Genomic DNA, 57,671 nt, shown 5'->3' on the forward strand with positions numbered 1-57,671 from the left:
ACCCGCTACGACAAGACCCGCGAGTCCTACCAGGCCGCCGTCACCATCGCCTCAATCCTGCTCTGGACCTGATCTTTGAAGACGATCCCTAGGGCCGGGCCGCCGCCTCCGCCTCCTGGCGCTTGCGGGCCCGGTAGGCGGCCACGTTGGCGCGGGTCGCGCAGCGGTCCGAGCAGTAGCGCCGGGAGCGGTTGGTCGAGGTGTCCAGGTAGGCGTTGCGGCAGGGCGCGGCCTGGCAGATGCCGAGCCGGTCGGCGCCGAGCTCGGTCAGGTGGACGGCCAGGCCCATGCAGGCGACCGCGGTGTAGTGCGCGGTGGCGGTGGGGGAGTTGTCGGCCAGGTGCAGGTGCCAGCGCGGCCGCCCGGCGTCGTCCAGGTAGTCGTGCCCGGAGACCAGCGGGCTGACGGGGTACTCCATCAGCAGGCTGTTCAGCAGGTCGACGCCGCGGACCTCGTCCCCGTCGGCGGCGGCCTCGAAGACCCCGCGCAGCCGGGTCCGGACGGCCCGCAGCCGGGGCAGGTCGGACTCGTCGGCCAGGGCGGCGGCCCGCGAGGAGTCGGAGAACAGGCCGCGCACCGCCTCCACGGAGGTCAGTGAGTCGGTGCCGCGCTCGGGCTCCTCGGTGTTCACCAGCCGGACGGCGAGGTCGGCGTAGGCGGCGAGCTCCACAGGGGTCCTTCCAGATTCGGTAACGGGCTGACTGCCTCCAGCCTATTACCCGGAGGGGGAAAGCGTCGGCGCCCGGCAGGACGGGCCTGCCGGGCGCCGGTGGCGCGGGCTCAGAGCACCTTGGAGAGGAAGGCCCTGGTGCGCTCGTGCTGCGGGTCGGTGAGCACCTCGCGGGGGTTGCCGGACTCGACCACCACGCCGCCGTCCATGAACACCAGCGCGTCGCCGACCTCGCGGGCGAAGCCCATCTCGTGGGTGACGACCACCATGGTCATGCCCTCCTCGGCGAGGCCGCGCATGACGTCCAGGACGTCGCCGACCAGCTCGGGGTCGAGCGCGGAGGTCGGCTCGTCGAAGAGCATCAGCTTCGGCTTCATGGCCAGGGCCCGGGCGATCGCCACCCGCTGCTGCTGGCCGCCGGAGAGCTGCGAGGGGTAGTTCCCGGCCTTGTCGGCCAGGCCGACCCGCTCCAGCAGGGCCATCCCGCGCTCGCGGGCCTCGGCCTTCGCCTCGCCCTTGACCTGGACCGGCGCCTCCATGACGTTCTCGATCGCGGTCATGTGCGGGAACAGGTTGAAGCGCTGGAAGACCATGCCGATGTCGCGCCGCTTGAGGGCGACCTCGCGGTCCTTGAGCTCGTGCAGCCGGTCGCCCCGCTGCTGGTAGCCGACCAGCTCGCCGTCCACCCAGAGGCGGCCGCCGTTGATCTTCTCCAGGTGGTTGATGCACCGCAGGAAGGTCGACTTGCCGGAGCCGGACGGGCCGATCAGGCAGAACACCTCGCCCTGGCGGACCTCCAGGTCGATGCCCTTGAGCACCTCGACCGGGCCGTAGGACTTGTGCACGTTCTCGGCGCGCACCATCGGCTCGGCGGACGCGCCGCCGGGGGTCTTGGTCAGACCGGTCATACGTGACCACCTCCCTCGAACCCCGGGACGACGTCGGAGGTCGTCCTCGGGGCGGGCTTGCCGGCGAACAGGCCCCGCAGCCGCTGGAGCGGGGTGGGCGGGAGGGTGCGGTTGGAGCCGCGGGCGTAGTGGCGTTCGATGTAGTACTGGCCGATGGTCAGCACCGAGGTGAAGAACAGGTACCAGAGGCTGACCACGATCAGCAGCGGGATGTTCTGGTAGTTCCGGGAGTAGATGACCTGGCCGGCCCGGAAGATCTCCTCCAGGGAGATCACGGAGACCAGCGAGGTGGTCTTGAGCATCGAGATGGTCTCGTTGCCGGTCGGCGGGATGATCACCCGCATGGCCTGCGGCAGGACGATCCGGCGCATGGTCTGGAACCGGCTCATGCCGAGCGCGTGCGCGGCCTCGGTCTGGCCCTCGTCCACCGACTGGATGCCGCCGCGGACGATCTCCGCCATGTAGGCGGCCTCGTTGAGGCCCAGGCCCAGCAGTGCGGCGACGAAGGTCGGGATCAGCACGTTGGTCTGCCCGGACCAGAACTCGGGCCCCCAGGGGACGCCGATCGACAGCTTGGCCCAGATCAGGCCGAGGAAGTTCCAGAACACCAGCTGCACCAGCACCGGGGTGCCGCGGAAGACCCAGATGTAGACCCAGGCCACGCCGGCCAGCAGCGGGTTCGGGGAGAGCCGCATCACCGCCAGCACGATGCCGCCGACCACACCCATGAGCATGGCGAGCACGGTCAGCTCCAGCGTCACGAGCAGGCCGTGCATGATGCTGTCGTGGAACAGGTACTGACCGACGATGTCCCACTTGAAAGCGGGGTTGGTGAAGAGGGCGCTCACCAGCATCGCCGCGAGTACGGCGATGACGACGGCGCCCGCCCAACGTCCGGGGTGGCGGACGGGAACGGCCCTGATGGTCTCGGGCCGCCCCTTCTCCGCCGTCCCCTTGTCCAAAGAGTTCACGGTGTGGCCTCGGGGGAGAAGATGGAGCGGACGAGGGTCAGCTGACGGCGCCGTTGACGACCGACGTGGAGAGCGCGCCGGCCTCGACGCCCCACTTGCCGAGGATCTGCTTGTAGGTGCCGTCGTCGATCAGCGACTGCACGGCGCCCTGGACGGCCGGGGTGAGCTTGGAGCCCTTGGCCAGCGCGACGCCGTAGGGCGCGGTGCCGTAGGTCTCGCCGACCTTCTCCAGCTGGCCGCCGGACTGCTTGACGGCGTAGTCCACGACCTGGGAGTCGGCCATCAGCGCCTGGTCGCGGCCGGAGACGACGGCGTTGGTGACGTCCGTCTGGAGGTCGAACTTGTCGCCGCCGTTCTGGATGCCGGGCTTGCCGGCCTTGGCGCAGTCCGGGTCGCGGGTGTCCTTGATCTCGTCGGCCTGGGTGGTGCCGGTCTGGACGGCGACCTTCTTGCCGCAGAGGTCCTTCGGGTCGATCTTCTCCGGGTTGCCCTTCTTCACCGCGACGGCGCTGCCGGAGTTGAAGTAGGTGACCATGTCGACGATCTGCTCACGCTCCTTGTTGTCCGTGAAGGACGACATGCCGAGCTGGAACTTGTTCGCCTGGATGCCGGGAATGATCGCGGTGAAGCCGGAGTCCTGGACCTCGGCCTTCAGCCCGAGCTTGGCGGCGATGGCGTTGGCGAGGTCGACGTCCATGCCGATGATCTTGCCGCTGTCGTCCTTGAACTCGTCCGGCGCGTACGAGGCGTCCGCGCCGACCACGAGCTTGCCGGCGGCCTTGACGTCGTCCGGGACGAGCGCGGCCAGCTTGGGGTCGGCCTTGACCTCGTTGACGGTCGCGGAGGCGTTGGGGGCGCCGCCGTCGCTCTTGCTGCTGCTGCAGCCGGTCAGCACGAGGGAGACCGAGGCGGCGACCACGCCGGCCGCGAGGAGCCGGCTGCGCTGGGTACGGGTGGTCATGAGGGGGATCTCCATCCTGGGGGAGAGAGGTCGGGCGGAGCGCGCCGCGGGAGCGGCGCACCGGAACGGCGAGCCGTGCGGCTCGGTACGGGTGCGTGTCGCCGTACGTCGTCGTACGTGCAGGCCGGGTCGTGCAGTTGCCCGGGCGCGGGGGAGCCGCCCGGGGGTGTACGCGGTACTGCTTCCGCCACCCTCCGCCGAGGTGGACGTTGACCGGACGGCCTCGACCGGTGGCCGACTCGATCCGAGATGGGGGGAATCCTGCCATCTGATGACAGTCAGGTGGCCCTCATCCAGATCAAAATCGGATAACGAGGGGTCGCGGTGTCCGCTATTCGGACTTATTCCGGCGCCCTGTCACCCTGTGCATAGGTATGCAGACCGGTCCGTGCCGCCCCGGCAGGTCCGCCGCCGGCCGGCCCGGTGCGGGGCGCCCCGGTGTCGCGCGGGTGTACGCGGAACGGCGGACGGGCGATCCGGCCGTCCCGGCCTGCCGGGCCCGGCGGCGGGTGTGTCAGAATTCGGTACCGGGTGACCCCCGGACGCTCGAACCAGACCGACGAGTCCCGACAGGCTCGCGGTGCTCGGGAACGGAAGTCCTCACGCGGGCTCCGTATCCGGGGCGCCGACTCCCCTTCGGCTCTGCGTTCACTCCTGCGGGTGCGCGTGCGCTCATGCCGTTGCCGCCGCCGGGTGCCAGGCGCTTCCGACGCCGGGCCCCCGTGACGCGACAGCACGGCGATGAACCGTACGTGACGAGGACGAAAAGGCACAGGTGCGGTGCCTTTGTCCGACCTACGCTCGGTCCGGAAGCACGACACGGACAACACAGACCCCATAACACCCTCATCCGAGGGCGCCGCCCGACGGCAGCGCCCCGACCCAGGCTCCGGGTCCGCTTCGGCGTACCCGGTTTCCGGTTTCCGGCCGGGTCGTCCCGTCCGTCGGCCGCGTCCTCGCCAGATCAATGACGAAGAGGTCATCGTGGCAGCGGAGATCATTCACAGCAGCCCCCAGGACACCGACGATCCGGTCGACGCGGTCTTCGCGCTGCACCGCGGCGGCAAGATGGAGATCAGGGCGACCGTCCCGGTGCGCGACGCGGACGACCTGTCCCTCGCCTACACCCCCGGTGTCGCCCGGGTCTGCACGGCCATCGCCGAGCAGCCGGAGCTGGTCGACGACTACACCTGGAAGTCCAACACCGTCGCGGTGGTCACCGACGGCACCGCGGTGCTGGGCCTCGGCGACATCGGCCCGCGGGCCTCGCTGCCGGTGATGGAGGGCAAGGCCATCCTGTTCAAGCAGTTCGGCGGCGTGGACGCGGTGCCGATCGCGCTCGACTGCACCGGCGTCGACGAGATCGTCGAGACCGTGGTCCGGCTGGCGCCCTCCTTCGGCGGCGTCAACCTGGAGGACATCTCCGCCCCGCGCTGCTTCGAGATCGAGCGCCGGCTCCAGGAGGCCCTGGACATCCCGGTGTTCCACGACGACCAGCACGGCACCGCGATCGTCACCACCGCGGCCCTGTGGAACGCCGCCAAGGTGACGGGCCGTGAGATCGGCTCGCTGCGGGCCGTCATCTCCGGCGCCGGCGCGGCCGGCATCGCCATCGCCAAGATGCTGGTCGCGGCCGGCATCGGCGACGTGGCCGTCTGCGACCGCAAGGGCGTGGTGCACGAGGGCCGCGACGACCTCACCGACGTCAAGGCCGAGATCGCCGCGGGCACCAACCGCACCGGCCTCACGGGCACCCTGGCCGACGCGCTGGCCGGCGCCGACGTGTTCATCGGCGTCTCCGGCGGCACCGTGCCGGAGGAGGTCGTGGCGACCATGGCCGAGGGCGCGTTCGTCTTCGCGATGGCCAACCCCACCCCGGAGATCCACCCCGAGGTCGCGCACCGGTACGCCGCCGTGGTCGCCACCGGCCGCAGCGACTTCCCGAACCAGATCAACAACGTGCTGGCCTTCCCGGGCATCTTCGCGGGCGCCCTCCAGGTCCGCGCCTCCCGGATCACCGAGGGGATGAAGCTGGCCGCCGCCAAGGCGCTGGCCGGCGTCGTGGCGGACGAGCTGACGCCGCAGAAGGTCATCCCCTCGCCGTTCGACGAGCGGGTCGCGCCGGCGGTCACCAGGGCCGTCGCCGAGGCCGCCCGGGCGGAGGGCGTGGCGCGGATCTGACGATCCGACCGGACACCACCGAACGGCCCGGGGCCGGGACACGCGTCACACCTCCGCGTGGTTCCCGGCCCCGGCCGTCCCGGCTATCGTCCGGTGACATGTTCGCTGCCTATGCCGCACGTATCGACGCCGCCGACCCGCTGAGCGGGCTGGAGCTGGGCGACCTCCCCGAGCCGCAGGCCCGCCCCGGGTGGAGCGTGGTGACGGTCCGGGCCGCCAGCCTCAACCACCACGACCTGTGGTCGCTGCGCGGGGTCGGCCTGCCCGCCGGGAGACTGCCGATGATCCTCGGCTGCGACGCCGCCGGCGTCGACGAGCACGGCAACGAGGTGGTCCTGCACTCGGTGATCGGCCAGAGCGGCCACGGGGTCGGCCCGGACGAGCCGCGCTCCATCCTGACCGAGCGCTACCAGGGCACCTTCGCCGAGCGGGTCGCCGTGCCCACCTGGAACCTGCTGCCCAAGCCCGCCGGGCTGAGCTTCGAACAGGCCGCCTGCCTGCCCACCGCCTGGCTGACGGCCTACCGGATGCTGTTCACCAACGCCGGGGTCAAGCCCGGCGACACCGTCCTGGTGCAGGGCGCGGGCGGCGGGGTGGCGACGGCGCTGGTCGTCCTCGGCAAGGCGGCCGGCCTGCGGGTCTGGGTCACCGGACGGGACGAGGCCAAGCGCGCCCGGGCGGTGGAGCTCGGTGCCGACGCGGCCTTCGAGAGCGGCGCCCGGCTGCCCGAGCGGGTGGACGCGGTGATGGAGACGGTCGGCGCCGCGACCTGGTCGCACTCGGTGAAGTCGCTGCGCCCGGGCGGCACCATCGTCATCTCCGGTGCCACCTCCGGCCCCGACCCGCGCTCCGTCGAGCTGAACCGGATCTTCTTCCTGGAGCTCAGGGTGGTCGGCTCGACCATGGGCACCAAGGAGGAGCTGGCCGGGCTGCTCGCCTTCTGCGCCAACACCGGCGTCCGGCCGGTGATCGACTCGGTGCTGCCGCTGGCCGAAGCCCGCGAGGGCTTCGCCCGGCTGGCGAAGGGCGACGTCTTCGGGAAGATCGTCCTCACGCCCTGACGCCACGGACGCGCGCGGCGGCCCGGTGCCTCCCGTCCGGGGGCACCGGGCCGTCGGCAAACAGCGCCTCCGGGCGCCGGCTCAGCCGAGCAGCCGCTTCAGCCGCTCGCCCGCGGTACCGAGCACCTTCCGGGCCTCGGCCAGCTGCTCCGGGGCCACCCCGCCGTCCCGGGCCGCGTCGCGGACCTGGTCGCGGAAGCGGTCGAGCAGCCGCTCCAGCTCGCGGGCCGGGTCCCCGGCCGGATCGGTGCGGGTCCACGGCGGCAGGTCGGCCGGGGCGCCGGGCTCGTCCTCGTCCAGGTCGATCCTGGTCACGGTGGCCCGCTCGGCGGCCGGTCCGGTGGGCGGGGCCTCCGGACCGTGGCCCCAGCGGGCCGCGTCGGCCAGCCCGGCCAGGCCCTTGGTCAGCTCGGACAGGCCCTCGGCCAGCCCGGTCGGCCAGTCGCCCTTCGCGGCGTGCTCGCGCACCTGCTGCTCGACCCGGCGCTTGATCCGCAGCGCCTCCTGCTGCGCCGCGGTGCGCGAGGCCTTGGCCTGCTCGCGCAGCCGGCGGGCCTCCTCCTCGGCGGCCTTCGCCTTGGCCTTGGCGGCCTTCTCCTGCTCCCGGCCGCGCTTGGCCTGCTCCTTGGCCTGCCGCTTGAACTGGGCGAACTCCTCCTTGGCGCGCTGCCAGGACTCGTTGTCGCCCCAGGGGCCGGCCCACGGGTCGCCGGTGTCGGCGCGCTCGGGCCGGGGCGCCTGCCGGGCGGCGTTCCAGAGCTCCTCGCGCAGGTCCTTGGCGCTGTCCCGGACGTCCTCGCGGATCGCCCCGGCGAGCTGCGCCACGGAGTCCCGGATCTCGACTTCGAGCTCGTCCAACTCGGCCTGGCGCGCTTCGAGTTCGGTGCGCCCGGCGTCCGTCAGCCGGTAGACCTTGCGGCCGCCCTCGGTGCTGTGGGCGACCAGGCCCTCCTGCTCCAGCTTGGCCAGCCGGGGGTAGACCGTCCCGGCCGAGGGGGCGTACAAACCCTGGAACCGCTCCTCCAGCAGCCGGATCACCTCGTAGCCGTGCCGCGGGGCCTCGTCCAGCAGCTTGAGCAGGTAGAGGCGCAGGCGGCCGTGGCCGAACACCGGGGTCATCTCAGGCCTCCTTGGTGAGGTTCGGGGTGCCCGGGCCGGCCGGCAGCTCCTTGACCACCACCGGGCCCTCCTCCTCCGAGTCGGGGCGGCGCAGCACCGTGACCGCGCCGGAGACGGTGGTGACGTGCAGGCTGCCGCGGCCCTCGCCGAGCCGGCCGGAGATCTTCTTGGCGCCCCAGGTGCTGGTCATCTGGAGCTCCTCGAAGGTGCTGGAGACGTCGCCGCTGGTGGACCCGGCGTCCACGGTGGCGTCGGCCAGCGAGGGGATCCGGACCACGACCGCGCCGCTGACGGTGTTGACCTTGACGTCGGTCTCGCCGGCCACGTCGAGGTCCAGGGTGACGGCGCCCGTGACGGTGTTGGCCTGGATCCGGTCGGCGGTGCCCGCGATCACGGTGAGCTGCCCGGAGACGGTGTTGACCTTGAGCCGGCCGCCGACCGCCTGGGCGTCCACGTCGCCGGTGACGGTGCCGGCCTCGATCCGGCCGGTCACCCCGGCGAGGGTGGTGTCGCCGTTGGCGCTCTGGACCGAGACGTGCCCGTCGACGCCGCTGACGGTGGCGTCGGCCGACACGGTGCCGACCCTGACCTCGACCTGGGCCGGGACGGTGACCGTCACCCCGGCGACCCGCTTGCGCTTGAAGGAGCCGAAGAGGTCCTTCACCGCGCCGACCGACTTGAGCCGGTCGCCGAACTCGCCCCAGCTGTTGATGTCCTTGTAGGTGACCGTCAGGACCCCGTCCACGAGGGTCACGTGGAGGGGCTCGCCGACCAGCTCGGTGACCTCCAGGCGGGCCGGACCCTCGGCCGCCACCACGTTCACCGTGCCCTCGATGGTCCGCACGTGCAGCGCGCGCACCGGCTCGTCGAAGGTGATCCTCTCGGTGCCCTCGACCGTCCACTGGCTCATGTCTGCCGCCTCCCGGTTCCGGTTCGCGATGTATCGCGTTCTCTTCTAAAGACGATATATCGCGTGCTGGCAGAGTCAAGCGCACGAGCCCGGGAACCGACCCCGACCCGCCCCGGAGCCCACCCCTACGGGCCGCCCGCCGGGCCCCCGGACCCGGCCGCCGCCCGCCGCCCGCCGCCCCCGGACACGCGCGAGGCCCGGGAGGCGGTTGCCTCCCGGGCCTCGCGACGGCCGTCACCGGGTCACTCGTCGTCCTCGTCGTCGAGCCGCGCCAGCCAGGTGGCCAGCCGCTCGACCGGGACCTCGAAGTCCGGGTTGAGGTCGACGAACGTGCGCAGCTGCTCGGCCAGCCACCCCAGGGTGACCTCCTCCTCGCCGCGCCGGTTCTCCAGTTCCTCGATGCCTCGGTCGGTGAAGTACACGGTTCGCTCCGGTCGGGTGGGGATTGACCTGGTCAGGATAGTCCGGTCAACTGGCCCGCCAGGTGCTGACGGTGACCTTGGCGGCCCCGGAGGTCGGGTCCGCCTGCTCGATCACCAGGACGGCGATGTTGCGGGTGACCCGGTCGCGGACGCAGAGCAGGCGCCCGGGCGCGACCCGGTTGTACGACAGGTCGGTGTCCGGCCGGGAGTCGATCGCGGCGGCGCACTGCTCGGCGGTGACGGACGGCTCGGTGATCACCGCGAAGTCCGACTTGCTGTCGCCGTAGCTGGTGAAGGCGTTGGCCTTGCTGCCGCTGCTGTTGTTGGTGACCCCGAAGCCCCACTTGAGGTCGGTGGAGCGGGGCACCACGGTGCCCGCGTCCAGGTCGATCCGGTAGGCGTCGGAGGAGTACTCGGCGCTGGGGATGGCCAGCGACTTCTTGTCCAGCATCGGCGCGTAGCCGGTCGGCCGGGCGGGGGCCGAGACGGTGCTGCGGGCGGACGCGGAGGGGGCCGCCGTCACCGGCCCGGTGGAGGGGGAGGGGGCGGGCCGGGCCGGGTCGGGGCCCTGGGTCACGGTGACCGCGGGAGCGGGCTCGGCCGCCGGGGCCTTGTCCCCGTCCAGCTTCTTCACCAGCGCCACGCCGCCCGCGGTGCCGCCGACCGCCATCACCAGGGCGACGGTGAGCAGCACCTTCCAGGAGACCCCGCCCCTGCGCCGGGGGCCGGGCTCCGCCGCGGGCGCAGGGTCGGCGGTCAGGGCCGGGGCGGGCCGCGGGGTGTCGTAGGACGGCGGTTCCGGCTGGAGCCGGGTGGTCGGCGGGGTGGGCAGCACCGGCGCGGTCGGCGACTCGGTGGGCGGCTGCGGAGCGCCGTACGCGCCGACCGGCGGCGGGGCGAAGCCGGGCGGGGGCGTGGCCGGCTGCCGCGGCGGCTGCACCGCGGTGGCCGGGTGGGTCGGCGCGGCGGCCGGGGGCGGCGGAGCGGCCGGCATCGCGGGCGGCTGGGCCGGCGGTGCGGCGGGCGCGGCCGGCAGCGGGGCGGGGGGCGTCTTGGGCAGGTCCGAGCGGCGGGTGATCTCGGTGTTGACCTCGCGCGGCAGCCAGTCGTCGCCGAACCGCAGCTGGCCGCCGACCTCCGGGTGGTTGCGGGCCACCCGGATGATCTCGGCGGGCGTGGGGCGGTCCTCCGGGCTCTTCGCCAGGCAGCGCTGGACCAGCTCGCGCAGGTCCGCCGGGACGGCGCCGAGGTCGGCCTCCTCGTGCACCACCCGGTAGAGCACCGCGGTGTCCGGGCCGTCGCCGAACGGCGCGGTGCCGCCGGCCACGTACGCGGCCAGGGCGCCGAGCGCGAAGACGTCGGTGGCCGGGGTGACGGGGCGGCCCTGGGCCTGCTCGGGGGACATGAAGGCGGGGGAGCCGATGCGGTAGCCGGTGCCGGTCAGGGCGGTGGCGTCGGCGGCCCGGGCGATGCCGAAGTCGATCACCCGCGGGCCGTCCCCGGCGACCAGCACGTTGGCGGGCTTGAGGTCGCGGTGGACCACCTCGACGCTGTGGATCGCCTGGAGGGCCTCGGCGATGCCGCCCATCAGCAGCAGCACGGTGCGCACCGGCAGCGCGCCGTTCTCGCGCACCACCTGCTGGAGGGACGGGCCCGGGACGTACGCGGTGACCAGCCACGGGGCGTCGCCGTCCAGGCCGCCGGAGTCGATCACCTGCGCGGTGTAGAGCCCGTGGATGCGCTGGGCGCTGCTGACCTCCTGGGCGAAGCGGCGGCGGAACTCGCCGTCCTCGGCGAACTCCGGGCGCACCACCTTGAGCGCGACCGGGCGCCCGCCCGGGGTGTAGGAGAGGTAGACCCGGCCCATCCCGCCGGCGCCCAGCCGGGCGTACAGCCGGTACCCGCCGACCTCCCGGGGGTCGTCCGGGAGGAGCGGCTGGAAGACCGGCGGGAGGGTGCCGGCGTCCCGAGGCGTGGCGGCGGTCATGTGGTGGTTCCCCCTGGGAGTGCGGTGAGGCGGTACGGCCGCGGCGGCCGGGCACGGTGACGGGCGCCGGTGCCCCCGGACGGCGAGGCATAACCTACCGACCCGCCGCCGGGCCGCGCACCGCGGTTCCGTTTCGGTTGCGGATCCGGAACCGAAGGCGGGGGCACCGAAGCCCGCGGCCCCGGCCTCCCGGTGGGGAGGACGGGGCCGCGGGCTTCGAGCGGTGGGGCTTCGGCGCGTCAGAGCGCGAAGACCTCCTCGACCAGCGCCTGCTGCTCGGCGGCGTGCCGCTTGGCCGAGCCGACGGCCGGGGACGAGGCCGCGGTGCGGGCGACCCGGCGCAGACGGGCGTCGCCGCCGGTCCGGCCGATGACCACCTGGAGGTGGTCGACCAGGTTCATCGCGATGAACGGCCAGGCGCCCTGGTTGGCCGGCTCCTCCTGCGCCCAGACGAACTGGACGTTGTCGCCGTAGCGGGCCAGCTCCTCCTGGAGCTCGGCCACCGGCAGCGGGTAGAGCCGCTCGACCCGGACGATCGCGGTGTCGGTGACGCCGCGCTCGGTGCGGGCCGCCTCCAGGTCGTAGTAGAACTTGCCGGCGGTGATGACCACCTTGCGGACCTGCGCCGGGTCGACGGTGGAGTCGCCGATGACCGGGCGGAACGAGCCGGACAGGAACTCCTCGGTGGCACTCGCCGCGGCCTTCAGACGCAGCATCGACTTCGGGGTGAAGACGACCAGCGGCTTGTGGTGCGGGTTGTGCGCCTGCCAGCGCAGCAGGTGGAAGTAGTTCGACGGCAGGGTCGGCATGGCGACCGTCATGTTGTTCTGCGCGCACAGCTGGAGGAAGCGCTCCGGGCGGGCGGACGAGTGGTCCGGGCCCTGGCCCTCGTAGCCGTGCGGCAGCAGCAGGGTGACGCCGGAGTGCTGGCCCCACTTCTGCTCGGCGGAGGCGATGTACTCGTCCACCATGGTCTGCGCGCCGTTGACGAAGTCGCCGAACTGCGCCTCCCACATGACCAGCGCGTTCGGGCGGGTCAGCGAGTAGCCGTACTCGAAGCCCATGGCCGCGTACTCCGACAGCAGGCTGTCGTAGACGGTGTAGCGGGCCTGGTCCTCGGTGAGGTACTGCAGCGGGGTGTAGTCCTCGCCGGTCTTGCGGTCGATCAGGACGGCGTGCCGCTGGCCGAAGGTGCCGCGGCGGCTGTCCTGGCCGGCCAGGCGGACCGGGTGGCCCTCCATCAGCAGCGAGCCGATGGCGAGGGTCTCGCCCATGGCCCAGTCGATGGTGTTGTCCTCGACCGAGGCGGCGCGGCGCTGGAGCTGCGGCAGGAGGCGCGGGTGGACGGTCAGCCAGTCCGGCAGGTTGACCTGCGAGGCGGCGATCCGCTTGACCATCTCCTGGGAGATGCCGGTCCGGATGGAGACCGGGAAGTCGGCGACCGGCTTGCCGGCGGTGGTGTCGGCCGGCGCCTGGGCCGCGTCGCGGACCTCGGCGAAGACCTTCTCCAGCTGGCCCTGGAAGTCCTGGAGCGCCTGCTCCGCCTCTTCCATGGTGATGTCGCCGCGACCGATCAGGCCCTCGGTGTACAGCTTGCGCACCGAGCGCTTCTTGTCGATCAGGTCGTACATCAGCGGCTGGGTGAACGACGGGTTGTCGGCCTCGTTGTGACCGCGGCGGCGGTAGCAGATGAGGTCGATCACGACGTCCTTGTGGAACGCCTGGCGGAACTCGAAGGCGAGCCGCGCGACGCGGACCACGGCCTCCGGGTCGTCGCCGTTGACGTGGAAGATCGGGGCCTCGATCATCCGGGCCACGTCGGTGCAGTACATCGAGGAGCGCGAGGACGCCGGGGCGGCGGTGAAGCCGACCTGGTTGTTCACCACGACGTGCACGGTGCCGCCGGTGCGGTAGCCGCGCAGCTGCGACATGTTGAGGGTCTCCGCGACGACGCCCTGGCCGGCGAAGGCGGCGTCGCCGTGGATCTGGATCGGCAGCACCGGGAAGGTCGTGCCGCCCTGGTCCAGGATGTCCTGCTTGGCGCGGGCGATGCCCTCGACGACCGGGTCCACGGCCTCCAGGTGGGAGGGGTTCGCGGCGAGCGAGACCTTGATGGTCTCGCCGTCCAGGCCGGTGAAGGTGCCCTCGGCGCCCAGGTGGTACTTGACGTCGCCGGAGCCGTGCATCGACTTCGGGTCGAGGTTGCCCTCGAACTCGCCGAAGATCTTGCCGTACGGCTTGCCGACGATGTTGGCCAGCACGTTCAGGCGGCCGCGGTGGGCCATCCCGATGACGGCCTCGTCGAGGCGGTGCTCGGCGGCGGCGTCGATGGTGGCGTCCAGCAGCGGGATGAGCGACTCGCCGCCCTCCAGCGAGAAGCGCTTCTGCCCGACGTACTTGGTCTGCAGGAAGGTCTCGAAGGCCTCGGCCGAGTTCAGCCGGCGGAGGATCCGCAGCTGCTCCTCGCGCTCGGGCTTCGAGTACGGCTTCTCCAGGCGCTCCTGCAGCCACTTGCGCTGCTTCGGGTCCTGGATGTGCATGTACTCGACGCCGACGGTGCGGCAGTACGTGTTGCGCAGCAGGCCGAGGATGTCGCGGAGCTTCATCATCCGCTGGCCGCCGAAGCCGCCGACCGCGAACTCGCGCTCCAGGTCCCACAGGGTGAGGCCGTGGGTGGTGACGTCCAGGTCGGGGTGCTTGCGCTGCTTGTACTCCAACGGGTCGGTGTCGGCCATCAGGTGGCCGCGGACCCGGTAGGAGTGGATCAGCTCCATGACGCGGGCGGTCTTGTTGACCTCGTCGTCGTGGGTGGTGGCGACGTCGGTCGCCCAGCGGACCGGCTCGTACGGGATCCGCAGCGACTCGAAGATCTCGTCGTAGAAGCCGTTCTCGCCGAGCAGCAGGCGGTGGATCTCGCGCAGGAACTCGCCGGACGCCGCGCCCTGGATGACGCGGTGGTCGTAGGTCGAGGTCAGCGTCATGATCTTGGAGACGCCCAGGCGGGACAGCGTCTCCGGGGCGGAGCCCTGGAACTCGGCCGGGTACTCCATGGCGCCGACGCCGACGATGGTGCCCTGGTTCTGCATCAGGCGCGGCACGGAGTGCACGGTGCCGATGCCGCCGGGGTTGGTCAGCGAGACCGTGACGCCGGTGAAGTCGTCCATGGTCAGCTTGTTCGCGCGGGCCCGGCGGACGATGTCCTCGTAGGCCTGCCAGAAGCCGAAGAAGTCGAGCGTCTCGGCCTTCTTGATGGCCGCGACGACCAGCTGGCGGTCGCCGTTCGGCTTGACCAGGTCGATGGCCAGGCCGAGGTTGACGTGCTCCGGCTTGACCAGGAAGGCCTTGCCGTCCTCCACCTTGTAGCTGTAGTTCATGCCCGGGGCGGCCTTGATGGCCTGGACCAGGGCGTAGCCGATCAGGTGGGTGAAGGAGACCTTGCCGCCGCGGGCGCGCTGCAGGTGGTTGTTGATGACGATGCGGTTGTCGATCAACAGCTTCGCCGGCACGGCGCGGACCGAGGTCGCGGTCGGCACCTCCAGCGAGGCGTCCATGTTGCTGGCGACGGCCTTCGCCGGGCCGCGCAGCTGGACCAGCTCGGGGCCGGCGGTGGCGGCGGGCGCGGCCGGAGCCGGGGCGGCGGCCTTGGGGGCCGGGGGCGCGGCGGGCGCGGCGGCGAGCGGGGCCGGGGCGGCGGCCGGAGCCGGCGCGGGAGCGGCCGGAGCGGCGGGCGCTGCCGGAGCAGCGGCTGCGACGGCGGGCGCGGGGGCAGCGGCAGGGGTCGGCGCGGGGCCGGCCTGGGTCGCGGCCTGGGTCACTGGGGTCACCTCGGTACCGGGCTTGTAGTCGGCGAAAAAGTCCCACCAGGCTCGGTCGACCGAGTTCGGGTCCTGGAGGTACTGCTGGTAGATCTCGTCGACGAGCCACTCATTGGGGCCGAAGCCACTGGAGCTTGCCGAGCTGTTGGGGGTTTCAGGGGACTGTGGCGACACGGCGGCAACCGCCCTCTTCCGCTTCCTTTTGGGATGTTTGGACAGCGGGGATTAAGGCTACGCCCCTGACCAGTGATCGCGCAGTCCCCGAGGCCCAGGCGTCGCCCAGATCACAGTGCTGACCTGCACTTTGGCTGAAAAAGTGCGTTAGAAAGCCGCATCTGAGGGGAACCGATCGGCGCCGAACAGGTCCTATACCCGGACGAAACCGGACAAAAACTCGGTCGAATCTGCTAGTGATCTTCGTAGGCGTCTGTGTCGGATCTGTGACAAATGTCCCGACCGTCGCCCTGGCGCGGCCCGGGCAGCCGGACCTCGATCCGGCAGCCCCGCGGCGACTCGGCCACCGCGATCCGCCCGCCGTGCAGGTCCACCGCCCAGCGGGCGATGGCCAGGCCCAGGCCGGTGCCGCCGTCGGCGCCCGGCCCGGCGGCGGTCGCGCTGCCGCTGCGGCTGAACCGGTCGAAGACCCGGGTGCGGTCGGCCGCCGGGATGCCGGGGCCCTCGTCCTCGACCTCCAGCAGCAGGCCGCCCTCCTCGCCCTCCGGCCGCGCCCGGACCGTCACGGTGCCGCCGGGCGGGGAGTGCTTGCAGGCGTTGTCGACCAGGTTGGCGACCACCTGGTGGAGGCGTTCCGGGTCCGCCACGCCGGTCAGGCCGGTCGGGCTGACCTCCAGGGCGAGCCGGACGTCCCCGCGCCGGGAGAAGGCGCCGCCGGCCGTGGCGCCGTCCACGGTGACCCCGCGCAGCACGCCGTCCAGGAACTCGCGCACCTCGAAGGGGCGGGCGTCCAGGGCGACCACGCCGTCGTCGATCTTGGAGAGGTCGAGCAGGTGGGTGACCAGGCGGCCGAGCCGCTCGGTCTGCTCCAGCGCCGCCTCCAGGGTGGCCGGGTTGGGCTGCACCACGCCGTCCACGACGTTCTCCAGGACGGCGCGCAGTGCGGCGATCGGCGTGCGCAGTTCGTGCGAGACGTTGGCGACCAGCTCACGGCGGTGCCGGTCGGCGGCCTGGAGGTCGGCGGCCATGGCGTTGAAGGCGGCCGCCAGCTCGCCGATCTCGTCGCGCGAGCCCACCTCGACCCGGCGGCTGTAGTCGCCGGACGCCATCGCGCGGGCGGCGGCCGTCATCTCGCGCAGCGGGGAGGTCAGCCCGTGCGCGAGGAACTGCATGAAGAGCAGCGAGGCGATCATGGAGAAGACCATGATGATCCGGATCTGGGTCTCGGACCGGATCGCCACGACCACCATCCCGGTGGCCAGGAACACGGAGACGACCACGAGCAGGGCGAGCTTGCCCTTGATCGAGCGGACCGGGTCGAGCGGCCGGATGTCGGCCCAGACCCGGCGGGCGGCGCGGGCGGCCAGGTTCTGCGGCCGCGTGCCGTCGGATTCCCCGTTGCGTTGCTGTGGAAAGGTCATTGTCCCCTGTGGTCCCCGCGTTGTCCCCCCGCGTGGTGGCACGGCGTCGGCCGGACACGGGCCCCCGGCGGCCCGTCGCCCGTGCGAGGCCGTCAGGAGAGCGGGGCCTCCAGGGCGTATCCGACGCCGTGGACGGTGCGGATCCAGCTGGCGCCGATCTTCCGGCGCAGCGCCTTGACGTGGCTGTCCACGGTGCGGGTGCCGGACGCGTCGGTCCAGTCCCAGACCTCGGCCAGCAGCTGCTCGCGGGTGAGCACGGCGCGCGGCTGGGCGGCCAGGCAGGCGAGCAGGTCGAACTCGGTCGGCGTCAGGTGGACGTCGCCCGAGGCCAGCCGGACCCGGCGCTGCACGTGGTCGATCTCCAGCTCGCCGAACCGCAGGCTGCCCAGCGCGGGCGTGCGGGCGGCCTGCTGGGCGCGCTCGACGCGGCGCAGCAGGACGTTGACGCGGGCGGCCAGCTCGCGCATCGAGAACGGCTTGGTCATGTAGTCGTCCGCGCCCACGCCGAGGCCGACCAGCAGGTCGGTCTCGTCGTCGCGGGCGGTCAGCATGAGCACCGGCACCGGGCGCTGGGCCTGGATCCGGCGGCACACCTCCAGGCCGTCGAAGCCGGGCAGCATGATGTCGAGGACCACCAGGTCCGGCTGCCAGGTGTGGAAGCCGTCGACGGCGCCGGGGCCGTCGTGGGCCACGGCGACCTTGAAGCCCTCGGCGCCCAGCCGGGCGGCGATCGACTCGGCGATCGTGGGCTCGTCCTCCACCACCAGGACTCTGCGCTGGCTGCTCACAGTGCCACCGGTGTTGTGGTTGTCCTGCTGAATCTCTGTCACGGTCACGCCACCGCCCCCAGGGCTGCGGGCCGGCCACCTGTGGGGATGGCGGGCTCCGCTCGTAGTCTTGTTCCGTCGTGGACTGTGCCGGGTCCGCCGTCCCGCCGCGCGATCGGGAGCCGAGGACGGATGGTCGGCCGCCCCCTTCTCCCGCGCACTTCGCAGCGTACGGACAGCGGATGCTTCCCGGCAGGTGGACCGGACGTTTCCGGCCCGTGGGCCGGCTGTCGGGCCGCCCTCGGACCCACTGCACGAGTGGGCACGGGCCGATACCTTACCCGGCGAATTTTCACTGCGTAACGGTACGTATGCAGTCCAGTTGACGCCAAGTCGCCGGTCAGAGGCCCTGCTGCCGCGTTCGCGCGAACAAGGTCTGGACCAATACGGGGAATCCGGCGGTCCGCTACGGCGACGGTCTTCACGGGCTTTTCCCAGGTGCCTCTCAGAACCTCGACGTACCGTGGCCGCGGCGGCGCCCGGGCGGGCGGAATCCGCGGTGCGCGCCGGTACGTTGGTCACCCGGCGAGGGCGGTGGCTGCGGTGTGGAGCGGAGGCGCGATGGCGGGCAGCGGGCGGGGCGCCGACGGGAGCGGGGCCGCGGGAGCGCCGTACGGAATGCTCCGCCTCGGGCTGCGCACCGGGGTGCTGGAGTGGCTGCTGGAAAGGGTGCCGACGCCCCGCTCGACGCCCTTCACGATCGGATATCTCGCGGTCGTCGGGGCCACGTCGACCTTTGCGGCGCTCGCCGATCCGGAACTCGTCCAGCGTTTGCGGGAGGCCTCCAGTTCGGACGGGCACAACCTGCTCGAACACCCTTTGCGCGCCCTTGTGCTGAGCGGGTTCTGGGTGGCCGGCGAGGCGTGGATGCCGTACCTGTGGGGATTCGCCCTCACCCTCGCGCCGCTGGAGCGCAGGGTCGGCCCGGCCCGGGCGGCGGCGGTGTTCGCGGCCGGGCACGTCGCGGCGACGCTGCTCTCCCAGGGCGTGGTGATCACCGCGGTGGAGACCGGGCGGATGGCGCCCGAGGCGATGGACCACCTGGACATCGGGGTCAGCTACGGCGTGCTCGCCTGCCTGGGCGCGATGGCCGGGCTGCTCCCCTGGCGGGGGCGGCTGCTCGCGCTGGGCGGCGCCGGTCTGATGATCGCCGAGCAGATCGCCGCCGACCGGGACGTGGTCACCGGGGTGGGGCACCCGGCCGCCGTGCTGACCGGGGTCGCGCTGTGGCGCTGGCTGCGCCGGGCCGGGCGGCGCCCGCCGAGGCCGCGTCCGGCCGTCGCGGCGGCCCCCGGCGGCGCGGCCGCGCGGGTGCGCCCGGCGCGTTGACGCCGCCGCCCGGGCGGCGGCGCCGCGGGCGGGCGGCCTCCTTCAGGATCCCTTGAGGTGTGCTTGAGGCCCTTTTGACGGAGCCGGGCGCGGTGCCGGGCGGGGCGGATGCCGTTCGCTCTCGGCGAACGGGGTGTCGGGAACACCCGGCCGCCGCTCAGCCTTAGTCAGGTCGACTCAAGTTCACTGACTGGGGAGAGATCATGGCATCGACGTCCACACCGCTCACCCTGCCCGTGCTGCCGCTCGACGACGAGGTCGTCCTGCCGGGCATGGTCGTGCCGCTGGACCTGAAGGACACCGAGGTGCGCGCCGCGGTCGAGGCCGCCCGGGCCGCCGCCGCCGGCACCGGCAAGCCGCAGGTCCTGCTGGTCCCGCGGGTGGACGGCTCGTACGCGGCGGCCGGCACGCTGGCCACCGTCGAGCAGGTCGGCCGGCTGGCCGACGGCGACCCGGCCGCGCTGGTGCGCGCCGTGCGCCGGGTCCGCATCGGCGTCGGCACCACCGGCCCCGGCGCCGCCCTGTGGGTCGAGACCACGCCGTTCCGGGAGTCCTCGGTCGGCACCCCGGTGGCCGGCCGGGCCGCCGAGCTGGTCAAGGAGTACAAGGCGCTGTCCACCCAGTGGCTGCGCCGGCGCGGCGCCTGGCAGGTCGTCGACCGGGTGGCGCAGATCGAGGGCGTCGGCGAGCTCGCCGACAACATCGGCTACGCGCCCTTCGTGACCGCCGAGCAGAAGCTCAAGGTGCTGCTGGAGGCCGACCAGGTCGCCCGGCTGGAGTACGCGCTCGCCCTGCTGCGCGACCACCTCGCCGAGGAGGAGGTCAACGACACCATCCGCAAGGACGTCGAGGAGGGCGTGGCCAAGCAGCAGAAGGAGTTCCTGCTCCGCCGCCAGCTGGAGGCCGTCCGCAAGGAGCTGGCCGAGCTGAACGGGGCCCCGGCCGACGAGGAGGGCGACTACCGCGCCCGGGTCGAGGCCGCCGACCTCCCGGAGAAGGTCCGCGAGGCCGCGCTCAAGGAGGTCGACAAGCTGGAGCGGGCCTCCGACCAGTCCCCCGAGGGCTCCTGGATCCGCACCTGGCTGGACACCGTCCTGGAGCTGCCCTGGAACGAGCGCAGCGAGGACGCCTACGACATCGCCGGCGCCCGGGCCGTCCTGGACGCCGACCACGCCGGCCTGGCCGACGTGAAGGACCGGATCGTCGAGTACCTGGCCGTCCGCAAGCGCCGGGCCGACCAGGGGCTCGGGCTGGTCGGCGGGCGCCGGGGCGGAGCCGTGCTCGCCCTGGTCGGCCCGCCCGGCGTCGGCAAGACCTCGCTCGGCGAGTCGGTGGCCCGCGCCATGGGCCGCTCGTTCGTGCGGGTCGCGCTCGGCGGCGTCCGGGACGAGGCGGAGATCCGCGGCCACCGGCGCACCTACGTCGGCGCGCAGCCCGGCCGGCTGGTGCGGGCGATCAAGGAGGCCGGCTCGATGAACCCGGTCGTCCTGCTCGACGAGATCGACAAGGTCGGCTCCGACTACCGGGGGGATCCGGCCGCCGCCCTGCTGGAGGTGCTGGACCCGGCGCAGAACCACACCTTCCGGGACCACTACCTGGAGGTCGAGCTCGACCTCTCCGACGTCGTCTTCCTCGCCACCGCCAACGTGCTGGAGGCCATCCCCGAGCCGCTGCTCGACCGGATGGAGCTGGTCCGGCTGGACGGCTACACCGAGGACGAGAAGGTCGTCATCGCCCGCGACCACCTGCTCCCGCGCCAGCTGGAGAAGGCCGGCCTGGCCGGCGGGCAGGTCACCGTGGACGAGCCCGCGCTGCGCAGGCTCGCCGGGGAGTACACCCGGGAGGCGGGCGTGCGCACCCTGGAGCGCTCGATCGCCCGGGTGCTGCGCAAGATCGCCGCCCAGGCCGAGCTGGGCGAGCGCGAGCTGCCCGTCGCGGTCGGCGCGCAGGACCTGCGCGCCCTGATCGGCCGGCCGCACCACGTCCCGGAGTCCGCCCAGGAGCCGGCCGAGCGCCGCACCGCCGTGCCCGGCGTGGCCACCGGCCTCGCCGTGACGGGCGCCGGCGGCGACGTCCTCTACATCGAGGCCTCGCTGGCCGACGCCGAGACCGGCGGCACGGGGCTGACCCTCACCGGGCAGCTGGGCGACGTGATGAAGGAGTCCGCGCACATCGCGCTCTCCTACCTGCGCTCGCGCGGGGCCGAGCTGGAACTGCCCGTCACCTCGCTGCGCGACCGCGGCGTGCACCTGCACATCCCGGCCGGGGCCATCCCCAAGGACGGGCCGAGCGCCGGCATCACCATGACCACGGCGCTGGCCTCGCTGCTCTCGGGCCGCAGGGTGCGCACCGACGTGGCGATGACCGGCGAGGTCTCGCTGACCGGCCGGGTGCTGCCGATCGGCGGCGTGAAGCAGAAGCTGCTCGCCGCCGACCGGGCCGGGGTCACCACGGTGATCATCCCCAGGCGCAACGAGGCCGACCTGGACGACGTCCCGGCCGAGGTGCTGGAGCGGCTCACCGTCCACCCCGTGGCGGACGTGCGCGAGGTGCTGGAGCTGGCGCTGGAGCCGGCCGGGGCGGCGGTGCTGACGGCCGCCTGAGCAGTGGCCCGGGCCGCCCCGAGCGGCGGCCCGGGCGCCGGTGGGCCGCAGGGCCGACGGCACCCCCGCGTGCGAGACTGCGGAGGTGCCGTCCCCCACGCAGCGCGCGCTGGCCCGGGTGCCCGCCCGGCTGCGCCCCTTCCTGGTGCGCCACCGCCGGCTGGTGAAGTTCCTGCTGGTCGGGAGCGGCTGCTTCGCGCTCACCACGGTGATCGACTTCGAGCTGAAGTTCACCGTGCTGGAGCACAAGCCGGTGGTCGCGCTGACCGTCGCGACCGTGATCGGCACCGTCGTCTCGTACGTGCTGAACCGCCGCTGGGCCTTCCGCTCCGCCGGCCGGCAGCGCGAGGCCCTGGCGTTCGTGCTGGTCAGCGTGGTGGCGATCGCCGTCAACGACGTGCCGCTGGCCGTCTCCCGGTACCTGCTGGACCTGCGCGAGCCGTACATCGGGCCGTTCCGGCAGGAGGTCGCGGACTTCTTCAGCGGGATGGTCGTCGGCACCTTCGTGGCGATGCTGTTCCGCTACTGGGCGATGCGGCGGTGGGTCTTCCCGGCCGCCCGGACGGCCCCGACCGAGCCCGCCCCGCGGCCCGCGACGGTACGCCCGGAACCCGGTTACGCTGCACCCGAGATGCCAGGGGATGTGCCGTAAAGGGGCGAGGTGAGCCTTGTGCACGAGCCGGACCCGGCCCGGACCGGGCCCGCCAGCCAGCAGGGGATGCGCCGGGCCAACCTGGCCCTGGTGCTCGGGACGATCGCGAGTGGGCCGCGTTCGCGCGCCGAGGTGGCCGCCCGCACCGGGCTGACCAGGGCCGCCGTCTCCTCGCTCGCCGAACAGCTGCTCGCCGCCGGGCTGGTGGTCGAGGAGGGCCCCGCCGCGCCCAGCGGCAAGGTCGGCCGCCCCGGCACCGCCCTGGGGCTCAACCCGGCCGGGCCGGGCGGCCTGGGCGCCGAGATCGGGGTGCGGCACCTGGGCGCCTGCGTCGTCGACCTGCGCGGGGAGGTCCGCGCCTGGCGGCGCCGGGAGGTCTCCAACCACGGCCGCGAGCCCGCCGCCGTGATGGCCGACCTGGCCGCCCTGCTGCGCGCGGCCGTCGCCGAGTCGGGGCTGCGCCCGGCCGCCCTCACGCTGGCCGTGCCCGGGCTGGTCGGCACCTCCGGCACGGTGCTGCGGCGCGCCGCCAACCTCGGCTGGCAGGACGTCCCGCTGGCCGCCGCCCTGCGCCCCGCGCTGCGGGAGGCCGGGGAGGGCCTGGCCGGGCTGCCGATCGAGGCGGACAACGAGGCCAACCTCGGCGGACTGGCCGAGCGCTGGCTGGGCGAGGGCCCGGAGGACTTCCTGTACGTCTCCGCCGAGGCCGGGGTCGGCGCGGCGATCGTGGCCGGCGGCCGGCTGCTGCGCGGCTCGGGCGGCTTCGCCGGCGAGTTCGGCCACGTGCCGGTCCACCCGGACGGCCCCCGCTGCGCCTGCGGAGCGCACGGCTGCCTGGAGCAGTACTCGGGGGAGGAGGCGGTGCTGCGGGCGGCCGGCCTGAGCGGCGCCCGGGGCGACTGGGTGGAGCTGCTCGCCGACCGCGCCGGGGCCGGGGACGCGGACGCCCTCGCGGCGCTGGCCGGGGCCGGGGCGGCGCTCGGCACCGCGGCGGCCGGGGCCGTCAACCTGGTGGACCCGGCCGAGGTGGTGCTGGGCGGCGGCTACGCCCGGCTGGCGCCCTGGCTGCTGCCCGCGATGCGGGCCGAACTGACCGCCCGGGTGGCGGTGCGGCCGTGGTCCGGGGAGCGGCTGACGGTCTCCCGGCTGGGCCGCCGGGGCCCGCTGCTGGGCGCGGCGGTGCGGGTCGTCCGGGCCATCGTGGCCGATCCGGAGCCGGCCGGGTAGGGCCGCCGGGGAACGCCGGAGCCCCCGGCCGGGCGGCCGGGGGCTCGGTGGCGCGGGGCGGGGCTCAGGCCTCGACGGACTCCGGCGCGCGGGCGCCGGAGCGCGGGCCGCGCAGCACGGCCAGCAGGGCGACGCCGATGCCGACCAGCGCCCAGACCACCATGACCAGGATCGGCAGCCCCAGGTTGGTGGAGCCGAAGTAGGCGATCGACTTGGCGGCGGAGGTGCCGGCGCCGTTCGGGATCCAGGAGCCGATCGCCCGCCAGAACGGCGGCGTCATCGGCGCCGGGTAGACCCCGCCCGCGCTCGGGTTGCCGAGCACCACGAAGATCAGCACCGCGACGCCGATGCCGAGGATGTCGAACAGGCACTGGAGCGCCATGGTGAACGCGCCGACGGCGAACACCACCAGGGCGCCGACGGCGCTCAGCGCCACGACCGAGCCGGGCAGGGCGTCCAGCACCGGTCCGGCGATCACCGTGCCGAGCAGGCCGGCGCCCACCGAGTACACCGCGAGGACGCCGAGGCGGATCAGCAGGCGGTTGGCGTTGGCCGGCTTGGAGCCGGCGCTGATGCCCAGGATCGAGGCGACCAGGTAGCCGCCGACGCACCAGCCGATCACCAGGTAGAAGGCGGAGAGGCCGTTGTTGTCGCCCTTGGCGAGCGGCACCACGTCCTGGACCTTGACCGTGCGGCCCTGGCTCTGGTCGATCCCGGTGGTGATGGACTCGGCCGCCTTGGCGGCGGCGGTGCCGCGGGCGCTGCCGACCAGCAGGGTGTCCTGGGTGGAGGTCGGGTCCACGACCAGCGCGGCGTAGAGCTTCTGGTCCTTGATCTGCTGGGTCGCCGTCTCGGCGTCCGGCGCGGTGACGGCCCGGACGGCGTCGTTCGGCACCGACTCCAGCGCGCCGACCAGCTTGGGGGCGACCTGCGGCGGGGCGACCACCGCGATCGAGAGGTTCTGCGGGGTCGGCTTGTGCAGCGCCCCGATGTAGGAGGTGATGAAACCGAGCTGGAGAAGCAGCACGCCGATCACGAGCAGTGCCGCGCGCGGGGTGACCGCGCTCTTCAGGTCGGCGACGAAACCCTGCCCCGGGGCTGCCATCCACATCTCCTTGCGTAAGGGGAAAAAACGGTACTTCCAGAACCGATACTTCATACCATGAAGTAGTTGGCTTGTCGCACCTTCCGCGCCGGGGGCCCGGCCGTGTCGCTGCGCGATACTGGCGCGGTGAGTGACGAGGAACCGCTGGTGGCGGTGGAGCGCGAGGTCGCGCTGATGTTCCGGCGGGGCCGGGCCAGAGTGGCGGAACTCTCACGGAGGGTGCACCCCGGCCTGGAGGGGATGGCGTACAGCCTGCTCGGGTACATCGAGCAGGCGGGGCCGGTGCGGGTGACCGACGTCGGCGTGCACTTCTCGATCGGCAAGGGGACGGTGAGCCGGCAGGTCCGGACGCTGGAGGAGCTGGGCCTGGTCGCCCGCGAGGCGGACCCGCTGGACCGCCGGTCCGCGCTGTTCTCGCTCACCGAGGACGGGCGGCGGCGCTACCTGTCCGCGCAGGGCCTGCGGATGCGGCGGGTGCGCGAGGTGATGGGCGGGTGGTCGCCGCAGGACGTGGCCCGGTTCGCGGAGCTGCTGCACCGCTTCAACGACGTGCTGGAGGAGCCGCCGGTCGACTGACCGGGCGCCCGTCGGCGGTGCGGCCGGGCCCCTGGCCGGGGACTTTACTTGCCCTTGAAGAAAGTTGCCTTATTCAACCATCTCGTTTTATGGTTGCTTACGGCAACGAAATTTCATGATCCGCGCACCCGCACGCTTGCCCGCCTGCGCCCCGCACGCCTCGCCGAAGGACCCAGATGACCGTGACCACCGAGGCCGCGAGCGGAACCGCCGCCGCGACCGACAGTCCACAGATGACGCACCGGCAGGTGATGGAGGCACTCTCCGGCCTGCTGCTCGGCCTGTTCGTGGCCGTGCTCTCCTCGACCGTCGTCTCCAACGCCCTGCCGCACATCCTGGCCGACCTGCACGGCGGCCAGTCCGCGTACACCTGGGTGATCACCGCAGCCCTGCTCACCCTCACCGCCTCCACCCCGATCTGGGGCAAGCTCTCCGACCTCGTCAGCAAGAAGCTGCTGCTCCAGATCGCCCTGGTGATCTACATCGGCACCTCGGCGCTGGCCGGCCTCTCGCAGAACACGGCCGAGCTGATCGCCTGCCGGGCCCTCCAGGGCATCGGCGCCGGCGGCGTCGTGGCGCTCGGCCAGATCTGCCTGGCCGCGATGGTCCCGGCCCGCGAGCGCGGCCGGTACAGCGGCTACTTCGGCGCGGTCTTCGCGCTCGCGACCATCGGCGGCCCGCTGATCGGCGGCGTCATCGTGGACACCTCCTGGCTGGGCTGGCGCTGGTGCTTCTACGTCGGCATCCCGTTCGCGCTGGTCGCGATCCTGGTGGTGCAGCGCACCCTCAAGCTGCCGGTGGTCAAGCGCAAGGCGAAGATCGACTACCTGGGCGCGCTGGTCATCACCGGCGCCGTCAGCCTGCTGATGATCTGGATCACCCTGGCCGGCAAGAACTACGCCTGGCTGTCCTGGCAGACCGCGGCGATGGTCGGCGGCGGCGTGGTGCTGGGCGCCCTGGCCGTCGCGATCGAGCGCCGGGCCGCCGAGCCGATCATCCCGCCGAGCCTCTTCCGGTACCGCACCGTCACCCTGGCCGCCGTCGCCAGCGTGCTGGTCGGCGTCGGGATGTACGGCGCGACCACCTTCCTCAGCCAGTACTTCCAGCTGGCCCGGGCCAAGTCCCCGACCATGGCCGGGCTGATGACCCTGCCGATGATCCTCGGCCTGGCGGTCTCCTCCGCGGTGGCCGGCCGGCTGATCACCAAGTACGGCAGGTGGAAGGCCTACCTGGTCTCCGGCACCGCGCTGCTCGCCGTCGGCTTCGGCCTACTGGGCACCGCCCGGGTCGACACCGACTACGCGCTGCTCTGCGTCTACATGGCGATCACCGGCGTCGGCCTCGGCCTGACCAGCCAGAACCTGGTGCTCGCGGTGCAGAACACGGTGCCCCGGCACGAGCTCGGCGCGGCCAGCTCGGTGGTCACCTTCTTCCGCACCATGGGCGGTGCGATGGGCGTCTCCGCGCTCGGCGCGCTGATGAACAACAAGGTCGGCCACTACCTGGCCGAGAACCTGGCCGCGGCGCACGTCCCGGCCTCGCCCGCGGCCTCCGGCGGCGGCATCCCGGACCTGGCCAAGCTGCCCGCCCCGATCGTCCCGCTGGTGACGGACGCCTTCGGCCACGGCGTCGGGACGGTCTTCCTGTGGGCCGCCCCGTTCGCGGCGCTGGCCTTCGTCACGGTGCTCTTCATCCGGGAGACGGCGCTGAAGACCACCACCCAGGAGGGCTGACCGGCCGGCGGGGCGGCCTCGGCCGCCGGGACGCGCCAACGGGCCGGGGAGTGCGCGGAGCACTCCCCGGCCCGTTCGGGTCCGGTACGGCGGCGGCCCGGTGGCCCGGGCGCGGCCGTACGGTCAGTGGCCGGCGATCAGCGGCCGTACGGTCAGTGGCCGGCGATCAGCGACAGCCCGTAGAGGACGGCCCCGCCGCACAGCGCGAAGCAGACGTACGCGCCGGCCAGGGCGAGCCTGCCGCCGGCCGCGGAGCCGGCGGTGCCCTGGCCGGCGCTCACCGCGGCCTCGCGGCGGGCCAGCGCCAGGATTCCGAGCGCGAAGACGGCGACCACGGCGACGGTGACGCCGAAGCTGATCCCGGCCGTCTGGGCCAGGGCGTTCCACTTGATGTGCATGGTGCGTGCTCCTCAGCCTGCGGCGCTCAGGCCGCGACCGTGGTCGTGGCGGGGGTGGGGGTGTTCGCGGTACCGGCCGGTGCGACCTCGACCGGGGTGACGTCCACGTCGTTGACGTTGTCCGCGCCGACCGGCTGGCGGCGGGAGACCACCCACATCGCCGCGGACCCGGCCACCAGCACGGCGCCGACCAGGGCGATGCCCCAGTTGCCCTGCTCGGCCAGCAGGGCCGCGCCGCCGGAGACCACCGCGGCGGCCGGCAGGGTCAGGCCCCAGGTGTAGACCATGCGGCGGACCAGGCTCCAGCGCAGCTCGCCCTTCGGACCGCCGAGGCCGGCGCCCATGATGCCGCCGGAGCAGACCTGGGTGGTGGAGAGGCCGAAGCCCATGTGCGAGGAGGTCAGGATGACCGTCGCGGCGGCCGACTCGGAGGCGAAGCCCTGCGGCGGGCGGATGTCCGCCAGGCCCTTGCCCATGGAGCGGATGATCCGCCAGCCGCCCATGTAGGTGCCGAGCGCGATCGCGGCGCCCGCGGAGACGATCACCCAGGTGGGGGGCAGCGCGCCGTGCGGCAGGGCGCCGACCGAGACCAGGGTCAGGGTGATGATGCCCATCGTCTTCTGGGCGTCGTTGGTGCCGTGCGCGAGCGAGATCAGCGAGGAGGAGAACACCTGGCCGGTCCTGAAGCCCTTGTCGGTGGCCGCGGCGTCGCCCTTGCGGGTGATCGCGTAGGCCAGCTTGGTGGCGCCCCAGGAGGCCAGGCCGGCGACGAACGGCGAGGCGACCGCCGGGATGAGGATCTTGGTGACCACGGTGTCGAAGTTGACGCCGTTCATGCCGACGCCGACGATCGTGGCGCCGATCAGGCCGCCGTACAGGGCGTGCGAGGAGCTGGACGGCAGGCCGCGCAGCCAGGTCAGCAGGTTCCAGAGGATCGCGCCGGCCAGGGCGGCGAAGATGATCTCGGGATGGACGCCGGCCTTCTCGTTGACGATGCCGCCGGAGATGGTGGTGGCGACCTTCACGGACAGGAACGCACCCGCGAAGTTGAGCAGGGCCGCGATGGTGACCGCGACCTTCGGACGAAGGGCCCCGGTCGCGATCGCGGTGGCGGCCGCGTTGGCGGTGTCGTGGAACCCGTTGGTGAAGTCGAAGGCGAGCGCCGTGATGATCACAACGGCCACCAGGAACGAGATGTGTTCCATACCCAAACAATCGTCGTAGTTGTCGCACGGACGTTGATGACGTCGCGACCGTAGGTCTGCTTGGTAAACGGAAGGTGAACGGGGCCGGGAATCGTGGTTCCGCTGGTTGACCCATGGTGACCACAGGGTTTCGTCGGAGTGACCTAGGGTGCGCTGAACTGGACATTAGCGAAGAACGCGCCGGTTCGACCCGTTTTGCTGAGAGCTGTCTCACAGATCAATCGAGAATTAACCTCCCGGTCCGCGTGCGCCCTGTTTCCGGCGAGTAACCCGTGGGAGGATCTGCGGGATCCGGGAAGCCGGGACAGGGGCAGGGCGCGGCGGGGAGGACCAGACCATGGGCGGGGCGGGACAGGGAGCGGAGACGGCACGCGTACGGCCCTGGGTGCGGGCGGCACTGCGATGCGGAGCCGTCCTCGCGGCCGCGGCGCTCGCGCTGCCGGTCGGCGCCCAGGCGGCCTGGGCCGTACCCGACCCGGGGACCGGCCAGTCCGTGGCCGCCGGCACCGACCCGCTCGCCGAGGCCAAGGCGACCCTCGGCCCGCTGCTCGACCGGCTGCACGCGCTCTACCAGGACGCCGAGGCCGCCACCGAGCAGTACAACGGCGCCGTCGCCAAGGTGACCGAGCAGCAGACCTCGCTCACCGACCTCCAGGGCCGGCTGGAGCGCCAGCAGAAGCAGGTCGACGCCGGCACCGACATCGCCTCGCAGCTCGCCGCCGCCCAGTACCGCAACGGGGCGGCCTCGGCCTACGCCGAGCTGCTGCTCTCCAAGGACCCGTACGAGGCGGTCGTCATCGCCGAGCTGCTCGCCTCGGCCAGCCGCTCGCAGTCGGAGTTCCTGGACCGGCTGAAGGGCGACCGGGACGCGCTGGACGGGCTGAAGAAGCAGACCGAGGAGGCGCTGAGGACCTCCCAGGAGCTGGCCGCCCAGCAGGACGCGGCCAAGGCCAAGGCGGCCGCCGACCTCGCCGTCGTCGAGCAGACCGTCTCCTCGCTGACCGGCGCCCAGCGGGCCGAGCTGGAGCAGCTGGAGAAGGCCAAGGCGGACGAGGCACAGCTCGCCTTCCTCGCTTCCGGGGCGCTCGGCAAGGGCGAGCGCACGCCCTCCCTCCAGGGGCGCGCGGCGATCGCCTTCGCGCTGGGGCAGGTGGGCAAGCCGTACCTGTGGGGCGGCACCGGCCCGGACGCCTACGACTGCTCGGGCCTCACCTCGCAGGCCTGGCTGCACGCCGGCCGGCCGATCCCGCGCACCAGCCAGGAGCAGTGGGCGCAGCTGCCGCACGTGGCGCTCAACCAGCTGCGGCCGGGCGACCTGGTGGTGTACTTCCAGGACGCCTCGCACATCGGGATGTACATCGGCGGCGGGCTGATCGTGCAGGCGCCGCGGCCCGGGGCGTTCATCAAGATCTCGCCGATCGGCTCGATGCCGATCCTCGGCGCCGTCCGGCCGGACCCGTCCGGCGCGGCGGACGAGGCCGGCGGCGCGTGGAAGGTGCCCGACCTCCCGGCGGGCTGGGACGCCGTCACGCCGATCGCGCCGAGCCCGGCCGGCCAGGTGCCGGCCCCGCCCGCCCCGCCGGCACCGGGCGGCGCGGTGACGCCGCCGGCCGTGCCGGGCACGCCGTCCGAGCCGCCCACCACGCCGGCCACGCCCACCGACCCGGGCACGCCGTCCGGCGGCACGCCGAGCACGCCGGGCGGCACCGGGACGCCGACCGGGCCGGGCACCCCGGCCCCGGCCCCGACCCCGACCGGGCCGGGCACCCCGAGCGGGACGGGCACGCCCACGCCGACCGGGACGGGCGCGCCGACCGGCGCCGCCGGCTCGGCGACCGCCACGGCCCCGGGCACCGCGACGGCGACGCTGCCGCTGGGCACCCCGACGCACTGACCGCGCGGCCCGCAGGCCGCCCCCGTCCACCGGACGCGGGGCGGCCTGCGGGCCGTTCCGGGGCGGGCGGACCCTCCGGTCAGGCGCCGCTGTCCGGGTCGAAGCGGATCACGACGGCCTTGGAGGTGGGGGTGTTGCTGATGTCGGCGGTGGAGTCCAGCGGCACCAGCACGTTGGTCTCGGGGTAGTAGGCCGCCGCCCCGCCGCGGGCGACGGGGTAGTGGACGACCCGGAAGTGCGGGGCGCGGCGCTCCACGCCGTCGCTCCACTCGCTGACCAGGTCGACGTACCGGCCGTCGGGCAGGCCGAGCTCCTCGGCGTCGGCGGGGTTGACCAGGACCACCCGGCGGCCGCCCCGGATGCCGCGGTAGCGGTCGTCGAGGCCGTAGACCGTGGTGTTGTACTGGTCGTGCGAGCGCAGGGTCTGGAGCAGCAGCCGGCCCGGCGGGACCTCGGGCGCGGTCAGCGGGTTGACGGTGAAGTTGGCCTTCCCGGTCGCGGTCGGGAAGGTGCGGGAGTCCCGGGGGCCGTGCGGCAGGGTGAAGCCGCCGGGGCGGCGGACCTTCTCGTTGTAGTCCTCGAAGCCCGGGACGACGCGGGCGATCCGGTCCCGCAGGGTGTCGTAGTCGGCGGCGAAGTCCTCCCACGGCACGGTGTCCCGCGGCCCGAGCACGGCGCGGGCGAGCCGGCAGACGATCGCCGTCTCGGAGAGCAGCCCGGGCGCGGGCGGGCGCAGGCCGCCGCGCGAGGCGTGGACCTGGCCCATCGAGTCCTCGACGCTGACGAACTGGGCGCCGGAGCCGGTGACGTCCCGGTCGGTACGGCCGAGGGTGGGCAGGATCAGGGCGCGGGCGCCGGTGACCACGTGCGAGCGGTTGAGCTTGGTGGAGACGTGGACGGTCAGCCGGCAGCGGCGCATCGCGGCCTCGGTGACCGCGGTGTCCGGCGTCGCCGCGACGAAGTTGCCGCCCATCGCGAAGAAGACCTTCACCCTGCCGTCGCGCATCGCGCGGATGGTGTCCACCGAGTCGAGGCCGTGCTCGCGGGGCGGCTCGAAGCCGAACTCCGCGCCCAGCGCGTCCAGGAAGGCGGTGCTCGGGCGCTCGAAGATGCCCATCGTCCGGTCGCCCTGGACGTTGCTGTGCCCGCGCACCGGGCAGACCCCGGCGCCGGGGCGGCCGACGTTGCCGCGCAGCAGCAGGAAGTTGACCACCTCGCGGATGGTCGGCACGGCGTGCTTGTGCTGGGTGAGGCCCATCGCCCAGCAGACGACGACCTTCTCGGACTTCAGCACCAGCCGGCCGAGTTCCTCGATCTGCTCCCAGGGCAGGCCGGTCGCGGCGAGCACCTCGGCGCGGTCGGTCGCCAGCGCCTGGGCCTCGAACTCCTCGAAGCCGTGGCAGTGTTCGGCGACGAAGGCGCGGTCCACGCCGTCCGCCTCCAGGACGATCCGGTTCAGCGCGCGGAACAGCGCGAGGTCGCCGCCGAGGCGGATCTGGAGGAAGAGGTCGGTCAGCCTGGTGCCGTGGCCCACCAGCCCGCGGGCGTGCTGCGGGTTCTTGAACCGCTCCAGGCCGGCCTCCGGCAGCGGGTTGACGCTGACGATGGTGGCGCCGGCCCGCTTGGCGCGCTCCAGCGCGGAGAGCATCCGGGGGTGGTTGGTGCCCGGGTTCTGGCCTGCCACGATGATCAGGTCGGCCTGGTAGAGGTCCTTCAGGCTGACGCTGCCCTTGCCGACGCCCAGCGTCTCGGTGAGCGCCGAGCCGGAGGACTCGTGGCACATGTTGGAGCAGTCCGGCAGGTTGTTGGTGCCGAGCCGGCGGGCGAACAGCTGGTACGCGAAGGCGGCCTCGTTGCTGGTCCGGCCGGAGGTGTAGAAGGCGGCGCCGTCCGGGGTGTCCAGGGCCTTCAACTCCTCGGCGATCAGCGCGAAGGCGTCGTCCCAGGAGATCGGCGCGTAGTGGGTGGCGCCCTCGTCGAGCAGCATCGGCCGGGTGAGCCGGCCCTGCTGGCCCAGCCAGTAGCCGGAGCGCCCGGCCAGGTCGGCGACGGAGTGGGCGGCGAAGAACTCGGCGTGCACCCGGCGCTCGGTGGCCTCCTCGGCGACGGCCTTGGCGCCGTTCTCGCAGAACTCCGCGGTGTGCGGCTTGTCCGGCTCCGGCCAGGCGCAGCCGGGGCAGTCGAAGCCGTCCTGCTGGTTGACCTTGAGCAGGGTGGCCAGGGTGCGGCGGGCGCCCATCTGCGCGGCGGCCATCCGCAGGCTGTGGCCGACGGCGGGCAGCCCGGCGGCCGCGTGCTGGGGCGCGGACACCTCGGGGGCGTCCTGGGCCGGGTCGCTCTGCGGGGCCTGCTTGGCCATGGCCGCTCTCCTCGGGCTCTGCTGGTGCGGGCCGCCGCACCGTCGCGGGGCTCTCCGTCCATCCTTCCACCTGCCCGGTGGCGCCGGGAGGGCCCGGTGGCGAGGGGGCCGTCCGCACCGGGGCCGGTCGGCGTGGGTAGAGTCCGGGCGTCATGGCGGGAGGGGAGGGCGCGTGCGAGTCGGGGACGTCCTGGACGGCCGGTACGAGCTGGTGGAGCGGCTCGGGCAGGGCGGCTTCGGGGTGGTGTGGCGGGCCGAGGACACCCGGATGGGGCGGCCGGTGGCGGTCAAGGTCATCGGGCACCACGGCGGGGACCGGGCGAAGGCCGCGCTGCGGTTCGTCCGGGAGGCCGGCGCGGCCGGCAACCTCTCGCACCCGCACATCGTCACGGTGCACGACCTCGGGCAGTGCGAGCTCGGCGGCGAGCAGGTCACCTACCTGGTGATGGAGCTGCTGACCGGCCGCACCCTGACCGAGGTGCTGCGGGCCGGGGTGCCCGAGCCCGCGCTCAGCCTGCGCTGGGGGCGGCAGATCAGCGGCGCGCTGGCGGCCGCGCACGACGCGGGCGTGGTGCACCGGGACATCAAGCCGGACAACGTGATGGTCACCGACGCCGGGCAGCTGAAGGTGCTGGACTTCGGCATCGCCCAGCTGGACACCGGCGCGGGCGGGCTGACCACCACCGGGACGATCGTCGGCAGCCCGGCGTACATGGCGCCCGAGCGCTGGACCGGCGGCCGGGTGGACGGCCGGGCCGACCTCTACGCGCTGGGCTGCGTCCTGGTCGAACTCTTCACCGGCGCACGGCCGTTCGGCGGGGACTCGACCCCGGTGCTGATGTACCGGCACCTCAACGAGGCGCCCGCGCCGCTGGATCCGGCGCGGTTCGGGCTGCCGCCGCAGGTGGCCGGGCTGGTCGCGGAGCTGCTGGCGAAGGATCCGGCGGACCGGCCGGCCGACGCCCGTACGGTCGAGCGGCGGCTCGCCGGGTCGGCGGGGTGGCCGGGCGGCGGGGCTCCCGCGCCGGCTCCGGTGCCGGCGGTGGCGGAGCGCCCCGGGCCGGTGGTGCCGCCACCGCCGAGCACCCCGCCGGCGGTGCCGGCGCCGCCCGTCGTGCCCGCGCCACCCGTCGTGCCCGCGCCGCCGTTCGCCTCCGCGCCGGTCGCACCGCCCGCCGTTCCGTCGGTGCTGCCGCCGCTCACCACGCCGCCGGTGACGGCCGCGCCGCCGTCCGAGGCCGTCCGGGCCGGGCTGCGCGAGCGGCGGTCCGCTGCGTACCGGGCCGTGACGCCCGGCGAGTCGGCGATGCTCCTCCAGGCCCTCGCCCAGGAGTGCGTGGCGGCGCTCGGTGCGAACGACCGGGACACCCTGTGCACCTGGCGGGACTTCGCCTGGTACCTCAGCCGGACGGGAGACCTGGACGGCGCGATCCGGCTGCTGACGGCGCTGGTCGGCGACATGCGCTCGACGCTCGGCCCGACCGACCCGGACACCCTCGGCGCCCGCTACCACCTGGTCTGGTGCGTCGGCGAGAGCGGGGCGCCGGTCACCACCGTCCGGCTGATGAACGAGCTGCTGCCGGACCTGCACGCCGCCTGGGGCCCGTACGACCCCCGGGTGCTGAAGGCCCGGCACGACCTCGCGCTGCACCAGGCCAACCGGGGCGACCTCCAGGGCGCGGTGATCCGGCTGCACGGGCTGCTGCCGGACCTCGCCCGGGTGCTGGGCGAGCACCACCCGAGCACCGCGCAGGCCTGGCAGGACCTGGCCGGCTACCAGCAGCAGCTGGCCCGGGCCGGCCGCAAGGGGCCGGGCCCGCGCCGCCGGACGCCGCGGATCGCCCCGGCGGAGGCGCTGGTGCTGGTCCGGCGGCTGCGGGTGTGGGACTTCGCCACCGACGAGCAGGCCCGCGCCTGTATGGAGGCGCTGGACCGGGGGATCGGTCTGAAGGGCGTCGCGGACGTGGTGTTCGACGCGCCGGACCACGTCTCGGACGAGGACCTGGTGGAGGAGATCTTCAGCGCCTGAAGAGCTCCGCGCCCGCTCCCGCGCCCGCCTCCGCCGTCCCCGCCCCCGCCGTCCCCGCCCCCGCCCCCGCCGCTCATGCCGCCAGCGCCCGGGCCGCCGGCAGCGCGGCCAGCGCCCGGAGCAGGGCGCGGGCGGCCGAGTCGTTCTGCCGGAAGCCCGGGGCGTCGGTGCGCGGACGGGCGAAGGCGGCGGCCGCGCGCAGGCTGGTGTGCGGCCCGAGGGCGGTGCGGCGCGGGTGCGGGGCGCCGCCGAGGGCCGGGTCGAGCAGCCGGCTGTCGGCGGGGGCGATGGTGACCAGGCCGGAGCGGTGGGTGTAGTCCGGGTCGGTGACCACCTCCTCGACGATTCGCCCGGTGCGGTGCAGGTCGCGCAGCAGCGGGTCCAGGGTGCGGGCCAGCGCGTGCCTGGGCAGGTACGCCTCGACCAGCGCCGTGGCGGTGACCCGGTGGCCGGGCACGGTGGAGCCGCGGGCCCGCCAGGTGCCGCTCGCCTCGTCCCGTTCGACCCGCAGGTCCGCGCCGAGGAAGCGCACCACCCCGGCCTCGGCGAGGGCGAGCAGCTGGCGCAGCCGGAAGCCGGGCGGGCCGGAGGCGAGGAAGCTGAAGTAGCCGAAGAACCACTCGTCCACCTCCTCGGCGATCGAGCGGGCGGTGAGCCGGCCGCTCGCGATGATCCGGGGGAGCTGGCCGAACAGCGAGAGCAGGGCGAGGAAGGCGCCGAGGTCGGCGCTGTGCGCGGGGTCGGCGCGGCGGTCGGCGTCGGCGGTGACGTACGCCCGCAGGTGCGCCTGGAGCTCCTCGTCGCTGCCGAGTTCGAGGCCGGCCAGCGGGTGGTCGAGCCGCTCGAAGTCGATCCGGTCGGCCGGGTCGGGGACGGCCTCGGCGATCAGGGCGGCGAGGGCGGGGGAGTACCAGCCGTGCCGGTCGTAGCGGGCGAGGAACTCCGGCCAGGGCAGGGCGGTGCGCCGGGGGTGGGCGTGGAACAGCTCGTGGTAGTGCCCGAAGGCGATCTCCTTGGCCATCAACGGCCAGAAGTCGCGGCGCAGTTCGAGCCGCCCGCCGGTGGCGAGCACGGCGTCCACGGCGGCGGCGTCGAAGTACCGGGGGAGCGGGGCGCGCGGCCCCTGGAGGCGGTAGCCGGTCTTGGCGTGGTACGGGACGCCGCGCCGGGAGCCGAGGTGGAGCACCGGCTCGCGGCCGGAGGGGAGGTAGCGCAGCGCGGGCCCGTCCCCGACGGGTTCGAAGCGGCCGCCGCGGCCCTCGGTGAGCAGGGCGACCAGGTCCACCGAGGCGAGGCCGAGGCCGCGCAGCACCACGTGCTCGCCGGGGGCGAGGGCGGCCAGGTCGTCGGCCGCGTCGGCGGAGTAGGCGGGCGGGAGGTGGAAGCGGCCGTGCCGGGCGGCGAACTCGGCGTCGGCGGCGTAGCGCGGGTGCGGGGCGGAGTCGAGGTGGCCGAGGGTGAGCACGACGTGGTCGGCGGTGAGGGCCCGGTCGGTGAGGTGGACGGTCTGCGGGCCGTCGGCCGGGCCCTCGATCCGCCGGACGGTGTCGCGGTGGACGGTGACCGTGACGTGCGCGGGCAGTTCGGCCACGGCGCGGCGGAACACCCAGTCCAGGTAGGCGCTCTGGGCCCGGCGGGTGGGGAAGTCGGTGGGCGCGAGGGTGCGCAGCTCGGCCCGGACGGCCGGGTCGGCGACCTCCCGGTAGGGCGCGAACTCCTCCTGCCGGGGCGCCCATTCGGCCAGCGAGGGGCCGGGGCGGACGGGCCCTTCGAGGGTGGAGCGCTCGTCGGTGAACATGGTGACGTCCTCGGCCATCGAGTTCATCCGCAGCAGCGGGGACTGGTCGTGGCGCCAGATCCGGCCCGCGCCCGGCGGGTACGGGTCGACCAGGTGGATGGCCAACGGCCGCTCCGGGGGCAGGAGTTCGGCGGCGTTGGCGGCGATCCGCTCCAGCAGCGCGGTGCCGCGCGGGCCGGCGCCGACGATCACGAGCGCCGTCATGCCCGCGCCGCCTTCGCGAGGGCCGCGCGGGCGCGTTGCAGCGGGGTCGGTGGCAGGCCGTCGCGGTCGGCGCCCCGGGCGAAGTGCCGTTCCACGTAGTACTGGCCGACGGACAGCAGGGTGGTGACCACCAGGTACCAGAGGGTGGCGACCACCAGCATCGGGATGACCCGGTACGACTGGAGGTAGACCAGCTGCACCGAGTAGAGCAGGTCGGAGACGGCCAGCACGCTGACGATGCTGGTGCCCTTGAGCGCGCCGATCAGCATGTTCCCGGCGCTCGGCACGATCGCCCGCATCGCCTGCGGCACCACGATCCGGCGCAGCACCCGCCACCGGCCGAGCCCGAGCGCGGCGGCCGCCTCCAGCTGGCCGCGGTCCACGGAGAGGATGCCGCCGCGGATCACCTCGGCGGCGTACGCGGTCTCCAGCAGGGTGAGGCCGATGACGGCGGTGAGCGTGGGGCCCATCAGGTTGACGGTCTTGACCGTGACGAACTCGGGGCCGAACGGGATGCCCAGGCCGAGGGTCGGGTAGAGCGCGCCGATGTTGAAGAAGAACAGCAGCTGCACCAGTGGCGGGGTGGAGCGGAACACCCAGACGTAGCACCAGCTCAGCGTGCGCAGCACCGGGTTGGTGGACAGCCGCATGGTGGCGAGCAGGGTGCCGAGCAGGAAGCCCAGGGCGAGGGTGGCGGCGGTCAGCCAGAGGGTCAGGGCGAGCCCGTCGAGCACCGAGCGGGCGGTGAACCAGTCGGCGACGACGCCCCACTGGAAGGCCCGGTTGCGGACCACCGAGTTGACGGCCATCGCGGCCAGCAGCAGGGCGACGGCGGCGGCGGCCCACTGCCCGGGCTTGCGGCGGGCGACGATCCGGGCCTCGGGGGCGGGCGGGTCGGCGGGGCGGTCGAGGAGGGAGGGGGCGGGCAGGACGTCCGGCGGGGTGGCCATGGCGGGCGGCTCCTGGGCGGAGTGCGGGCGGGGAGGGGTACGGCGGTCGTCACGTACGCGGGTGCGGCCCGTGTCCCTCAACACGGCCGCGGGGCACTGCACTCCGGGCTGATCGTACGCATGCGCGATCGACGGCTGTCAAGGGCGGCCGGAGTGCGGGGACGGGCCGGTCGCGGCGCGTCGGGAAAGCGACAGGAGATCGCAACAGTTCGGCAATGATGGGTGGTTGACGGACCGAACGGTCGACTGTTCAACTTGGGGCCATGTACGCCGAGCAGCCTCTGGTCACCCGCGACCACATCGACTTCGGTCGGGTGTGGTCCGCGGCGTGTCGCGGCTGACCCGGCAGCGGGCCGCCCGTCCGGCCTGATCCCCGGCGGGGAGCCCTCCCTCGGTCCGCCCCGTCGCGGCCGGATCCGTCGCCGTCGCCCGGCGACGCGTCCGGCGCCCGCTGCCGCCGACGACTCCGCACTGCGCTCCGGCCCTCCCGCGTTCCGGCAGTCCGCTGCCGCACTCCTGCCACGTCCACCCGTCACGTGCCCGACGGCCGCCCCGGCGCGGCCCGCTCCGGCGTCCCCGGCCGTCGGCCGGGAGGTGCCCCGGCCGAGCCGCGGCCCGTCCGCCGTCCACCCGCGGCCCGACCGCGACCCACCGGACTTCCACCCACCCGAAAGGTTCCGCCATGCCCGTCGAGTTCCTCGGCATCGCCGCCACCGGCGACGGTTCGGAGAGCAACGCCCGCACCACCGCCGCCTTCGACCGCGACTACACCCTGCGGCTGGCCCGGGCGCACGAGGACCACGGCTGGGACCGGGTGCTCTTCGCGTACGGGGCCGGCGCCCCGGAGCCGGCCGCCGCGGCGGCCTTCCTGGCCTCGCACCTGGACCGCCTCCAGATCCTGCTGGCGCACCGGCCGAACGTCTCCTACCCGACCTTCGCGGCCAAGACCTTCGCGACGCTCGACCGGATCAGCGAGGGCCGGCTGACCGTGCACTTCATCACCGGCGGCAACGACCACGAGCAGCAGCGCGAGGGCGACTTCCTGACCAAGGACCAGCGCTACGAGCGCACCCGCGAGTACATCGGCATCGTCAAGAAGGCCTGGACCAGCCGGGAGCCCTTCGACCACGAGGGCCCGTACTACCGGTTCAACGACTTCGTCTCGGACGTCTTCCCCGTCCAGCAGCCGCGCCCGGCGGTCTCCTTCGGCGGCTCCTCGGAGGCGGCCTACGCGGTCGGCGGCGCCGAGGCGGACATCTACTGCCTCTGGGGCGAGCCGCTGGCCCGCACCGCCGAGCAGATCGAGCGGGTGAAGGAGGCGGCGCGCGCGGCCGGGCGCACCGACGTGCCGCGGATCCAGGTGGCGTTCCGGCCGATCATCGCGCCGACCGAGGAGCTGGCCTGGGAGAAGGCGCACCGGACGGTGGCCGCGATCCGGGCCCGCCGGGGCGCCGACCGGCCGGGGACGGGCCCGGGGGCCGCGGCACCCGAGAACACCGGCTCCCGGCGGCTGGTCGAGATCGCCGAGGCCGGCGAGCGCTACGACCGCGCGCTGTGGACCCCGACCGCCGCGGCCACCGGCGGGGCGGGCAACTCCAACGCGCTGGTCGGCACCCCGGAGACGGTCGCCCAGGCGCTGCTCGACTACCACGACCTCGGCGTGGACATCCTCTCCGCGCGCGGCTACGACCTGCTGGACGACGCGATCGACTTCGGCCGGTACGTCATCCCGATCGTCCGCGAGGAGGTCGCCAAGCGGGACGCCGAGCGGGCCGCACGGGCCGAGCGGGCCGAGCGCGACCGCCACCAGCTGATCGCGGCGCAGGCGTGAGCGCGGACCGGGCGGCGCGCGCGGGCACGGGCACGGGCACGGGCACCGTCCCCGGCTGGGAGTTCCGCAAGGCCGCCATCGACGACCCGCTGGTCGAGCCGCTGCTGCGCGAGCTCACCCACGAGTACGTCTCCCGGTACGGCCCCGAGGCCCGCCGGGAGATGACCCGCTACCCGGGCGAGGCCTTCGCCGAGCCGCACGGCGTGCTGCTGCTCCTGCTGGAGGACGGCGAGCCGGTGGCCGGCGGCGCGTACAAGCGCTACGACGGCCACACCGCCGAGGTGAAGCGGATGTGGACGCACTCCGCGCACCGCCGCCGTGGCCTGGCCCGCCGGGTGCTGGCCGAGTTGGAGCGTACGGCGGCCGCGGCCGGCTACACCCGCTTCTACCTGACCACCGGGCCGCGCCAGCCGGAGGCCAAGCACCTCTACCTGGCGGCCGGCTACACCCCGCTGTTCGACGTCTCGGCCGATCCGCTGACCATCGGCCCGCTCCCGTTCGAGAAGCGGCTGCCCGCCCCCGGGGAGCAGCCGCCCGTCGGGGAGCACCCGCCCGTCCTGGCCCCGACCCGCTGAAAGGCACCACCCCGTGAGAACCAGCACCGTCCGCCGCCGCCTGCTCGCGACCGCCGCCCTGCTGCCGGTCCTGGCGCTGGCCGCCTGCGGCTCGGACCCGACGATCGCGGGCGCGGCCGCGGCGGGCGGTCCGGCCGCCGCCGCCACCGAGGACCTCGTCTCCGGCCTGCGCACCTCGCAGGCCGCCGCCGCCCTGCTGCCCGAGGAGGTCCGCAGGGCCGGCACGCTGAAGTTCGGCTCGGCCTTCGGCGCGCCGCCCAGCGCCTTCTACACCGACCAGGCCGACCGGAAGCCCGCCGGGATCGACGTGGACGTCTCCGAGGCCGTCGCCCGGCTGCTCGGCCTGACCGTGCAGCGCGAACCGGCCGCCTTCGAGACCATCCTGCCCGCCCTGGACAGCGGGAAGTACGACGTCGGCACCGGCAACTTCGGGGTCACCGCCGCCCGGCTGAAGACCATCGACTTCGTCACCTACATCGACGACGGCCAGGGCTTCGCGGTGAAGAAGGACAACACCGCCGCCCAGCCCGTCACCGACCTCCTCCAGCTGTGCGGGCTGACCGTCGGCACCGGCGCCGGCACCACCTTCGAGACCACCCTCAACAGCCGGCGGAGCGCCTGCGCCGAGGCCGGGAGGAAGCCGTACGAGGTCAAGGCGTTCAGCGAGAGCGGCGCCCTGCTGACCAGCCTCCAGCAGGGCCGGGTGGACATCGAGATGTCCACCATCAACGGCCTGCGCCACCAGGCCGCGCAGGAGGCCTCCGGGACCCGCTTCCTGAACGAGTTCCACCGCCTCGACGTCGGCTTCGCCCTGAAGAAGGGCTCGAAGCTCGCCCCGGCCCTCCAGGCGGCGGTCAACCAGCTGATCGAGGACGGGACGTACCAGCGGATCCTGCGCAAGTGGGGGGTCGCCGAGTCGGCGATCAAGGAATCGCAGATCAGCCCGCCCGAACACGCCTGAGCGCAGGGCCCGTCGAAGGAGTCCCCCGATGACCGTCAGCACCGAAGCACCACCGGCCCGGCCGGGGCCCGCCCCGGCCGCCCCGGGGCTCGACGAACTGGCCGGCCTGCGGACCGTCCCCGTCCGGCACCCCTGGCGCTGGGCCGCCGGGATCGCCGCGCTGGTCGTGCTCGCCCAGTTCGCCCACGGCCTGGCCACCAACCCCGGCTGGGACTGGGCCACCTTCCGGCTCTACTTCACCGCCGACACCATCCTGCGGGCGGTCGGGCGGACCCTCGAACTCACCGCCTACGGCACGGTGCTGGGCTTCGCGCTGGGCACCGCGGTGGCCGCGATGCGGCTGTCCCGCAGCGCGGTCCTGCGGTCGATCGCCTGGGCGTACGTGTGGGTGTTCCGCTCCATCCCGCTGATCGTCCAGCTGGTGTTCTGGTTCAACCTGTCCTACCTGTACAAGCGGTTCGGGTTCGGCATCCCCTTCGGCCCGACCTTCGGCGAGGTCGAGACGGTCGGGGTGCTCGGCGCGCTGGGCGCCGCGGTGCTCGGCCTCGGACTGCACCAGGCCGCCTTCGCCGCCGAGATCATCCGCGGCGGCATCATCGCGGTGGACGCCGGCCAGCGGGAGGCCGCCGCCGCGCTGGGCATCCCGCGCTGGCGGCAGGGCCTGCGGATCGTGCTGCCGCAGGCCATGCGGGCCATCCTGCCGGCCGCCGCCAACGAGGTGGTCTCGCTGCTCAAGGGCACCTCGGTGGTCTACGTGATGGCCATCGGCGAGCTCTTCTACCAGGCCCAGGTGGTCTACGGCCGCACCGGCCGGGTGGTGCCGCTGCTGATGGTCGCCACGGTCTGGTACGTGCTGCTGACCACGGTGCTCTCGGTCGGCCAGTACTACGTCGAGCGCCACTTCGCCCGCGGCGCGCAGCGCACCCCGCCGCCCACCCCGTGGCAGCGCGTCCGGGCCTTCGCCCGGAGCCTGCCGGACCGCACCCGGCCCGCCGCCGCCCGTACCCCCGGAGGACAGTCGTGACCACCCTGGCGAAGCCCGACCCGACCCCGGCCGCCCCGGCCCCGGCCGCGCCGATGGTGCAGGTCCGCGGCCTGCACAAGAGCTTCGGCAAGCTGGAGGTGCTGCGCGGGGTCGACCTGGACGTCCCGGCCGGCTCGGTGACGGTGGTGCTCGGCCCGTCCGGCTCCGGCAAGTCCACCCTGCTGCGCGCCATCAACCACCTGGAGAAGCTGGACCGCGGGCACGTCGCCATCGACGGCGAGCTGATCGGCTACCGCCGCTCCGGCGACCGGCTGTACGAGCTCAGGGAGCGCGAGGTGCTGCGCCAGCGCACCGGCATCGGCTTCGTGTTCCAGAGCTTCAACCTGTTCCCGCACCTCACCGTGCTGGAGAACCTGGTGGAGGCGCCGGTCGCCGCGCTGCGCCGCCCCAGGGCCGAGGCCCGGGCGACGGCGCTGGCGCTGCTGGAGCGGGTCGGCTTGGCCGACAAGGCCGCCGCGTACCCCCGGCAGCTGTCCGGCGGGCAGCAGCAGCGGGTGGCGATCGCCCGGGCGCTGGCGCTGGAGCCGAAGGTGCTGCTGTTCGACGAGCCGACCTCGGCGCTCGACCCGGAGCTGGTCGGCGAGGTGCTGGACGTCATCAGGGACCTGGCCCGCAGCGGCACCACGATGATCGTGGTCACCCACGAGATCGGCTTCGCCCGCGAGGTCGCCGACACCGTGGTCTTCATGGACGGCGGCGTGGTGGTCGAGCAGGGCCCGCCCGCCGAGGTGCTGGACCGGCCGCGGCACGAGCGCACCCGGGCCTTCCTGGCCAAGGTCCTCTGACCTTCCCCCCGCCAACCCCCTTCCACCGATCAGGAGTTCCGCCATGTCCCTACCCCGTCGCGCCCTCGTGGCCGCCGCCGGCGCGGTCGCCGCCGCCCTCGTCCTGGCCGGCTGCGGCGGCTCCGCCACGGGCGCGTCCGCGGAGCTCGCCCCGGCCCGCGGCACCACCGCGCCGGACGGCACGGTGGTGAACCTGTCGCCGGACCAGGCCAGGATCACCACGCCCAGGGTCGACGCGATCGCCGCGCTCGTCCCGGAGGAGATCAGGAGAAAGGGGACGCTGACCGTCGTCGACTCGATCGGCACCACCCCGCCGCTGGACTTCTACGCGAACGACGACAAGACGATCATCGGCGTCGAGCCGGACCTCGCCTGGCTGATCGGCAACGTGCTGGGCCTGCGGGTCGAGTTCAACCCGGTCTCCTGGGAGAACATCTTCGTCGGCCTGGACAGCGGCAAGTACGACGTCGGCCTGTCCAACATCACCGTCACCGAGGCGCGCAAGGAGAAGTACGACTTCGCCACCTACCGCCTGGACGTCCTGGGCTTCGAGGCGAGGAAGGGCAGCGGGCTCAGGGTCACCGGCGCCGCGGACCTCGCCGGGAAGACGGTCGGTGTCGCCACCGGCACCAACCAGGAGAAGCTGCTGGTCGCCTGGAGCGAGGAGAACGTCAGGAACGGCCGCAAGCCGATCGACATCAAGTACTTCCAGGGCACCGAGTACTACCTGGCGCTCTCCTCCGGCCGGATCGAGGTCTACACCGGCCCCAACCCCAGTCTGGCCTTCCACGCCGTGCAGACCGGCGAGACCGAGGTCGTCGGCACCTACTCGGGCGGCGGCGCGGACGTCCTCGGCAAGATCGCGGCGACCACGAAGAAGGACAACGGGCTGGTCAAGGCGTTGCACGGGGCGATCGACGAGGTGATCAGGAACGGCAGCTACGGGCAGGTGCTCAAGCGCTGGGGCCTGGACGCCGAGGCCGTCCCGGCCTCCGAGATCAACCCGCCCGGGCTGCCCAAGTCGAATCCGTAGCCCCGGGGCGGGCCCGTTCACCTGTTCGTCCCCGCCCGCCGCTATGGTGACCCCCCGCCCGGAGAGCTCCGGGCGGGCGCGGTCGGGTTGGGGGAGGGCATGGAGAAGGGCGAGGTGCTCGGCGGTCGCTTCCGGCTGGAGCAGAAGCTGGGCAGGGGCGGGTTCGGCGTGGTCTGGCGGGCGACCGACACGACCATCGACCGGGAGGTCGCGGTCAAGGTGCTGCTCGCCGAGCACGCCACCGACCGGGAGGCGGTCAGCCGGTTCGTCCGCGAGGCCCGGACGGCCGGCGGCCTCAACAACCAGCACATCGTGACCGTGTACGACTACGGCTGGACCGAGACGGCCTCCGCCAGGATCCCGTACCTGGTGATGGAGCTGGTCCGCGGCCGGGTGCTGTCCGAGGTGCTCAAGGCGGGCCCGCCGGACCACAAGCAGGCGCTGCGCTGGATGCGGCACGTGTGCAAGGCGCTGGACGCCGCGCACCGCTCGGGGATCGTCCACCGGGACATCAAGCCCGAGAACGTGATGATCGGGGCGGGGGAGGAGCGGGCCAAGGTCCTGGACTTCGGCATCGCCCGGCTGGTCACCCAGACCGTCCGGCTCACCTCCACCGGCAACGTGGTCGGCACCGTCCCGTACCTGGCGCCGGAGTGCTGGTCCGGCGGCGCGGTGGACGGGCGGGCCGACCTCTACGCGCTCGGCGTCATGCTGTACGAGGTCTGCACCGGCGCCCGCCCGTTCCGGGCCGCCTCGGCCGCCGAGTACATGTACAAGCACCTGGAGGAGGTCCCGCCCCGGGTGCGCAGCAAGGACCCGGCGCTGGCCGCGCTGGTCGCCCAGCTGCTCGCCAAGCGGCCCGAGGACCGGCCGTCCGGCGCCGCCGAGGTGCTGGAGCGGCTGCGCGGCGTGCGGCCCGGGATGCTGCGCCCGGACGACCGCAGCCCGGAGCAGCTGCGCCGGCGGGCCGACCGGGCCTGGCGGCACGGCGAGGCCGGCGAGGCGGCGGAGGCGGTGGAGATCCTCGCCGCCCTCGTCCCCGACTTCGCCCGGATCTGCGGCCCCGAGGACCCGCGTACCCTGCGCACCTGCCACGACCTGGCCCTCTGGCTGGCCAGGGACGGCAGCCCGGGCGCCGCCGTCGAGCTGCTGGACGAGCTGGCCCAGGCGCCCGGCGCCACCCCGGAGGCCCGGGCGGACGCCCGGCGGGACCTCGCGCACTGGCAGCGGGAGGCCGCCCGGCTCGGCCCGGGCCGGCCGCGCGGGCTCGGGCTGGGGGCGCTGCTGGAGCCCGGCCGGGGGGACTGACCCGGCCGGGGCGCCGGGTGTCAACCGTGCGGGCCGCCGAGCCGGGGGCGCGGAGGGTGGGCGAACCGGGAGGATTTCGCCCACCGGGACGCTCTGGTCCGCCGCCCCCGCGCGTTGGTATACCTCGTTGCCGGACTCGGAGCGGCGTCCGCGCCGCCCCGACGAGCTGCGACGAAAGGCTGGTGACGGAACGATGAAGCTCCTGCGCGTCGGACCCGTGGGCGCCGAGCGCCCGGTCCTCCTGGGGGAGGACGGCACCGCGTACGACCTCTCGGGGCGGACCCGCGACCTCGACGGGGCGTTCCTGGCCGGGCTGGACCAGGCCGCGCTGGCCCGGGAGGCGGCCGCCGGCGCCCTGCCGGTCGTCGACCTGGACGGCCTGCGGGTGGGCGCCCCGGTGCCCCGGCCGGGCAAGGTGGTCGGCATCGGGCTCAACTACCGCGACCACGCGGCCGAGGCCGGGGCCGCGATCCCGGCCGAGCCGGTGGTCTTCCTCAAACCGGGCTCCACCGTGGTCGGCCCGTACGACGAGGTGCTGGTGCCGCGCGACGGCGAGAAGACCGACTACGAGGCCGAGCTGGCGGTCGTGATCGGCCGCACCGCCCGCTACCTGGACTCGCACGCCGAGGCGGCCGGGGTGATCGCCGGGTACACGATCGCCAACGACGTCACCGAGCGGGCCTTCCAGTTCGAGCGCGGCGGCCAGTGGGACAAGGGCAAGTCGGCGGAGACCTTCACCCCGCTCGGGCCCTGGCTGGTCACCCCCGACGAGGTGGCCGACCCGCAGGCGCTGACCCTGCGGCTGTGGGTCAACGGCGAGCAGCGGCAGCACGGCAGCACCGCCGAGATGGTCTTCCCGGTGCTCGAACTGGTCCGCTACGCCAGCCGGTTCATGGTGCTGGAGCCCGGCGACGTCCTCATCACCGGCACCCCGGCCGGGGTCACCCTGGGCCGCCCGGGCACCCCGTTCCTCGCCCCGGGCGACGTGGTCGAGATCGAGATCGACGGGCTCGGCCGCCAGCGCCAGGTGCTCGGCAAGGCCTGACCGCGAAGGCCGCCCGACCCTTGGCACGGGGGTCGGGAGCCCCGCCGCGGGCCGGCTCCGCCCGCGCCCTCACCCGGTGCCCAGCACCGCCCGCAGCCGCTCCACCCGCTCCGGCCGCGGGCCCTCCAGCGCCAGCAACCCCGCCAGCACCTCGGCCGTCTGCGGGTCGTGCAGCGCCGTCGCCGCCGCCATCGCGGTGAACTGGTCCACCAGCCAGTCGCGCAGCTCCGCCACCGGCACCGCGCGCCCCTCGTCCAGCCAGCTCAGCGACGCGCCCTCGACCACCGCGATCCACGAGCGCACCAGCAGCGTCAGCCGCGGCCCGGCGTCCCGCACGCCCAGGTGGCGCAGCGTGCGGCGCAGTGCCACCCGCCGGACGTCGTCCACGATCGCCGAGGTGCGGGCCGTCTCCACCACCGAACCGCCGCGCAGCAGCGCCGAGTAGCCCGCGTCGTGCTCGACCACGAAGGCGAAGTAGCCGTCCAGCACCGCGGCCAGCTGCTCGGACGGCCGCCCGCGCACCGGCACCGCGAAGCGGCTGGTCAGCTCGTCCGCCGCGGTGCGCAGCGCGGCCTCGTACAACTGCTGCTTGCCGCCCGCGAAGTAGCGGTACACCAGCGGTCGGGAGGCCCCGGCGGCCTCGGCGACGTCGTCCAGGCTCACCTCCTCCGGCGGCCGGGAGGCGAACAGCTCCAGGGCGACGGCGATCAGCTGCTCGCGCCGCTGCTGGACCGGCAGCCGCCGGTAGCCGGTGCGGCGCGGGCGCGGCCCGGGGTCGGCCGGGGCGGACGGCCGGCCGGTGGTGGGGGTGGGGCTGGCTTCCATGGCGGCCAGCGTAATGGGCGTCGGACGGATCGGATCCTGTCGCGCCGGACGGAGTTCCGCGGGCGGTGCGGCCCGCAAAGGGGTTGCAAAGCCGCCCCACCGCGCCATGATGGCCGGATGCGTGAAGAACTGATCACCGCCGATGGCGCCACCCCTCGCCGCATCGCCGACGACCACGTCCGCGAGCTGGCCGAGCTCGACCCGCTGACCGCGGTCTACCTCGGCCTCAACCCCGATGACGACCGGCTGCCCGACCTCTCCCCGGCCGGGCCCGAGGCCCTCGCCGACCTCGCCCGCCGCACCCTGGCGAAGCTCGACGAGGCCGAGCGGGCCGGCGCGGCCGAGGACGAGGCCGAGCGCCGCTGCGCCCGGCTGCTGCGCGAGCGGCTGACCGCCGAACTCGCCGTCCACGAGGCGGGGGAGGGCTTCCGCTCGCTGCGCAACCTCGGCTCCCCGGTGCACGACCTGCGGGAGTCCTTCACCCTGATGGGGACGGACACCGAGGAGCAGTGGGAGGTGATCGGCCGCCGTCTGGCGAAGGTCCCGACGGCGTTCGAGCAGTACCGGCGGACGCTGGCGGAGGGCGTCGAGCGCGGCCTGCTCTCCGGCCCGCGCCAGGTGGCCACGGTGCTCGGGCAGTTCGCCGAGTGGCTGGGCGAGGACACGCCGCAGGAGGAGCGGGTCCCCGGCGGCTGGTTCGGCCAGTTCGTCCAGGCCGCGCCGGAGGGCGTGCGCCCCGCTCTGACGGAGCAGGCGGTGGCCGCCGCCGCGGCGCTGGCCCGGCTGCGCGACTGGCTGCGCGACGTGTACGGCCCGGCCGTGGCCGGCGCCCCGGACACCGTGGGCCGGGAGCGCTACGTCCGCTGGGTGCGCTACTGGACGGGCGCCGACCTCGACCTCGACGAGGCCTACGCCTGGGCGTGGAGCGAGTTCCACGACCTGCTGGCGCAGATGGAGGCCGAGGCCGAGAAGGTCCTGCCGGGTGCCGGTCCGCTGGCGGCGATGCGCTGGCTGGAGACGGAGGGCCCGGCCATCGAGGGCGCCGAGGCGGCCCGGGAGTACCTCCAGGGCCTGATGGACCAGGCCGTCCGGGACCTCCAGGGCACCCACTTCGACCTCGCCGAGCCGGTCACCCGGGTCGAGTCGCGGATCGCCCCGGCCGGCAGCGCCGCCGCGCCGTACTACACCGCGCCCTCGCTGGACTTCAGCCGGCCCGGGCGGACCTGGCTGCCGCTGGTCGGCCGGGACAGCTTCCCGGTGTGGGACCTGGTCTCCACCTGGTACCACGAGGGCGTCCCGGGCCACCACCTCCAGCTCGCGCAGTGGAACTACGTCGCCGACCGGCTCTCCACCTACCAGGTGAGCATCGGCGGGGTGAGCGCCAACCTGGAGGGCTGGGCGCTGTACGCCGAGCGCCTGATGGACGAGCTCGGCTACCTCACCGACCCGGGCCACCGCCTGGGCTACCTCAACGCGCAGATGATGCGCGCGCTGCGGGTCATCGTCGACATCGGCATGCACGTGGGCCTGGACTTCCCGGCGGACTCCCCGTACCGGCCGGGCGAGCCGGTCGCCCCGGAGCACGCCCGGGAGTTCTTCGGCCTGTACTGCGGCCTGTCCGCGGACTTCCTGGACAGCGAGCTGGTCCGCTACCTGGGCCTGCCCGGCCAGGCGATCGGCTACAAGCTCGGCGAGCGCGCCTGGCTGCGCGGACGCGCGGCGGCGAAGGCGGCGCACGAGGCGCGCGGCGAGGAGTTCGACCTCAAGGCCTGGCACATGGCGGCGCTCTCGCAGGGCTCGCTGGGGCTGGACGACCTCGTCGCGGAGCTCTCGGCGCTCTGATCGCGGCGCGCCGGCCCCGCGGCGCTCCGACCACCGCGGGACCAGGCCCCCGGGGCTCCGTCCGGAGTCCCGGGGGCCCGGTGCTTTCGCCCGGGATGTCACATTTGGTGAGGTCTTTCCTTGCCATCCGTCCGGAGCGGGGTTTGGCTGGAAGGCGACTGCGTGACCTTTCCGCCCCACTCCGGAAGGCTCGACCAGTGACTGCACACACCGTCGGCAGTCATGAGGACGCGGACCGTCGCCGCTGGTGGGCGCTGGCAGTCATCGCCACCGCCCAGCTCATGATCGTGCTCGACATCACCATCGTGAACATCGCACTGCCGTCCGCCCAGCGGGACCTGGGCATCTCGGACGCCGACCGGCAGTGGGTGATCACCGCCTACACGCTCGCCTTCGGCGGCCTGCTGCTGCTCGGCGGCCGGCTGGGCGACCTCTTCGGCCGCAAGCGCGTCTTCACCGTCGGCCTGCTGGGCTTCGCGCTCGCCTCCGCCCTCGGCGGTGCGGCGGTCAGCCCCGCCATGCTCTTCGGCGCCCGCGCCCTCCAGGGCGCGTTCGGCGCCCTGCTCGCCCCCTCCGCGCTGGGGCTGCTCTCCACCACCTTCTCCGACCCCCGCGAACGCAGTACGGCCTTCGGCATCTTCGGCGCCATCGCCGGCGGCGGCTCCGCGATCGGCTTCATCGCCGGCGGGCTGCTGACCGAGTACCTGGACTGGCGCTGGTGCCTGTTCGTCAACGTGCCGATCGCCGCCGTCACCGCCTTCGCGGCCTTCAGCGTGCTGCACCGCGACCACGTCGGGAAGGCCCGCCGGATGCCGCTGGACCTGCCCGGAGCGCTGCTCGGCTGCGGCGGCCTGCTCGCGATCGTCTACGGCACCTCCGAGGCCGTGAACCGGGGGTGGAGCGACGGCCTGGTGCTCGGCTCGCTGGTGCTCGGCGCCGCGCTGCTCGCGGTGTTCGTCCTGGTCGAACGCCGCAGCGCGCACCCGCTGCTGCCGGTGCACGTCGTGGCCGACCGCAACCGGGGCGGCGGCGCGCTCTCGGTCGGCCTGGCGATGGTCGGGATGTTCGGCCTGTTCCTGTTCCTGACGTACTACCTCCAGGCCATCAAGCACTTCTCGCCGATCGTGTCCGGGCTGTCCTTCCTGCCCATGACGGGCGCCATCATCCTGAGCTCGACGGGCTTCGCGGCCCGGATGATGACCAGGGTGCCGTCCCGGAACCTGATCGGCCCCGGCCTGCTGCTCGCCGCGGGCGGCATGGCCTGGCTGACCGGGATGCGGGTGGACAGTCCGTGGGCCGGCATGGTGCTGCCCGCGGAGCTGCTGATCGGCCTCGGCATGGGCCTGGTGTTCATGCCGGCCATGAGCCTGGCCACCCTCGGGGTCGCCCCGAACGAGGCCGGCGCGGCCTCGGCCACCATCAACTCCGCCCAGCAGGTGGGTGGTTCGGTCGGCACGGCGCTGCTGAACACGGTCGCCGCGAGCGCCACGGCGGGCTTCCTGGCCACCCGGGTCGCCTCCGACCCGGTGGTGCGGGCGCAGGGCGCGGTGCACGGCTACGTGGTCGCGACCTGGGTGGCGACGGGCGTGCTGCTGCTGGCCGCGCTGGTCGCGGTGCTGCTGGTCGACCACCGACCGGAGCGCGGTGAGGCCACCGCGGTCGAGGCCGCCGCCGTCGAGGGCGGCGCGGTCGGGGGTGCCGCGCGGGCGGGGTCCGCCGGCGCGGCGGTGGACGGGCGGCCGAGCCCGCGGGCCGTCGCCCGGGCCGACGTCCGGGCGAACCCCGGGACGGGGGCCGAGGGCCGGGCGGAGGCGGGGCGGGAGCGGCCACCGGGCGACTGAAATTTGCAGCAAGGTCTTGCAGTCAACCTCCGGCGCCTGCTTGACTCCTGGCACCGTCCGGGATCAAGGAGGCGCCGTGCTGCCCGAGTTCGACCTGCTCGTCGTCGGCGGTGCCGGCGTGGACACCATCGTCCGGGTCGAGCGGCTGGAGGTCCCGCCCGGCGACTCCCAGCTCGTCGGACCGGTGCACGACTACGTCGGCCACACCGGCAACGGCGTCGCCCTCGGCGCCCACCACCTCGGCCTGCGCACCGCGTTCGTCGACTTCCTCGGCGACGACCCGCAGGGTGAGCTGGTCCGCGCCCACTACGCGCGCCACGGCCTGCACTTCGCGTACCGGGTGAGCCCGCACGGCACTCCGCGGGGCGTCAACCTGGTGGACGCGGTCGGCCGCCGGTTCTCCTTCTTCGACGCCCGCCACCCGGCCGACCTGCGGCTGCCGCGCGAGTTCTACCTGCCGTACGCCGAGCGCAGCCGGCACGTCCACCTGTCCATCACCGGCGTCAACCGGGACATGGGCGAGGACCTGCGCCGCCTCGGCCGCACCACCTCCACCGACCTGCACGACTGGGACGGCGTCGAGCCGTACCACCGGGAGTACGCGCTCGGCGCCGACCTGGTCTTCCTCTCCGCGGCCGGCTGCCCCGGGCGGCACGAGGAGGTGATGCGGGCGATCCTCGCGGAGGGGCGCGCCCGGGTGGTCGTCGCCACCGCCGGGGCCGCCGGCTGCCACCTGCTCACCCGGGACGACCCCGAGCCGCGCCACCTGCCGGCCGTCGACCCGGGGCGCCCGGTGGTGGACACCAACGGCGCCGGGGACGCCTTCGTGACCGGCTTCCTGTACGCGTGGTTCCGGGGTCGTTCGCCGCTGGACTGCGCCCGGGCCGGTACGGTGGCCGGTGCCTTCGCCTGCACCGCCGCCGGCACGCACACCGCCTTCGTCGGCGCCGCCGAGCTGGACGCCGTGCTCGCCACCCGGTGACGGCCGGGGGGCGCGGGCGGGCGACGGGTTTCTCATCGAGCTCCCAGGAGCCCGTCACGCCCTTTCGAGGCTGAGGCGCCATAGTCGTGCACCGAACGCCGCCCCCCGAACGCCCCGGCAGGAGAACCAGGCATGGGCAAGCACCGCCGCCAGAGCTCGCGCCGCCGCAGGCTGCTGGCCCCGTCCCTGTTCACCGCACTGTGCGCGGTGGCGGTCGCCGCCGTGCTGACCGGGACGCACGGACTGGACCTGTCCGACACCACCGCCGCCGGGAAGGCGGCCCGCGGCACCCGCGCCGCCGCGCCCCTCCAGGCCGCCGACCCGGCGACGGCGGCCGCGCCCGCGCGGGTCGCCGCCCCCTCGCCCGCCGCCAGCCCGAGCGCCGCCGCGGCCGACACCGCCGCCCCGGGCGACCCCACCGCCCCGGCGGCGGCCGGCGCGACGGCCGCCCCCGCCCCCGTTCTCGGCACCACCGCTCCGGCCCCGGCCGGCGACCGCGAGACCGGGACGGTCGGCGCGCTGTTCAGCGGCACGGCCGAGGCCGGCCACCACTTCTGCACCGCCAGCGTGCTGCACAGCCCCGCCGGCAACCTGCTGCTGACCGCCGCGCACTGCCTCAGCAGCACCGACGGCGTCACCTTCGTCCCCGGCTACCGCGACGGCTCCGCCCCGTACGGCGCCTGGCGGGTGACGGCGATCCACACCACCGCCGGCTGGGCCCAGAAGGGCGACGTGGACGAGGACTTCGCGATCCTGGAGACGGCCCCCAACGGCGGGCGCAACGTCGAGGACGTGGTCGGCGGCAACCGGCTGGGGGCCGACGAGCCCTTCGGGGCCACCGTCCGGCTCTACGGCTACCCGGCCGACGCCGAGGAGCCCAGCCTCTGCACCAACACCACCGGCCGGCAGAGCGCCTACCAGCGCGTCATCCAGTGCCCGGCCTACCCGGCCGGCACCAGCGGCGGGCCGTGGATCGACACCGCCACCGGCGAGGTGGTCGGCGCCATCGGGGGCTACCAGCAGGGCGGCGACACCGACGACACCTCGTACAGCGCCTACTTCGACCACACCATCGCGGACCTCTACACCCAGGCCGAGGCCTCCGCCTGAGCCCCGGGCCCGCCCCCGGCGGGCTCCGGGCGACCATCCCCGGAACACGACGAAGGCCCAGAACCGTGGGTCAACTCCACTGGTCTGGGCCTCATGTGGCACTTCGTGCGAAGTGCCCCCGGTAGGATTCGAACCTACGCACCCGCCTCCGGAGGGCGGTGCTCTATCCCCTGAGCTACGGGGGCCTGCTGGCCTGTCGGCCGCTCGCGCTTCCGACATGAAGAACAGTAGCAGGTGAAACCACCGGCCCGTGCACGGGTTTCCCGGAAGATCGTCCGAGCCGCGTTCCCGGCGGGGGGAGCGGCCGGGGGCGGCGGGGGAGCGGAAGTGCCCAAAGGCCGGACGGGGCGGCGGGGCCGCCGATACCCTCGGTGAGGTGTCGGGAGTGTCCGGGCGGGTCCTCGTGGTGGACGACAGCGAGGTGATCCGCCAGCTGATCAGGGTCAACCTGGAGCTCGAAGGCTTCGAGGTGGTGACCGCCGCCGACGGCGCCGAGTGCCTGGAGGTCGTCCGCCGGGTGCGGCCCGACGTGGTGACGCTGGACGTGGTGATGCCGCGGCTGGACGGCCTGCGGACGGCGGCCCGGCTGCGCGCGACGCCGGACACCTGCGGACTGCCGATCGCGATCGTGAGCGCCTGCACCCCGGCGGACCTCGACCTGGGGGAGACGGTCGGGGTGGACGGCTACCTGGGCAAGCCCTTCGACCCGGCCGACCTGGTGGCGCTGGTCCGGCGCCTGATGCGCTCCACCGGGCGGTTCGAGGGCCCGGCCGCCGGGCCGCCCCGCCGCTGTTCGCCCTGAGCGAACACGGCGCACCGACCGGGGCCCAGGGCCCGTAACCACGGCGCACCGGCGTCTCGACGGGCAAACCGGGTGGCGGGCGGGCCCCCCGTCTCGCCTACGCTTGGCGTCGTGACCCCCGCAGACCTTTCCCAGGCAATCCAGGCCGCAGTGAGCTCCGCCGTCGAGGCGGGCGAGCTGGCCGTCGCCGTGCCCGAGCACGTGACGGTCGAGCGGCCCAAGAACAGGGACCACGGCGACTACGCGACCAACGTGGCCCTCCAGCTCGCCAAGGCGGCCGGCAAGCCGCCGCGAGCCGTTGCCGAACTGCTGGCCGACCGCCTGCGAGGGATCACCGGCGTCGCCCGGGTCGACATCGCCGGTCCGGGCTTCCTGAACATCACCCTGGACACCGCCACCGCGGGCGCGCTGGCGCGCACCGTCGTCGAGGCGGGCGAGGCCTACGGCCGCAACGACGCCCTCAAGGGCCTGAAGATCAACCTGGAGTTCGTCTCCGCCAACCCGACCGGCCCGATCCACATCGGCGGCGTCCGCTGGGCCGCCGTCGGCGACTCGCTGGCGCGGGTGCTGCGGGCCTCCGGCGCCGACGTCACCACCGAGTACTACCTCAACGACGCCGGCGTGCAGATCAGCAAGTTCGCCGCCTCGCTGCAGGCCGCCGCGAACGGCCGCGAGGTGCCCGAGGGCGGCTACGTCGGCGAGTACATCGTCGACATCGCCAAGGCCCTCACCGACGCCGTGCCCGGCGTGCTCGACCTGCCCGAGGCCGAGCAGCTGGAGGTCTTCCGCACCGAGGGCCTCAAGCTCATGGTGGCCGACATCAAGCGCTCGATGGACGAGTTCGGCACCCACTTCGACGTGTGGTTCTCGGAGAGGACGCTGCACGACTCGGGCGCCGTCGGGAAGGCCATCGAGCGGCTGCGCGAGCAGGGCCACGTCTTCGAGAAGGACAGCGCGGTCTTCCTGCGCACCACCGACTTCGGCGACGACAAGGACCGCGTCCTGGTCAAGGCCGACGGCGACACGACCTACTTCGCCGCCGACGCCGCGTACTACCTCTCCAAGCGGGACCGCGGCGCCGAGGTCGCGCTCTACATGCTGGGCGCCGACCACCACGGCTACGTCAACCGCCTCAAGGCCATCGCGGCCTGCGCGGGCGACGACATGGACCGCAACATCGAGATCAGGATCGGCCAGTTCGTGAAGATGCTTCGCGACGGCGAAGAGGTCCGCATGTCCAAGCGTGCGGGCAACATCATCACGATCGACGACGTGGTCGAGTGGATCGGCGTCGACGCCGCCCGCTACACCCTGGCGCGCTCCTCCACGGACTCCACGATCACGCTGGACATCAACGTCCTCACCAGCCAGACCAACGAGAACCCGGTCTTCTACGTCCAGTACGCCCACACCCGGATGTGCGGCGTCGCCCGCAAGGCCGCCGAGCTGGGCGTGGACAAGGGCACGGCCGAGCAGTTCAAACCCGAGCTGCTCGCCACCGAGTGGGAGTCCGACGTGCTCGGCCACCTCGCGGAGTTCCCGCGCGTGCTGGCCACGGCGGGCGAGCTGCGCGAGCCGCACCGGGTCGCGCGCTACCTGGAGGACCTCGCGGGCAAGTACCACCGCCTGTACGAGAACTGCATGTTCCTGCCCAAGGGCGACGAGGAGCTCACCGACACGCACCGCGCCCGCCTCTGGCTGGTCGAGGCGACGCGCACCGTGCTCGCCAACGGCCTCACGCTCCTGGGCGTGACGGCGCCCGAGCGGATGTAGGCACCACCCCCAAGCGCACGGCGGGGGCGGCTGACGGTCAACGGGGACCGTCGCCGCCCCTCGCCATAGGCCTCGAATGGACTGGCACACAGCATGAGTCGCTCCGCACACCCCGCAGGGCCCCGCCACGGCGACGTCCTGCCCGAGGGCCACTACCAGGCCCCGCCCGCCGACCTGAACGCGCTCGATCCGAAGGTCTGGTCGCGCACCGTCACCCGTGACGCCGACGGCGTGGCCACCGTCGGCGGGGTCGACGTCCGGCGGCTGGCCGCCGAGTTCGGCACCCCCGCCTACGTGCTGGACGAGGAGGACTTCCGCAGCCGGGCGCGCGCCTGGCGGGACGCCTTCGGCACCGAGGCGGACGTGTACTACGCCGGAAAGGCCTTCCTCTCCAAGGCCGTGGTGCGCTGGCTGCACGAGGAGGGCCTCAACCTCGACGTGTGCAGCCCGGGCGAGCTGGCGGTCGCGCTGGCCGCCGGGATGCCGCCGCAGCGGCTCGCGCTGCACGGCAACAACAAGTCGCCGGACGAGCTCGAACACGCGGTGAAGAGCGGCGTCGGGCGCATCGTGGTCGACTCCTACGAGGAGATCGGGCGCCTGGCCGCGATCGCCGCCCGCCAGGGCGTGCGCCAGCCGGTGCTGGTCCGGATCACCGTCGGCGTCGAGGCGCACACCCACGAGTTCATCGCCACCGCGCACGAGGACCAGAAGTTCGGCCTCTCGCTGAACGGCGGCGCGGCCGCCGAGGCGGTGCGCCGGGTGCTCGGCCACGACAGCCTGGAGCTGCGCGGCATCCACTCGCACATCGGGTCGCAGATCTTCGACATGGCGGGCTTCGAGGTCGCCGCCCGCCGGGTGGTCGGCCTGCTCGCGGAGATCCGCGACGAGCACGGCGTCCAGCTGCCCGAGATCGACCTCGGCGGCGGCCTGGGCATCGCCTACACCAGCGAGGACGACCCGCGCGAGCCGGCCGAGATCGCCGCCGCGCTGGCCGGCATCGTCCGCCGCGAGTGCGCCGCCGCCGACCTGGACGCCCCCCGGCTGAGCGTGGAGCCGGGCCGGGCGATCGTCGGCCCGACGGCGTTCACCCTGTACGAGGTGGGCACCGTCAAGCCGCTGGAGGGCCTGCGCACCTACGTCAGCGTGGACGGCGGGATGTCCGACAACATCCGCACCGCGCTCTACGACGCCGAGTACTCGGTGGCGCTGGTGTCGCGCACCAGCGAGGCCGAACCGATGCTGGTGCGGGTGGTCGGCAAGCACTGCGAGTCCGGCGACATCGTCGTGCGGGACGCCTTCCTGCCGGCCGACCTGGCCGCGGGCGACCTGATCGCGGTGCCCGCCACCGGCGCCTACTGCCGGTCGATGGCGAGCAACTACAACCACGCCCTCAAGCCCCCCGTGCTCGCCGTCAGGGACGGCGCGGCGCGGGTGATCGTCCGGCGCGAGACGGAGGAGGATCTCCTGCGTCTGGATATCGGATGACGAAATCCTCGTCTCAGATCATGGAACGACCGTAGATCCGTACGGAAAGTCCCGGAGACTGGTACGGACCGAATTTTCCGGTGGTCCAGGAAATCCCGCCGGAAACACGAAGCAGATGAAGGCAGAGCGGAGTCGGATGATGCGTACGCGCCCGCTGAAGGTGGCGTTGCTGGGTTGTGGTGTGGTGGGCTCCGAGGTGGCGCGCATCATGACGACGACGGCCGACGACCTCGCCGCTCGCATCGGCGCTCCGGTCGAGCTGGCCGGGATCGCGGTGCGCCGGGCCGGGCGCGCCCGGCCCGGCGTCCCCGAGCACCTGATCACCACCGATGCCGAGGCCCTGGTCAACCGGGGCGACATCGACGTGGTGGTCGAGGTGGTGGGCGGCATCGAGCCGTCCAAGTCGCTGATCCTCTCCGCCTTCCAGCGGGGCGCCTCGGTGGTCAGCGCCAACAAGGCGCTGCTCGCCAAGGACGGCACCGAGCTGCACGCCGCGGCCGCCGCGGCCGGGGTGGACCTGTACTACGAGGCCGCGGTGGCGGGCGCGATCCCGCTGCTGCGCCCGCTGCGCGAGTCCCTCGCGGGCGACAAGGTCAACCGGGTGCTGGGGATCGTCAACGGCACCACCAACTTCATCCTCGACAAGATGGACACCACCGGCGCCGGCTACTCGGAGGCGCTGGAGGAGGCCACCGCGCTGGGCTACGCCGAGGCCGACCCGACGGCCGACGTCGAGGGCTTCGACGCCGCCGCCAAGGCCGCGATCCTGGCCGGCATCGCCTTCCACACCAAGGTCACCGCGGCGGACGTCTACCGCGAGGGCATCACCGAGGTGACGGCGGCCGACATCGCCTCGGCCAAGGAGATGGGCTGCGTGGTCAAGCTGCTCGCGATCTGCGAGCGGGCCGCGGACGGCGGGTCCGTCACCGCGCGCGTCCA

General features: G+C 73.9%; 44 protein-coding genes and 1 tRNA gene (1 of these 45 running past the window's edge). 26 read left to right on the top strand and 19 right to left on the bottom strand.

What is annotated here, in order from left to right:
* Positions 1–88 precede the first annotated feature (88 nt).
* The 4 genes from ACH5AR_RS21175 to ACH5AR_RS21190 all read right to left on the bottom strand — a co-directional run bounded on the left by ACH5AR_RS21175 (position 89) and on the right by ACH5AR_RS21190 (position 3,510).
* Positions 89–670, bottom strand: coding sequence for a CGNR zinc finger domain-containing protein (locus ACH5AR_RS21175; protein WP_396302993.1), 582 nt, complete (start codon positions 668–670; stop codon positions 89–91).
* A gap of 110 nt (positions 671–780) precedes the next feature.
* Positions 781–1,578, bottom strand: coding sequence for an amino acid ABC transporter ATP-binding protein (locus tag ACH5AR_RS21180; protein ID WP_396302994.1), 798 nt, complete (start codon positions 1,576–1,578; stop codon positions 781–783).
* Positions 1,575–2,549: an amino acid ABC transporter permease gene (locus tag ACH5AR_RS21185; protein ID WP_396302995.1), complete on the bottom strand. Its 975-nt coding sequence runs from the start codon at positions 2,547–2,549 to the stop codon at positions 1,575–1,577. Before ACH5AR_RS21185 ends, ACH5AR_RS21180 begins: the two co-directional genes overlap by 4 nt.
* A gap of 37 nt (positions 2,550–2,586) precedes the next feature.
* Complete coding sequence (locus tag ACH5AR_RS21190) at positions 2,587–3,510, bottom strand: ABC transporter substrate-binding protein (RefSeq protein ID WP_396302996.1); 924 nt, start codon at positions 3,508–3,510, stop codon at positions 2,587–2,589.
* A 984-nt stretch (positions 3,511–4,494) separates the two neighbouring features.
* Between ACH5AR_RS21190 and ACH5AR_RS21195 the strand changes: the two genes are divergently transcribed.
* Positions 4,495–5,691, top strand: coding sequence for an NADP-dependent malic enzyme (locus ACH5AR_RS21195; protein ID WP_396302997.1), 1,197 nt, complete (start codon positions 4,495–4,497; stop codon positions 5,689–5,691).
* A 98-nt stretch (positions 5,692–5,789) separates the two neighbouring features.
* On the top strand, positions 5,790–6,752 hold the full coding sequence (locus ACH5AR_RS21200) for a zinc-binding dehydrogenase (RefSeq protein WP_396302998.1): 963 nt from the start codon (positions 5,790–5,792) through the stop codon (positions 6,750–6,752).
* An 81-nt stretch (positions 6,753–6,833) separates the two neighbouring features.
* On the opposite strand, the gene ACH5AR_RS21205 is transcribed toward ACH5AR_RS21200, so the two are convergent.
* From ACH5AR_RS21205 to ACH5AR_RS21235, 7 genes are all read right to left on the bottom strand, one after another.
* Positions 6,834–7,871, bottom strand: coding sequence for a helix-turn-helix transcriptional regulator (locus ACH5AR_RS21205; protein WP_396302999.1), 1,038 nt, complete (start codon positions 7,869–7,871; stop codon positions 6,834–6,836).
* A 1-nt stretch (position 7,872) separates the two neighbouring features.
* Positions 7,873–8,781, bottom strand: a complete 909-nt coding sequence (locus tag ACH5AR_RS21210; RefSeq protein WP_396303000.1) for a DUF4097 family beta strand repeat-containing protein — start codon at positions 8,779–8,781, stop codon at positions 7,873–7,875.
* Positions 8,782–9,023: 242 nt separating this feature from the next.
* Complete coding sequence (locus ACH5AR_RS21215) at positions 9,024–9,203, bottom strand: DUF6104 family protein (protein ID WP_049649445.1); 180 nt, start codon at positions 9,201–9,203, stop codon at positions 9,024–9,026.
* 46 nt (positions 9,204–9,249) lie between these two features.
* Positions 9,250–11,190 (bottom strand): protein kinase, encoded by a 1,941-nt coding sequence (locus tag ACH5AR_RS21220; protein ID WP_396303001.1) that lies wholly within the window; start codon positions 11,188–11,190, stop codon positions 9,250–9,252.
* A gap of 239 nt (positions 11,191–11,429) precedes the next feature.
* Positions 11,430–15,179: a multifunctional oxoglutarate decarboxylase/oxoglutarate dehydrogenase thiamine pyrophosphate-binding subunit/dihydrolipoyllysine-residue succinyltransferase subunit gene (locus ACH5AR_RS21225; RefSeq protein ID WP_396303002.1), complete on the bottom strand. Its 3,750-nt coding sequence runs from the start codon at positions 15,177–15,179 to the stop codon at positions 11,430–11,432.
* 233 nt (positions 15,180–15,412) lie between these two features.
* Positions 15,413–16,600: a sensor histidine kinase gene (locus ACH5AR_RS21230; protein WP_396303003.1), complete on the bottom strand. Its 1,188-nt coding sequence runs from the start codon at positions 16,598–16,600 to the stop codon at positions 15,413–15,415.
* 92 nt (positions 16,601–16,692) lie between these two features.
* On the bottom strand, positions 16,693–17,430 hold the full coding sequence (locus ACH5AR_RS21235) for a response regulator transcription factor (RefSeq protein ID WP_030057574.1): 738 nt from the start codon (positions 17,428–17,430) through the stop codon (positions 16,693–16,695).
* A 615-nt stretch (positions 17,431–18,045) separates the two neighbouring features.
* Here ACH5AR_RS21235 and ACH5AR_RS21240 point away from each other — a divergent pair.
* The 4 genes from ACH5AR_RS21240 to ACH5AR_RS21255 all read left to right on the top strand — a co-directional run bounded on the left by ACH5AR_RS21240 (position 18,046) and on the right by ACH5AR_RS21255 (position 23,238).
* Complete coding sequence (locus ACH5AR_RS21240) at positions 18,046–18,756, top strand: rhomboid-like protein (RefSeq protein WP_396303004.1); 711 nt, start codon at positions 18,046–18,048, stop codon at positions 18,754–18,756.
* 203 nt (positions 18,757–18,959) lie between these two features.
* Positions 18,960–21,359 carry an endopeptidase La gene (gene lon, locus ACH5AR_RS21245; protein WP_396303005.1) on the top strand — a complete coding sequence of 800 codons (2,400 nt, stop codon included), beginning with the start codon at positions 18,960–18,962 and terminating at the stop codon, positions 21,357–21,359.
* A gap of 85 nt (positions 21,360–21,444) precedes the next feature.
* Positions 21,445–22,011: a GtrA family protein gene (locus tag ACH5AR_RS21250; RefSeq protein ID WP_396303006.1), complete on the top strand. Its 567-nt coding sequence runs from the start codon at positions 21,445–21,447 to the stop codon at positions 22,009–22,011.
* A gap of 66 nt (positions 22,012–22,077) precedes the next feature.
* On the top strand, positions 22,078–23,238 hold the full coding sequence (locus ACH5AR_RS21255) for an ROK family protein (RefSeq protein ID WP_396303198.1): 1,161 nt from the start codon (positions 22,078–22,080) through the stop codon (positions 23,236–23,238).
* Positions 23,239–23,302: 64 nt separating this feature from the next.
* On the opposite strand, the gene ACH5AR_RS21260 is transcribed toward ACH5AR_RS21255, so the two are convergent.
* On the bottom strand, positions 23,303–24,343 hold the full coding sequence (locus ACH5AR_RS21260) for an ABC transporter permease (protein WP_396303007.1): 1,041 nt from the start codon (positions 24,341–24,343) through the stop codon (positions 23,303–23,305).
* A gap of 126 nt (positions 24,344–24,469) precedes the next feature.
* On the opposite strand from ACH5AR_RS21260, the gene ACH5AR_RS21265 reads away from it, so the two are divergent.
* On the top strand, positions 24,470–24,919 hold the full coding sequence (locus ACH5AR_RS21265; protein ID WP_396303008.1) for a MarR family winged helix-turn-helix transcriptional regulator: 450 nt from the start codon (positions 24,470–24,472) through the stop codon (positions 24,917–24,919).
* Between the two features lie 176 nt (positions 24,920–25,095).
* Complete coding sequence (locus ACH5AR_RS21270; protein WP_396303009.1) at positions 25,096–26,652, top strand: MDR family MFS transporter; 1,557 nt, start codon at positions 25,096–25,098, stop codon at positions 26,650–26,652.
* A gap of 152 nt (positions 26,653–26,804) precedes the next feature.
* Here ACH5AR_RS21270 and ACH5AR_RS21275 read toward each other — a convergent pair whose 3' ends face one another.
* Positions 26,805–27,050, bottom strand: a complete 246-nt coding sequence (locus ACH5AR_RS21275; RefSeq protein WP_396303010.1) for a hypothetical protein — start codon at positions 27,048–27,050, stop codon at positions 26,805–26,807.
* A gap of 26 nt (positions 27,051–27,076) precedes the next feature.
* Positions 27,077–28,255 (bottom strand): anion permease, encoded by a 1,179-nt coding sequence (locus tag ACH5AR_RS21280; RefSeq protein WP_396303011.1) that lies wholly within the window; start codon positions 28,253–28,255, stop codon positions 27,077–27,079.
* Positions 28,256–28,592: 337 nt separating this feature from the next.
* On the opposite strand from ACH5AR_RS21280, the gene ACH5AR_RS21285 reads away from it, so the two are divergent.
* Entirely contained in the window at positions 28,593–30,149 is a 1,557-nt protein-coding gene (locus tag ACH5AR_RS21285; RefSeq protein ID WP_396303012.1) for an NlpC/P60 family protein, read from the top strand.
* 79 nt (positions 30,150–30,228) lie between these two features.
* On the opposite strand, the gene ACH5AR_RS21290 is transcribed toward ACH5AR_RS21285, so the two are convergent.
* Positions 30,229–32,508 (bottom strand): FdhF/YdeP family oxidoreductase, encoded by a 2,280-nt coding sequence (locus ACH5AR_RS21290; protein ID WP_396303013.1) that lies wholly within the window; start codon positions 32,506–32,508, stop codon positions 30,229–30,231.
* A 172-nt stretch (positions 32,509–32,680) separates the two neighbouring features.
* Here ACH5AR_RS21290 and ACH5AR_RS21295 point away from each other — a divergent pair, with 172 nt between their 5' ends.
* Positions 32,681–34,537 (top strand): protein kinase, encoded by a 1,857-nt coding sequence (locus ACH5AR_RS21295; protein WP_396303014.1) that lies wholly within the window; start codon positions 32,681–32,683, stop codon positions 34,535–34,537.
* A gap of 73 nt (positions 34,538–34,610) precedes the next feature.
* Here the strand turns inward: ACH5AR_RS21295 and ACH5AR_RS21300 are convergent, their stop codons facing one another.
* Together ACH5AR_RS21300 and ACH5AR_RS21305 are read right to left on the bottom strand one after the other, a co-directional pair.
* Positions 34,611–36,539, bottom strand: a complete 1,929-nt coding sequence (locus tag ACH5AR_RS21300) for an FAD/NAD(P)-binding protein (protein WP_396303015.1) — start codon at positions 36,537–36,539, stop codon at positions 34,611–34,613.
* Positions 36,536–37,489 carry an amino acid ABC transporter permease gene (locus ACH5AR_RS21305; protein WP_396303016.1) on the bottom strand — a complete coding sequence of 318 codons (954 nt, stop codon included), beginning with the start codon at positions 37,487–37,489 and terminating at the stop codon, positions 36,536–36,538. The genes ACH5AR_RS21300 and ACH5AR_RS21305 overlap by 4 nt, the downstream gene beginning before the upstream one ends.
* Before the next feature lie 682 nt (positions 37,490–38,171).
* Here ACH5AR_RS21305 and ACH5AR_RS21310 point away from each other — a divergent pair.
* The 8 genes from ACH5AR_RS21310 (at position 38,172) to ACH5AR_RS21345 (ending at position 46,072) form a co-directional block, all read left to right on the top strand.
* On the top strand, positions 38,172–39,320 hold the full coding sequence (locus tag ACH5AR_RS21310) for an LLM class flavin-dependent oxidoreductase (protein WP_396303017.1): 1,149 nt from the start codon (positions 38,172–38,174) through the stop codon (positions 39,318–39,320).
* Positions 39,321–39,397: 77 nt separating this feature from the next.
* Positions 39,398–39,895 carry a GNAT family N-acetyltransferase gene (locus ACH5AR_RS21315; RefSeq protein ID WP_396303199.1) on the top strand — a complete coding sequence of 166 codons (498 nt, stop codon included), beginning with the start codon at positions 39,398–39,400 and terminating at the stop codon, positions 39,893–39,895.
* Positions 39,896–39,908: 13 nt separating this feature from the next.
* Positions 39,909–40,856, top strand: a complete 948-nt coding sequence (locus tag ACH5AR_RS21320) for an ABC transporter substrate-binding protein (protein ID WP_396303018.1) — start codon at positions 39,909–39,911, stop codon at positions 40,854–40,856.
* Positions 40,857–40,884: 28 nt separating this feature from the next.
* Complete coding sequence (locus ACH5AR_RS21325) at positions 40,885–41,880, top strand: amino acid ABC transporter permease (protein WP_396303019.1); 996 nt, start codon at positions 40,885–40,887, stop codon at positions 41,878–41,880.
* A 53-nt stretch (positions 41,881–41,933) separates the two neighbouring features.
* Complete coding sequence (locus ACH5AR_RS21330; protein WP_396303200.1) at positions 41,934–42,686, top strand: amino acid ABC transporter ATP-binding protein; 753 nt, start codon at positions 41,934–41,936, stop codon at positions 42,684–42,686.
* 43 nt (positions 42,687–42,729) lie between these two features.
* Entirely contained in the window at positions 42,730–43,719 is a 990-nt protein-coding gene (locus tag ACH5AR_RS21335) for an ABC transporter substrate-binding protein (protein WP_396303020.1), read from the top strand.
* A 99-nt stretch (positions 43,720–43,818) separates the two neighbouring features.
* On the top strand, positions 43,819–45,027 hold the full coding sequence (locus tag ACH5AR_RS21340; RefSeq protein ID WP_396303021.1) for a serine/threonine-protein kinase: 1,209 nt from the start codon (positions 43,819–43,821) through the stop codon (positions 45,025–45,027).
* Between the two features lie 193 nt (positions 45,028–45,220).
* A complete protein-coding gene (locus ACH5AR_RS21345; protein ID WP_396303022.1) occupies positions 45,221–46,072 on the top strand; it encodes a fumarylacetoacetate hydrolase family protein in 852 nt (283 codons plus the stop codon).
* Positions 46,073–46,141: 69 nt separating this feature from the next.
* Here ACH5AR_RS21345 and ACH5AR_RS21350 read toward each other — a convergent pair whose 3' ends face one another.
* Entirely contained in the window at positions 46,142–46,897 is a 756-nt protein-coding gene (locus ACH5AR_RS21350) for a TetR/AcrR family transcriptional regulator (protein ID WP_396303023.1), read from the bottom strand.
* Positions 46,898–47,014: 117 nt separating this feature from the next.
* Between ACH5AR_RS21350 and ACH5AR_RS21355 the strand changes: the two genes are divergently transcribed.
* From ACH5AR_RS21355 to ACH5AR_RS21370, 4 genes are all read left to right on the top strand, one after another.
* Positions 47,015–48,739, top strand: coding sequence for a DUF885 domain-containing protein (locus ACH5AR_RS21355; protein WP_396303024.1), 1,725 nt, complete (start codon positions 47,015–47,017; stop codon positions 48,737–48,739).
* Between the two features lie 197 nt (positions 48,740–48,936).
* Positions 48,937–50,580, top strand: coding sequence for an MFS transporter (locus ACH5AR_RS21360; RefSeq protein ID WP_396303025.1), 1,644 nt, complete (start codon positions 48,937–48,939; stop codon positions 50,578–50,580).
* Between the two features lie 76 nt (positions 50,581–50,656).
* Positions 50,657–51,562 (top strand): carbohydrate kinase family protein, encoded by a 906-nt coding sequence (locus ACH5AR_RS21365; protein ID WP_396303026.1) that lies wholly within the window; start codon positions 50,657–50,659, stop codon positions 51,560–51,562.
* Positions 51,563–51,694: 132 nt separating this feature from the next.
* A complete protein-coding gene (locus tag ACH5AR_RS21370; protein ID WP_396303027.1) occupies positions 51,695–52,672 on the top strand; it encodes a trypsin-like serine peptidase in 978 nt (325 codons plus the stop codon).
* A 113-nt stretch (positions 52,673–52,785) separates the two neighbouring features.
* Here ACH5AR_RS21370 and ACH5AR_RS21375 read toward each other — a convergent pair.
* Positions 52,786–52,857 (bottom strand) — tRNA-Arg (locus tag ACH5AR_RS21375).
* Between the two features lie 200 nt (positions 52,858–53,057).
* On the opposite strand from ACH5AR_RS21375, the gene ACH5AR_RS21380 reads away from it, so the two are divergent.
* From ACH5AR_RS21380 to ACH5AR_RS21395, 4 genes are all read left to right on the top strand, one after another.
* Positions 53,058–53,474, top strand: coding sequence for a response regulator transcription factor (locus tag ACH5AR_RS21380; RefSeq protein WP_396303201.1), 417 nt, complete (start codon positions 53,058–53,060; stop codon positions 53,472–53,474).
* Between the two features lie 111 nt (positions 53,475–53,585).
* Positions 53,586–55,247, top strand: a complete 1,662-nt coding sequence (gene argS / locus ACH5AR_RS21385; RefSeq protein WP_396303028.1) for an arginine--tRNA ligase — start codon at positions 53,586–53,588, stop codon at positions 55,245–55,247.
* 93 nt (positions 55,248–55,340) lie between these two features.
* Positions 55,341–56,732 carry a diaminopimelate decarboxylase gene (lysA, locus tag ACH5AR_RS21390; protein ID WP_396303029.1) on the top strand — a complete coding sequence of 464 codons (1,392 nt, stop codon included), beginning with the start codon at positions 55,341–55,343 and terminating at the stop codon, positions 56,730–56,732.
* A 136-nt stretch (positions 56,733–56,868) separates the two neighbouring features.
* Positions 56,869–57,671 carry the 5' portion of a homoserine dehydrogenase gene (locus ACH5AR_RS21395; protein WP_396303030.1) on the top strand. It continues 490 nt past the right edge of the window, so the window shows 803 of its 1,293 coding nt (coding positions 1–803); its start codon is at positions 56,869–56,871; the stop codon falls past the right edge of the window.

The organism is Kitasatospora sp. NPDC018619, from assembly GCF_044391605.1.
Taxonomy (GTDB): domain Bacteria; phylum Actinomycetota; class Actinomycetes; order Streptomycetales; family Streptomycetaceae; genus Kitasatospora.

Coding starts and splice junctions, on each gene's coding strand:
- ACH5AR_RS21305 (WP_396303016.1), bottom strand. CDS start 37,489: ATGGCCACCCCGCCGGACGTCCTGCCCGCCCCCTCCCTCCTCGACCGC.
- ACH5AR_RS21200 (WP_396302998.1), top strand. CDS start 5,790: ATGTTCGCTGCCTATGCCGCACGTATCGACGCCGCCGACCCGCTGAGC.
- ACH5AR_RS21230 (WP_396303003.1), bottom strand. CDS start 16,600: ATGACCTTTCCACAGCAACGCAACGGGGAATCCGACGGCACGCGGCCG.
- ACH5AR_RS21190 (WP_396302996.1), bottom strand. CDS start 3,510: ATGACCACCCGTACCCAGCGCAGCCGGCTCCTCGCGGCCGGCGTGGTC.
- ACH5AR_RS21300 (WP_396303015.1), bottom strand. CDS start 36,539: ATGACGGCGCTCGTGATCGTCGGCGCCGGCCCGCGCGGCACCGCGCTG.
- ACH5AR_RS21260 (WP_396303007.1), bottom strand. CDS start 24,343: ATGGCAGCCCCGGGGCAGGGTTTCGTCGCCGACCTGAAGAGCGCGGTC.
- ACH5AR_RS21370 (WP_396303027.1), top strand. CDS start 51,695: ATGGGCAAGCACCGCCGCCAGAGCTCGCGCCGCCGCAGGCTGCTGGCC.
- ACH5AR_RS21325 (WP_396303019.1), top strand. CDS start 40,885: ATGACCGTCAGCACCGAAGCACCACCGGCCCGGCCGGGGCCCGCCCCG.
- ACH5AR_RS21330 (WP_396303200.1), top strand. CDS start 41,934: ATGGTGCAGGTCCGCGGCCTGCACAAGAGCTTCGGCAAGCTGGAGGTG.
- lysA (WP_396303029.1), top strand. CDS start 55,341: ATGAGTCGCTCCGCACACCCCGCAGGGCCCCGCCACGGCGACGTCCTG.
- ACH5AR_RS21180 (WP_396302994.1), bottom strand. CDS start 1,578: ATGACCGGTCTGACCAAGACCCCCGGCGGCGCGTCCGCCGAGCCGATG.
- ACH5AR_RS21270 (WP_396303009.1), top strand. CDS start 25,096: ATGACCGTGACCACCGAGGCCGCGAGCGGAACCGCCGCCGCGACCGAC.
- ACH5AR_RS21220 (WP_396303001.1), bottom strand. CDS start 11,190: ATGACCGCCGCCACGCCTCGGGACGCCGGCACCCTCCCGCCGGTCTTC.
- ACH5AR_RS21290 (WP_396303013.1), bottom strand. CDS start 32,508: ATGGCCAAGCAGGCCCCGCAGAGCGACCCGGCCCAGGACGCCCCCGAG.
- ACH5AR_RS21340 (WP_396303021.1), top strand. CDS start 43,819: ATGGAGAAGGGCGAGGTGCTCGGCGGTCGCTTCCGGCTGGAGCAGAAG.
- lon (WP_396303005.1), top strand. CDS start 18,960: ATGGCATCGACGTCCACACCGCTCACCCTGCCCGTGCTGCCGCTCGAC.
- ACH5AR_RS21310 (WP_396303017.1), top strand. CDS start 38,172: ATGCCCGTCGAGTTCCTCGGCATCGCCGCCACCGGCGACGGTTCGGAG.
- ACH5AR_RS21205 (WP_396302999.1), bottom strand. CDS start 7,871: ATGACCCCGGTGTTCGGCCACGGCCGCCTGCGCCTCTACCTGCTCAAG.
- ACH5AR_RS21285 (WP_396303012.1), top strand. CDS start 28,593: ATGGGCGGGGCGGGACAGGGAGCGGAGACGGCACGCGTACGGCCCTGG.
- ACH5AR_RS21255 (WP_396303198.1), top strand. CDS start 22,078: ATGCGCCGGGCCAACCTGGCCCTGGTGCTCGGGACGATCGCGAGTGGG.
- ACH5AR_RS21350 (WP_396303023.1), bottom strand. CDS start 46,897: ATGGAAGCCAGCCCCACCCCCACCACCGGCCGGCCGTCCGCCCCGGCC.
- ACH5AR_RS21280 (WP_396303011.1), bottom strand. CDS start 28,255: ATGGAACACATCTCGTTCCTGGTGGCCGTTGTGATCATCACGGCGCTC.
- ACH5AR_RS21275 (WP_396303010.1), bottom strand. CDS start 27,050: ATGCACATCAAGTGGAACGCCCTGGCCCAGACGGCCGGGATCAGCTTC.
- ACH5AR_RS21335 (WP_396303020.1), top strand. CDS start 42,730: ATGTCCCTACCCCGTCGCGCCCTCGTGGCCGCCGCCGGCGCGGTCGCC.
- ACH5AR_RS21355 (WP_396303024.1), top strand. CDS start 47,015: ATGCGTGAAGAACTGATCACCGCCGATGGCGCCACCCCTCGCCGCATC.
- ACH5AR_RS21240 (WP_396303004.1), top strand. CDS start 18,046: ATGCTCCGCCTCGGGCTGCGCACCGGGGTGCTGGAGTGGCTGCTGGAA.
- ACH5AR_RS21210 (WP_396303000.1), bottom strand. CDS start 8,781: ATGAGCCAGTGGACGGTCGAGGGCACCGAGAGGATCACCTTCGACGAG.
- ACH5AR_RS21345 (WP_396303022.1), top strand. CDS start 45,221: ATGAAGCTCCTGCGCGTCGGACCCGTGGGCGCCGAGCGCCCGGTCCTC.